The sequence below is a fragment of the Bacillus sp. NEAU-Y102 genome (assembly GCF_054788175.1).
Map to the genome: position 1 here is coordinate 346,027 of NZ_JBTWFK010000006.1, position 57,671 is coordinate 403,697.

Sequence of the window (57,671 nt, forward strand, 5' to 3'; positions counted from 1 at the left end):
TAAATAAAAAGTGCGGGTTAATTTGCGCTTGTAATGCTTTTATCTCCGCATCTTGAAGTAATTTACTTTGCAACTCAGCTTCTCCTAACTCTAACTGCGTGGAGAATATTTTTGCTAACCCTTCTGCTAATTCTTCTTCAACGCGACTTAACTGGTTAGAATTTTTGAAATACAGTTTTAATGTCCCTATCGTATTTCCATGTGAAGTTAGTGGAATAACAATAGCGGCTTGTAAGGGACAGCCTTCATGTTGGCAATTAATAACCTCACGTGATTTCGCCTTCATTATTTGCCCTGTATGTAAAACTTCTTTTGATAAACCAGTTATTAAACTATGTGAAGGAATATGGTGATCTGATGCTAATCCAACGTGCGCTAATATTTTCTCTGTATCTGTTAAAGATACCGCATCTGTTCCTGTAAAGCGGTGAATAATTTGTGCCACATGCTTACACGATTCTTCTGTTAAGCCTTGACGAAAATACGGTAACGTTTTATCAGCAATACGCAATACTTTATGAGTCTGAAGTGCTTTTGCATTCTCCTCCTGACGCAAAATAGCTTGTATCATAGAAAGTAAAATAAAACTTCCAAAACTATTTACAAGAATCATCGGTATCGCTATTGTTTTCACAACGCTAATTCCATCCTCTATAATTAATAAAATCATAAGCATTTCTAAAGATACGATAAAAACACTTAAAACTGCTGAAAACTTAGGAGTAATTGTACGGTTATATTTTTTGAAAATATATCCGATATAACCAGTTATAATCCCCGCTAAAATAGAAGAGATTGCGCAACTTAGCGCTGTCGTACCACCAAGCATATAACGATGAATACCAGCAATAAACCCTACTCCAACTCCTACGATAGGGCCACCAAGTAAGCCGCTAATACCAACACCCATAATACGCGTATTCGCAATTGTACTTGACGAAGAAACACCTTGTAACCAATTTTCATTCATAATTGTATTTCCCGCTATTTCAATCCCAGTGTAATTGCTTACAATTGTAAATACCGAAAAAATACAAATAAGCTTAAGCTTATCTACATAGCCATCCTGTTTATGAAGGAGGCGCCTGAAAGTTTTAATATGAGAGAGTAAAAATCCTAAAATAACTATAAGTCCGACTCGTTCAATCATCATGAGTACTAAATTTAGCATCTTTGATTCATTCCTTTTTATTTAGTTAGTTTTATTATGGGAAAATAATGAAGCCGACGTCAAGAAGAACGAAATGTTTTTTGAAATATTTCACACATAATAACTTCCTCTTTAATTGACAATCCAATAGAAGAGTGCTAAAAATAAAGTAATATAATACAGTCCTTTAACCCAACCCCGTGAGGTTGAGAAGGAAGTCGGAATACAATATACGTATGTTCTTTTTTGGGGATACGTATGCTTTTTTGGCCTTCTCATCATATCAGGTGAGAAGGCCTTTTGTTATTCTTCCATAGCGACTGTAGAAAATAAGGAGGAGTAATAATGAACGTCACTACTGATGTACAACAAACAACAGAGGAGAAGAAAGCGAAAAGGTATAAAACATTATTCGGTTCTGCGCTAGGATATGCAGCAGAAGGTTTAGATATGTTGCTATTATCTTTCGTACTTGTCTATATTTTAAAAGAGTTTCACTTAAGTCCTGTTGAAGGTGGAAACTTAACATTAGCTACCACAATAGGGATGTTAATTGGTTCTTATTTATTTGGATTTATTGCTGATTTATTTGGCCGTATTCGTACAATGGCCTTCACAATCTTACTGTTTTCACTAGCAACCGCACTCATTTATTTCGCAACAGACTACTGGCAATTATTAATTCTTCGCTTTTTAGTTGGAATGGGAGTTGGTGGTGAATTCGGAATCGGAATGGCCATTGTAACAGAAACATGGTCTAAAGAAATGCGCGCTAAAGCGACATCTGTTGTTGCACTTGGATGGCAATTTGGTGTACTGATTGCTTCACTCCTTCCAGCATTTATTGTCCCACACTTTGGATGGAGAGCCGTTTTCTTATTTGGATTAATTCCAGCTTTACTAGCTGTCTATGTCCGTAAAAGTTTAAGTGAACCGAAAATATGGGAGCAAAAACAACGCTACAAAAAGGAACTATTGCAAAAAGAAGCTACAGGTAAATTAACAACTACTGAAGCAGAACAACTAAAACATATAAAAAAATTCCCACTTCGAAAATTATTTGCCAATAAAAAAGTAACAATTACAACAATCGGTCTTATTATTATGTCGTTTATCCAGAACTTCGGATATTACGGCATCTTCACATGGATGCCAACTATTTTAGCAAATAAATATAACTATACATTAGCAAAAGCGAGTGGCTGGATGTTTATTTCTACCATCGGTATGCTAATTGGAATTGCAATCTTTGGTATTCTGGCTGATAAAATTGGTCGTCGTAAAACTTTTGCAATTTATTATATTGGTGGTACAGTATACTGTCTCATTTACTTCTTCTTATTCACAGATTCCACATTATTATTATGGGGAAGTGCATTGCTTGGATTCTTTGCAAATGGAATGATGGGAGGGTTTGGGGCAATTTTAGCTGAAAACTACCCTGCTGAAGCTCGCTCTACCGCAGAAAACTTTATTTTCGGTACAGGCGGCAACCTGCTTGGAGCATTGTCCTTGATTTTTATCATCTACCCAATCGGGTTAATTACAATGCTAATATGTGTACCAGAAACAAAGGGAAAAGTATTAGATTAAACGTAAAAGAGGAAGCATCTTATTTAAGATGCTTCCTCTTTTACGTTTTTATTTATTTTGATTTACTAGCCTTCTGAAATAAGAATGCAGTTTTATCTTCTTCTTTTACAATACCTTGTTTTAATGCTAATTCTCCCGCAACTTTAGGCGCTAACCATAGCATTGGGAATAATAAAATTGATACCGGAACTGCCGTCACTACGATAAACGATTGTAGCGCATTAATACTTCCTTCACCCATATATAAAAGAATTGCTGCAACTGCTCCCATAATAAGCGACCAAAATATTCGCAAACTAATTCTAGGATCTCCGTCTCCAGTCACTGCCATTGAAATGGAATACGCCATTGAATCTCCTGTTGTCACTACAAATAAAATTGTTAATAAAAGAAATGCTGGTCCAATAATATTAGAAAGTGGCAATTGCCCTGTAATTGCAATCATAGCTGCCGGCATACCAGATTCACTTAATGCGTCCGAGATAGAACCAGGATTCATTAACTCATAAAACACACCTGATCCACCTAATATAGTAAACCAAAACGTTGTAATAATAGGTGCGATAATTCCAATTGCAACGATGATTTCTCGAATCGTTCTCCCTCTTGAAATTCGACTCACTAAAATTGCCATCATTGGTCCGTATCCAATAAACCATCCCCAGAAAAAGATTGTCCAAGATCCTAACCAACTTGTATCACCACGGTATGTGCTCATCGGTATAAACTCACTTACATAAAATCCAAACGAAGAAACAAACGAATCAATAATAAATCCACCTGGCCCAAATAGTAATATGAATGCCATTAACAAAATTGCTAATCTAACATTTAAATTACTTATAATTTGAATCCCTTTATCAATACCTGTTACTGCCGATATGGTAGACACGGCCACTACACAAACAATAATTGCCAATTGAGTAGTAAACACATCAGAAATTCCAAATAATTCTTGTAACCCATAACTTGCTTGTAAACCTAAAAATCCAATGGGGCCAATTGTACCTGCAGCTACTGCAATAATTGCAGCTGCATCAATTATCGTTCCAAGCAGGCTCTTTCTTAATTTTTCCCCAAAAATAGGATATAAAAGCGTTCGAGGTTTTAGCGGCATACCTTTATGATAATGTCCATACATCATAACTACCGCACTAATTGTACCTAAAATCGTCCATGCTAAAAATCCCCAATGCATATAACTTTGTGCTAAAGCAGGCATGACTGCTTCTTTCGTTCCAGCAGATATACCATCATGTATTGGTGGCACCGTCATCAAATGGTACATTGGCTCTGCTGCTGCCCAAAAAACGCCACCTCCGGCAAGTAATGTAGACATAATAATAGCAAGCCATTTTGCCGTACTAATCTCAGGTTTTTCTAATCCCCCAAGTTTAACTCTCCCATATTTGGAGAACGCCATACACATCGCAACAATAAATGTACCTAATAATAAAACTTGCCAGAAGGCACCAAAATATTTAATTGAAAAAGCGAAACTGTTATTAATCGCACTCTCTACATAATCCTTGTTCAAAAAAACTGCAATTACAAATAATAAAAGTGAACCACCGCTAATAATAAATACAGGCCAATCAGTTTTTCGACTCTTCATCCTCATTTACATTTCCTCCTTCCTCAGCAATCTAAAAAAACAACTTTATTATGTTTTATTGTTTAAACCCAAAACAAAATAATTATATATGCATAACATTTTATCGACTTCCCACATACTTATGTTGTCCCTAAAAATATGCCAAATCCCTTATTAAAAAGAAAAAATCTCTTTCTCTTACATAAAAAAGCAAAACAAAAGACCTTATATTTCTATAAGGTCTTCGAAACAGAAATTTGATTATAACATAAGGAACTCCTTGGTTCAAAAATCCTCTTCCAAAAATAACCGAGAGTAAAGGCTTCCATTTGCTACATAACAGTAATTAAAAAAATTATATTTTGCAGAAAAAAACTGCACTAAATATTATTTATGAAAGAAATTTGGCTTCAAAATTTCATTCGGATACGGTTTGTGATAAATATGAGTGGTAGCTGGAGATAATGGTGGAATAAGCCACACCCAATTACCTGTTACAACACGACCACAAGCAGCTTCTTGCTTCTCAAATTGCTGAAATTGTTGTGCAGCAGTATGATGATCAACAATACTAACTCCTTGTTTTTTAAAAGAGTGTAGTACGGCAATATTCAACTCAATTAGCGCCTTATCCTTCCATAACGTACCGTTTCTCGATGTATCTAAATCCATCATCTCCGCAACAGCCGGAAGTAAATTATAACGATCATGATCCGCTAAGTTGCGCGCCCCGATTTCTGTTCCCATATACCATCCATTGAACGGAGCAGCTGTATAAGAAATACCGCCAATTTCTAAGCACATATCCGAGATCATTGGAACCCCATACCATTTTGCTCCAAGTGATGAAATAGGGTATTCTGGGTGTTCAATTGGCACTTCTTTTACTTCTTTCCTCGGAATTTCTTTATATGTAGGCGCCTTCCCGTTTATAGAAAACACAAGTGGCAATACATCGAAATTCGTACCTTCTCCTTGCCAGCCAAGCTCCTGACAAAAGTCCGTAAATGTAGCGGAATGAGAGTCACCGATCACTCCCATTTCTGTTTTATATCCTGCATATCGAATCAATTGGTGATTATAAATTCGTATATTATTTTCCTCACCTTGATATTGCTTAAAAATCGTAATGGTTGGTTTAACTTTCCCGTCGTTCGTTGCATATTTAATATGATGAATTAATGCATTATATACACCCTCTTCATCATTTACTTCGCGCGCATCTAATATGTGCATCTTACTCCAAAATAGTCTTCCAATACATCTATTACTGTTACGCCATGCCATTCGTGAACCATGAACAAGTTCTTCAAATGTATGCTCATATGTCCCTGTCTTCTCTACCTCAATTTGAATTTCTTTTATACGTTCTTCTATCAATTGTTCTTTATGAAGCTCTTTATAACAAATCGTAATAAAATTACTTGCTTCCTCTATTAATTGTTTCGTTTCACTCATAAACAATCTCCTTCTATTTCAACAAAACCCTGATACTTTACAGTATAAGCAAAAAGGATAGGAGTCACAAATGAAAGCGAGAGTGTTACTTTTATTGTAATATTTTTCAGAAAATTAACGAACTTACTATTGACTTCCATAGAAAATGAGTGTATTTTTGACTCAGGTAAAGTATTTTTACCTAGACCAACTTTTGAATAGAAAGGAGGGAATGTTATGTCTTCATTTCAATTGCCAAAGCTTTCATATGACTATGATGAACTAGAGCCACATATCGATAGCAATACACTTTCCATTCATCATGGAAAGCACCATGCGACATACGTAAACAATTTAAATGCTACTTTAGAAAATTATACTGAATTACATAATAAATCTTTAGAAGAATTGCTATGTAATTTAGATGCTTTACCGAAGGAAATTGTTACAGCTGTACGAAATAACGGTGGTGGTCACTATTGTCATAGTCTTTTTTGGGAAGTGATGAGCCCACGAGGTGGCGGTGAGCCTAATGGAGACGTTGCAAAAGTAATTGATTATTATTTCAATACCTTTGACAACTTAAAAGATCAACTTTCCAAAGCAGCTATTAGTCGTTTTGGAAGTGGCTATGGATGGCTTGTTCTTGACGGTGAGGAACTCTCTGTTATGAGTACACCAAATCAAGATACGCCTTTGCAAGAAGGAAAAATCCCCTTACTCGTAATTGATGTATGGGAACATGCTTATTATTTAAAGTATCAAAATCGGCGCCCCGAGTTTGTTACCAACTGGTGGCATACAGTAAACTGGGACCAAGTAAACGAGAAGTATTTACAAGCAATTCAATCGCAAAAACATTAGTCGTACGTATAAGGTAAATTTGGTAATGTAAAATCAGTATTGTCGAAATCCTCCAGAATCCCCCGGATTGCCACCGGGGGATTTATGATTACTTCATTGTATTTATATAATGTTTTAAAACATTTTTTATTTCTATTTTCAGCTCTCGGAACAAAAATCCAAATTCACGAGCCTTTCCATTATGTAACGTACAGTTAGTTACCTCATTATAAGGAGCTATATTTTCCCCAGCTTCCTGGATAAGTGCTTTTATTGCCGTCTTCTCTTCTATGAAATGAATAATTTCTTCCGTAGAAACTACCCCGTTACTACAGGCGTTAATTGGTCCTTTCACATTTTCCATTCCGCACCAAGCTAGAAACTCTCCTGCCTCTTTTTCATGTATAAATGACAAATTTCCATCTACATGATCCACAACGATAGGGTTTTGGTTCACAACACATTCAACGTAAAATTGTAACCTTTTCGTATAATCATTTTCTCCAATAACAACTGGAAAACGCACTGCAACGACTGGGAATGTTGCATATTGAAATAAAACCGCTTCGGCTAATCGCTTTCCTTCACTATAATTAAAATCATTCCTATCTCCATATGTAATTGCATATTCGTATGGATTAAAGTCCTCTTCTAACAAGCTTAATGCAGGTTCATAGACAGCCATTGAAGATGTCATAATATACTTCTTCGTTTTTCCTTTCAAAACTTCACATACCATTTTCGCTGCATTTGAACTATAGCATAAATTATCGTATACAATATCATAACTTTTTCCTTCTAGACGCTCTTCTAGTAGTTTTCCATCTTCTCTATCGACAATTATTCTTTTTACTGCGTTACCAAAAGAATCTTCAGTAACTCCCCTCGTGGCAATTGTTACATCGTGTCCAGCTTGCAAAAGGTACTCTACTAAATGTTTACCAAAAAATCTTGTTCCTCCTAGCACCAACACTTTCTTCAATTTCATCATCCCCATTTTTGCAATTTATAAAATACTACTTCTTTTATTATAAAAGGCTACTATAAAAAAAGCATGAAATCAGTTTAACGATTCCATGCTTTTATGCAGATAATATATTAACGGACTCTATATTTAAAAATACAATAACAAAAGTACAAAATAGAAATTACTGATACATAAACCCATAGTTCATATACAAATCCCTCTCCCCACACTCCCATAAAATAAAATAGTGAAGGTAAAGTCAATGTTACCCATGATTGTACGAAGGCGATTCTTCCGAGATATTGATTAATATTCTTTTTTTGTGTATTTAGCACAAAGAATAAGTACCAAAGTAATGCCCACATAAACCATGTTAACGCATTAACAACATCATGAAATTGAACAAATGAAACAACCATATAGAATAAGGCTATAATTGCTACCCAAATACAAAACCATCCTAGACCACTACTATCCATTCCCTTTATAAAAGTAACACCTACATATAAATAGGTTAATCCAAATAAGAAAGTAGCCGCATATGAATACACTGTCCAATTGCTTTGGTCAGAAATCATGATCAAATAAAACGGAATAATAATTTGTAGTGCACCCACAAATAAATTAAAAACACCCGCACTTTTCATCTCTGCTTTCCCTAATATAACAAGACTATTTAAAAATAAAGCTGCCCCTGAAAGTAATAATCCTACATAACCCATATATACTCGTGTGAAAATCTTTACCTTTCACACTTTTAACCTCCCCACACTATAAAGTGATACTTATATTATTTTTCTTCCCATTTAAAACTACATACATAATTTTTCATCTATATAAGTCAGACCTCCTACCTTAAAAAGGAGCGAACTTAAAACGCTTTCAATAATAAATAATCCTATCAAAACATGAACTAGGATTCCTTGATTATAAACGGACTCTAGCGATGATACAAGTGTTGGAATACATTTCAATAATACGCTTTCAATTTCCATAAAAAATGAATAAAATAATACATTCCTCTATCTCATTCTACTACCTTCTAGCATAAGATATTGTAAAATCCTATCATTTTAAGAAAGGTTTGATATTTATGCCTCTTCATTATCCAAATCATTCTGTTTTTCACTCTACAGGTGTATTAACAAGAGAACCTGCAACTATTTCAGCAGTCATAAACATTGTAAATTTAGATGCATATTACGCTCACTATGTAAATATAGAAGTGTGGGATTGGTCTAATTATTCTAATCCTGTAAAGTTACCTGTATTAATTGGTGAAAATGCAGAAGTAGAATTCCCATATGTTTTACAAGGCAATCATCTCGCAGTCTTTTATGCTAATTTAGATGAGACTATTGATTTGTATGAAATACGTATTTCTTATCCCGCTCACTCCAATATTATTGCAAATTGTTTCGGACGAAGTCTCCCACCATATACAAGTCAAGAGGGAAACACAGTATATCACAAACAACTTGTTCGAATTCATTAATTCCTCCTATTATGTAATAGGTGGTGGTCCGTAATACATTCTTTCTTATGAGAAAATTGTATTACGGACCTAAAACGCGATAGTAACCCTTAACAGTTTTTGATTGTTTCAAATCCTCAATTTTGTATAAGGAATAGGCTTGAATCAAAACCTTTAATTTCTTTTAATAAATTTACATATGCTCGCTGAAATTGCTCTTGTGTTGCTGGCTGATCATAAAATAAAACTTTAATCAGTTGGGGTTTTACAGGCAGTTGATCCCTCATCTATATCCTTTCCGATAATTTTCCTTATTTATAACAATACCTTTGTAGCACTTTTCAATCTTTATTCACTTACTACTAGGCTATATTAAATACACTTTCGTTCTAAGACGAGAAATAGAGCGCATACTTAATAATCAATACCTTTACTAATATTGAAAGTATCGATTCCTACACGTGTTGCCAGTCAAATATTCCTATAAAACAGGGAACGTTCTTTTCTAGGTTAGGTAATAAACTTAATAAAAAATGACCTCTTGCTTTTAAGCAAAGGTCATTTTTTTATTCATCATTAAACTTCTAAATAGCCATTTTTATTATTTGATTGCCATTTCCAAGAATCTGCACACATCTCTTCTAATCCGCGTGTTGCCTCCCAGCCTAATTCACGCTTTGCTTTCGATGCATCAGCAAAACATACTGCCACATCACCTGGGCGACGCTCTGTGATTTTATAAGGAACTTTCTTGCCCGAAACTTTTTCAAATGCTTCAACCATCTCTAGTACACTATAGCCCATGCCTGTGCCCAGGTTATAAGCATCTACTCCTGTTGTACTCATTACTTTCTCAAGCGCCTTTACGTGACCATTTGCTAAGTCCACAACATGGATGTAATCACGGACTCCTGTTCCATCTTTCGTTGGATAGTCATTTCCGAATACACTTAATTCTTTTAACTTACCTACTGCTACTTGCGTTACATATGGCATTAAGTTATTTGGGATTCCATTTGGATCTTCTCCGATACGCCCACTTTCGTGTGCACCAAATGGATTGAAATAGCGAAGTAATGCGATACCCCATTCTGCATCTGCAAATGCTACATCACGCATAATTTGCTCAATCATTAATTTCGTTTGACCATATGGATTTGTTGCACTTAATGGAAACTCCTCCGTAATCGGTGACGTTTCCGGGATACCATATACAGTTGCAGATGAACTAAAGATCATCTTCTTTACATTATGTTTCTGCATTACTTCACATAGCACTAACGTGCTTGTAATGTTGTTATGATAATATGTTAATGGAATCGCTACTGACTCCCCTACAGCTTTAAATCCTGCAAAGTGAATAACTGCTTCAATTACATTTTCTTCAAAAATTGCGTCAAGCGCTTCGCGATTTAAAACATCTTCTTTATAAAACTTAAATTGTTTTCCTGTTATTTCTTTCACTCGATTTATGGATTCTACCGAGCTATTCGAAAGATTATCCACTACTATAACTTCGTAACCGCTATTTAGTAATTCTACACATGTATGACTACCAATATATCCTGCTCCACCTGTTACAAGTATTGCCATAATTATAGTCCTCCATATTTCATTCATTATAAACTTCTCAAAGTATATCACATATTTCTTATCCTATGTTTAACATGCGAACACAGAAACTTACATTTTATCCCATAATAATTTTATAACATATACGATTCTAATCAGGTAATAAAAAAACGCCACATAATAAAAATTATGTGGCGTTTTTTTATTAAATTACGTAACAATATACACTTAGAAAATGCGCAAGACTACCTAATAATACAAAAACATGAAAAATTTCATGATGTCCCATATATTTAAACTCTAGCCATTTTGGCTTTGTGCCATAAATAAATCCACCAATTGTATAAAAAATGCCCCCAAGTACTAAGAAAACAATACCTCCTGTACTTAAATTCTCAGCTAACGGTGCAAAGAACAAAACAATTAACCAACCCATCGTAATATAAATTGCTGTCGATAACCATCTTGGACAATTAAACCAAAACATTTTAAACACAATACCACAAATCGCAGTTGCATAGACTAAACAAAATAATAGCAAACCACTTGCTGAATTTAATGTAATTAAGCAAAAGGGTGCATATGTACCTGCAATTAATATAAAAATCATAGAATGATCTAGCTTCCTAAAGAAGTAAATAACACGTTCATTGGCCACAACACTATGATACACAGCTGACGCCGCATAAAGGACCATCATTCCAATACCAAACAAAATAACAGCTGTAATTGCAGCAAATGATGGCATCTTAATAGAAACTTTCACAAGCATAGCTAATAAGGCAATAAATGATAAGATCGCTCCACCTAAGTGAGTAAATGCGTTAACTGGTTCCCTTACATAAGTATTCATAATAACACCCCTCATATAATTACATGTAGTTTTTATAACTACATGTAATTATATACACATTTCTTTTTAAGGTCAACATTTACAATTCATTTGTTTCGTAATACCATATTTAAAGATATATTAAACATTAAGTTCCACTAAGTTATAAAAGTGAGGGATTCTACGTGGAAAATATAAATGAATTACTTGAGACATTACATTTAGAAAAAAATATTAAACTTGAGGATATTCCAAATGTTGACTTATATGTAGACCAAGTTGTCCAACTATTTGAGAATACTTATGCAGATACAACGAGAACTGATGATGAAAAAGTATTAACAAAAACGATGATTAATAATTACGCAAAAGGGAAACTATTCATCCCTATCAAAAATAAAAAGTATTCAAAAGAGCATATGATTTTAATTAGCCTGATTTACCAATTAAAGGGAGCTCTCTCCATTAACGACATAAAAAGTTCATTAGAAAATATAAATGACTCCTTATTAAACGATGATTCATTTGAATTAAATGCGTTATATAAAAATTATCTTGCTCTTACTGCAAGCAATGTCGAAAACTTTAAACAAGACGTAAATAAACGTGTTACAGAAGTAAATGAGATTTCTTCCTTAGAAGGTACAAAGCTAGAAAAATTTCTACTATTAACATCCTTCGTGACTATGAGTAATATGTATAGACGTTTAGCAGAGCAACTAGTTGATGATTTGAAAAAATCATAAATAAAAAACTATCCACCTATTAAAGTGGATAGTTTTTTATTTACTTAATTGCCTCATGAACTTTTAATTGTTTCCCTTTAATCGTTGTAGTCTTCATGACTTTCAAGACAAGTGGTCCTTTTCCATTTAATATTTCAACGTAAGAAACGTTATCTTGTATCGTAATAATGCCTATATCTTCTGCTGTAACACCTTTAATTTTAGCAATTGTACCGACGAAATCTACCGCTCTAATTTTCTTTTTCTTCCCGCCATTAAAGTACAGCTTCATAATTCCTTTGTTTATGTCCGCATTTTTATCTTTCTTAATAATTGGTTTAGCATGTATCTTTTCTTCAAATGCAGCTTTCTCTTTCATAACTTCTTCTTTTGAAGGTCCAATTGCCTTTGGAATTTCAAAACCAATATAATCCTCAATCTCTTCTAAAAATCTATTTTCATATGGTGTTATAAATGTAATAGCTTTTCCACTATTTCCAGCTCGTCCCGTTCTTCCAGTACGATGTACATAGCTTTCTTTTTCAAGTGGAATATCATAATTAATAACATGTGTAATATTATCAATATCAATTCCTCTCGCAGCTACGTCTGTTGCTACTAAATAACGGAATTTTCCTTTTCTAAAATCATCCATGACTTCAAAACGATCTTCTTGTACCATACCACCATGTATTTTGTCACAAGGATAATTAGCTCGTTTTAGCTGTCTATATACATGATCTACATTTTCTTGTGTACGGCAGAAAATAATACAACTATCAGGATTCTCAATCATTGTTACATCTTTAAGTAGTGAAAACTTCTCGTCTTCTATCGCCTCAAAAAGAGTATGTTCAATTTTATCCGTTGTAATCCCAGCTGCTTTAATTTCAATATGAGTTGGTGAATTCATATATGTACGAGACAATTTTTCAACATCTTCTGGAAGTGTTGCTGAAAATAACATTGTCATTCTTTTTGTAGGTAATTCATCAATAATTGCCTCTACTTGATCGATAAAGCCCATATTTAGCATCTCATCTGCTTCATCAATAACTAAATACTTCAAACACTCTAAAGAAAGGGTACCCTTCTCAATATGATCCAATACACGACCAGGAGTCCCAACTACAATGTGTGTCTTTTGCTTTAATTCTAATTTTTGACGTGCAAATGGAGATTTCCCATAAACTGCCGCAGCCTTAATCCTTTTGAATCGACCTATATTTGTAATATCTTCTTTTACCTGCACCGCAAGCTCTCTCGTTGGTGTTAAAACTAATGCTTGTGGTTTATTCTCTTCCCACTCCACCATTTCACAAAGTGGAATACCAAATGAAGCTGTTTTTCCACTTCCAGTCTGAGACTTCACAACAAGATCCTTCTTTTGTAATGCGACCGGAATAACCTCACCTTGTACTTCTGTTGGATGATCATATCCTAACCCAGTAAGTGCCCTTACAATTTCCTTACTTAATTTATAATCAGAAAAACTTTTTTTACTCATATATTAACCTCATTTTATTATGTATTATTTTCTTTTTTATCTTTTGTATACGTTACTATTACCCTACTTATTATACTTGAAACCTTACATAAAAAGGTGGTTCATACCAGATTCCTCTTTTTATATAGAAATAAACCTTATCATTTCATATATTGTTCAACTAATTGATAACATCTTTTGCTCGTATTGTTAGCATTGACTCTTTCATGGTATCCTCCATCCCACTCCAAAAAAATAAAAAGAATACATACAACCTTATATAATTATCTCAACTTTTCAATCTTTACCATAAACGAACAATATAAATAAAAATACATTTTAAATTCGTTTTTAACGTTATTTTTCAGATGTAACATCTAGTTTTTCAAAAAATGTTAAGAAATCCTTTGACTTCTTAATAAAAATAATGTAAATTATCCTATGGACGAACATTTTTGATTAATAAAAATAAAATATTCGTATTTTAGGGGTGTAAATGATGGAAAACGTATTCGACTATGAAGATATTCAATTAATTCCTGCAAAATGTATTGTAAATAGCCGCTCTGAATGTGATACAACTGTCACTTTAGGAAAACATAAATTTAAATTACCTGTCGTGCCTGCAAATATGCAAACGATTATTGATGAAAGAATCGCAACTTATTTAGCTGAAAACAATTACTTCTATATCATGCATCGTTTCCAACCAGAGAAACGAATCTCATTCATTAGAGATATGCAATCACGTGGATTAATCGCTTCTATCAGCGTTGGTGTAAAAGAGGACGAATATGAATTCGTACAACAATTAGCTGCTGAGCAAATTACACCTGAATATATCACGATTGATATCGCACACGGTCATTCTAATGCTGTGATCAACATGATTCAACATATAAAAAAGCATTTACCAGAGAGCTTCGTTATCGCTGGAAACGTTGGAACTCCAGAAGCGGTAAGAGAATTAGAAAATGCTGGTGCTGATGCAACAAAAGTTGGTATTGGACCTGGTAAAGTTTGTATTACTAAAATTAAAACAGGCTTCGGAACTGGTGGTTGGCAGCTAGCTGCACTTCGCTGGTGTGCAAAAGCTGCAAGTAAGCCAATTATCGCTGATGGTGGTATTCGTACACACGGCGACGTAGCTAAATCTATTCGATTTGGGGCAACTATGGTCATGATCGGTTCTCTATTCGCTGGTCACGAAGAGTCTCCAGGGGAAACAATCGAAAGAGATGGCAAACTTTATAAAGAATACTTCGGTTCTGCTTCTGAATTCCAAAAGGGTGAGAAGAAAAACGTTGAAGGTAAGAAAATGTTCGTTGAGCATAAAGGTTCTTTAGAAGATACGTTAATCGAAATGGAACAAGATCTTCAATCTTCTATCTCTTACGCTGGCGGAACAAAATTAGATGCTATTCGTACTGTAGATTATGTTGTCGTGAAAAACTCGATTTTCAACGGCGATAAAGTATATTAATTCTTAAATTTAAAAAGAAGGACAAGCATAAAAGTGCTTGTCCTTCTTTTTAATATATAAAAACATAAAATATTTTTATTTTACTGAATTTTCTAGTATCATGTTTTTAAATAGTCTTAATGAGGAGGAGATAGACTTGAAAAATGTAATGGAAAATCGCCTTAATCGCGCAGAGGTGCCTGCTGAACTAACATGGGATTTATCCGATTTGTATAATTCTGATGCCGAATGGCATACCGCATTAAACGTATTAGAAAATGATATACAGAAACTTGATACATTTAAAGGACGTTTACATACCAACTCCACAACTTTATTAAATTGCCTACTTTTAGAAGAAGAGCTTTTAATGAAGTTAACAAAACTGTATTCATATGCAAATTTAAAAGAATCTACTGATCGTACAAATCCAGTTATTCAAGCGAACTCTTCCAAAATGTCTGCTTTATGGACGAAAGTACATACTGCACTATCCTTTATCCATAATGAAATTCTCTCACTTGAAGAAGGAACAATTGAAAAATATTTAACTGACGAAACAAAACTTGAACCTTTCCGTAAGTCGTTACTAGAGATACTCAAAAAAAGGCAGCACACTCTCTCTCCTGAAACAGAAGAAGCACTTGCTGCACTTGGCGAAGTTCATAGTTCTCCATACAAAATTTACGGCATGACTAAATTGGCCGATATGGATTTCACTTCTATACAAGACGAACAAGGAAACGAACTCCCTGTTTCATTCTCATTATTTGAAAGCAAATATGAATTTTCTCCAAGCACATATATACGTCGAAAAGCATATTCATCATTTGTTTCCACACTAAAACAATATAAAAATACAATTGCCACAACATATGCTACTGAAGTTAAAAAACAAGTAACACTTTCTCGTTTACGTAAATATGAATCCGTTACCCATATGCTATTAGAACCACAAAGAGTTCCACTTGAAATGTATAACAACCAACTTGATATTATTTATAAAGAATTAGCACCTCATATGCGCCGTTTTGCAGATTTAAAAAAGAAAGTATTAGGACTCGATCAAATGCTTTTCTGCGACTTACATGCACCTTTAGATCCCGAATTTAATCCAGCTATTACTTATGAAGAAGCAGGCACGCTCATTCAAGATTCTTTAAAAGTATTAGGCGATGAATATAGTTCAATAATCCAAAAAGGATTCAAAGAAAGATGGGTAGATCTTGCAGATAACGTAGGCAAATCAACCGGGGCATTTTGCTCAAGTCCATACGGCTCTCATCCCTATATTTTAATTACATGGCAAAATACGATGCGTGGATGCTTCACATTAGCACATGAATTTGGACATGCTGGTCATTTCTATTTAGCAAATAAAAACCAACGTATCATGAACGTACGCCCATCTATGTACTTTGTTGAAGCACCATCAACTATGAATGAATTACTATTAGCTCAGCATTTACTAGCGACTACTGACGATAAGAGAATGCGCAGATGGGTCATTCTACAACTACTCGGCACATATTATCACAACTTTGTTACTCATTTACTTGAGGGTGAATATCAACGTAGGGTATATGCTCTAGCAGAAGAAGGACAGGCCCTTACAGCTACAACTTTAACTGAAATTAAAACAAATGTCCTTTCGACATTCTGGGGAGATTCTGTAGAAATCGATGAAGGTGCGGGCTTAACTTGGATGCGTCAGCCTCATTATTATATGGGTCTATATTCTTACACATATTCCGCAGGCCTCACTACAGCTACTGCAATAGCTCAAATGATTAAAGAGGAAGGACAACCTGCTATTGATCGCTGGTTAGATGTGCTTCGCGCTGGTGGTACAATGAAACCACTTGAACTAATGAAACATGCCGGAGTAGATATGTCAAAATCAGATGCAATCCGTAAAGCTGTTTCTTACGTTGGTTCATTAATTGATGAATTAGAGCATTCTTATCAAGAATAAAAAATAAGCCCTCGCTTTATGAGGGCTTATTTCATATTTACTTCCCAAACCTTTTACGATATCCACATTTCCTACAAAGCTCTTCAACCGCAACTCTTTTTGAAAATCCATCGACAATGTTTGTTGCTCTTTCACCTTCTATAATGTTAGAAAATGAATCATTATTAATATTTCCAAGGTTAATAATCCCTTCACCATCTAAACAACAAGGAATAACCGTCCCATTCGCTAAAATCCCTGCCTGATTACGAAGTCCATGACAGAATCCTTTCCCATCATCCTCTTCTTCATGTAATGCTGGCCACTGGAATTCATAGTCTTGATTAATAAAGACACGTTCTGCAATTTTTATACCTTTTCCTGGTGTAAGCTTCTCTTCAATCTGATAAGATAGATCAAATTCATTTTCAATTATGGATAATAACTCTCTATTTTTCTGGATTTCAGCATTTGTTTTATTATCCTGAGTTAAATTCCATAACCTTAACGATACAATTAAATCTGATTGACTTGTCGCTTCCCTAATGAAGGAAAGTATACTCCTTACATAGCCCTCTTTATCTTGCGAACCTGGGTGTCCATCAAAACTATGCAGTGAAAAATTCATTTGTCTTAACGCGGGCTTATTTAACAGCCTATGCCTTCTCTTATTAATTAACGTTCCGTTCGTTGTAATATTAACTTTAAACCCTTTTTCATGACTTAAGTCTAATAGCTGATCTATTTTCGGATGGAGCAACGGCTCACCCTTCACGTGCAAATAAATGTAGTCTGTGTGAGGTTTAATTTGGTCTAATCTTTTAGCAAAATCCTCTACAGAAATGAATTGCTTCTGCCTTTCCGTCGGCGGACAAAAGCTACACGCAAGATTACACACACTCGTAATCTCCAAGTAAAACTTCTTAAACTTCTTCACCTTTAATTCCTCACTTCTCTAACTACTTATACTTTTTCCTCTTCATATTACAGCATATTTTTATAGAAATAGAAACATACTTATTTTAGGAAATGTACATACCATCTAATAATGTTTAAAAGACCATCGGTAATTTTTGTCCAATGGTCTTTCCCACTATTAATTATCTTTAACCTCTTTTACATACTCCCATGTTTCACCTTGATCTTTTGATTGATAAAGTATACTACTATTACCATTGTAGTCTCCATCTGCTCCTTGCCCTACTAGCATGTTAAAAACTCCATCCTTCTCATAAGGCATATTAGGAAAATCAAACGGATTTATTGCCTGTCCACTTTCTAGTTTCACTTCATAATTTGTATAGCTCAACTTTTTAAAAGTTATACCCCCATCATCTGTACGGTATAACCTCCCTTCATTTCCAGAGGGTCTGGCTGCCCTTAAAAATCCGAGCTTTTCATTAAAAAAGATGATTCCTGATGCACTACCTACCGCTTCATTGAACGGGTCTTCATTTATAACTCCCCATGTTTCCCCTCCATCAATTGTCTTGCTTAGTGAATAAAAGGTGCTCCCTAATGCTTTATCTGTGACATCTAGTTTATAACCAACTTCTTTTGAAAAGTAAAATTGCTCATTATTATTAGTTAAATTCTTCTTTTTCTTTTTAGAACTACTTTCCTTACTCCAATTTGGGTCACCTAGTAAATTATATCTAGCAGGTACTACCTCTTTCTCTTTTCCAGGGATAAATATAGATACCGTATATCCAATTATTTCGGACTTTGCTTCTTCAAGCTTCTCTAATTTCCCATCTTTATTAATATTAATAATTCCTTCTCTGTTGTAACCCCAGTTCCTTTTCCCATAATAGACCAGCCCATACTTATCTTCATTCCACTTACTTACAGTTTGTTTAACTGGAATGGCTTGAACTGTTTTAATTAAAGGTTTTACTAATTTATCTTCATTATAATCAGCGTTAACATACCCATTTAATCCTACAAAAATATCTTTTGATTTATTTTTATTATAAGATATTAAGTAGCTTTCCTCTTTTCCAGCAGCATTTTTCCCATAAAGAAAAGTATCAAATGATGTAATTGTTCCATCTGATTTAAATTCCAAAGTAAAATCATCCGACATATATAACTTCTTTGGCAAAGTATATTTCTTATTTATATCTTCAAAAATGCCCTCTACACCATACTTATATATATTATCACGCTCAAGTTTAACTGATCTTTCGTTTTTTACGCTTTCTATAAACCATGCTAGTTTACCGCCATAATTCGTTGCACTTTTATAAATTTTTATCCCATAAAAAGACGTTATAAGGATAAGTATTAGAACAGAAATGTATTTCCATCCCTTTACATTTAATAATTTGGATGATTCGCGTTCCCTATTTTTCACAATTTTAATTGTAGTAAATATAATGATAAGTATTAGAAATGCTATAGATAATAACCAAATATAAATATTATTATTCATTCTCCCATACATACATAATAAAGCTAACTCATAACAAAAAATCCAGTATACGATTATTACTAATGGATTTTTTAGTAATGATGCCAATATTTTTTTCATATCTTCCTTAAATATGTTAATCCCCCCTAAGTACATCTAATACTTCTTTTTTCCTATATTGAGTATACTTGATTTCACCAGGCACTTGCATACCCCCATATTTACTGTACATCTTCATTACATATCGGTTAAATCTAAAATAATAAAATGCGTATAAAAAAGCACTCTATCTTGTAAAGATAAGTGCTTTTTTCTTGATTATATTTTTTATTCAATATACAGCCAATAATACTTCATGTTGGTACACAAGGCATGATTAATTTCGGATCAATATTTATGATACAGTTCACCGTAACTAATCTAAATAAGTTTACTTTTTATTATCTTTATAATTGAATTTAACAAAAAAGGTAGTGCCTTCCGATCCTGTTTGAATTTCTATTTTTGCATTATGGCGGGCAGCAATGGCATAACATACACCTAACCCCAATCCAGTTCCATTATCTTTGGTCGTGTAAAATGGCGTACCCAGTTTCTCTAAGACTTCAGGCCTGATACCTTTTCCTTGATCGTGCACTGCAAGCACCACACAATTTTGACCTTCCTTGTAGGTGCTAATGGTTAGAACTTTCCCTGTATTCATCGCTTCTAAGCCATTACGATATAGATTCATTAATAATTGCCGTATCTCATTACGATTTAAAAGTAATTCCGGAATGTCATTTGTATCGACTTGAATATATTTATTTTGATTATACGTATCAATCTTTATTAAAGGGATAATATCGCGGATAATTGAATTTAAATCTAACATCTGCAAATCTAATTTCCTTGTATTACCCATTGAGAGAAATTCAGTAATAATAGAATTGGCACGGTTAAGTTCTTCAATCATTAAATGAAAGTACTTATTATGTTTCTCATAGGTATTCTCTTCTTTTAATAACTGCAAAAATCCTAGTACCGTTGTCATTGGATTTCTAATTTCATGGCTGATACCTGCTGCCATTTGCCCTATTAAATCAATGTTAGATAATCTTTTCAATTCCTGTTCATATTTCTTTTTTTCCGTTATGTTTTTAAAAATACAGCAAATACCATCATCATACGGGTATGCAATAACTTCGTGCCAATATTCATCTGCAGTAGAAAGAAATTCGAAATGAACTGTAGTTCGCTCTGACATCGCACGATGAAATTCCTTATACATAACTGTGTCGATGTCACTCGGGAAAACATCCCATATATTCTTTCCTAATACATCTTTTGCTGTTTTTCTTTGCGGAAAATATTGGTGCTTATTTACGTACGTAAATTCCCATTTATTATTTAAAGTAAAGAATCCATCCGTAATACATTCAATCACACTTGTAACTTTTTCATTAGCAGCAGCTAGCTCTCCCGTTCGCTCTTTCACTATGCTTTCTAGTTGATCCATATATAACAAATTTGAAAACGTAGGGGCTGTGGCATCAACGATAGATTTTGCTAGTTGAATTTGAGAATTATCGTAATTGTGAGCTTTTCCTTCTTTGCCAACGACGATTACCCCTAATACTTCTCCCACTGAAACCAATGGAATCATCAATAGATCCTTACTATCTATATTTTTTGTTTGAATAACCTCTTGGATCTTGGCTTCATAGCTTTTCTCTGTCCGATCCGCTTCTGTCCAATCACAGCCCTTACTTAATTTCGTTGTTTTAATCGTTGTTTTATCTAGCGGATCTAGAAGATGGGCAGTCATATTTTTACTCTCTAAAATCTGTTCTAAGTAAAAAAAGCATTTATCAAAACTCTCCTGTATCGAAGAACACATTGATAAATCACGGGTAACATTTAGTAACAGCTGCTTCTCAGCAATAAGGTTTTCCTTTTGTGTTAAATTATTTGCGTTTTGAATTGCGACCGCGGCCATATTTACATAAGCTTCAACACTTTGAATTTCTGAATCTGTTAAGTTCATCGGAATCCCATAATCAAATAAAAAAACCAGACCAAATAACTCTTGCCTAAATGAGATAGGCAGAGCTAATAAGGACTTAATTTTAAACGCATCAACTGGTCTCGGATCTGGTCGATGATCCTTTGAGGTATCAGGAATATAGATGGTTTTTTTCGTTTCAATAACTTCTTTTGCCAGTAAGTCTATTTCAGGATCAATTACCTGAGTATCGAGCGTTACGCCATTTATGGTCTCTGGTTTTCCTGCAAACCCTCTAAATGTTCCATCTTCCTGTGGTAAATAAATTCCAACAGCATCGCACCTAACAATCTCCTCTGATATCGCCATTGTCACACGCTGCAATACTTCACGTAGTTCTAATTTCGTATTTATTATTTTTGTTATATTCGCGAGCCTAGAATATCTCGTCTGATCACTTACCATTCACATAGCCTCCAGTTATAGGCATAATAAAATAAATATGATAATATCAGTGTCTTACCTTTATTTTACATAGAATATCTTACTTATGATACGGTTCCCCACGATTAATCCGAAACGCTCTATACACTTGTTCAAGCAATACTAATCGCATTAATTGGTGTGGTAATGTCATCTTTGAAAAAGAAAGTGATTCATTTGAACGCTTCATCACTTCTGAACTTAGTCCGAGTGATCCACCAATTACAAATGCGACTTTACTCTTTCCGTATGTAGCAAGGCGATCTAGACTTACCGCAAATTCTTCTGATGACTTTTGCTTTCCTTCTATAGCTAATGCAATCACATGCGTGTCATCAGAAATTTTATCCAGTATACGTATACCTTCTTTTTCCTTTACAATTAACATTTCTGCTTCACTTAAATTTTCTGGCGCCTTTTCATCGGGCAATTCAATTACTTCTACTTTTGCGTATGCTGATAATCGTTTTAAGTATTCTGCTATACCTTGTTTCAAATATTTTTCTTTTAATTTCCCAATTGAAATAATCGAGATATTCACACGTATCATCCACCTTACAAACATGTTATCCACAAAACTTATCCACATATCCACAAACACTACCCACATATTGTGTGAGAATCTGTGTTCGATACAACATATGTCGCCTCATTTTGACAAAATTCACATGTTTTTTTCTCTTTTTCTGAGTTATCCACATTGTTGATAACCGGCGCAACTTCACACTCATCCACAATAATATCTAACGCTAATTCAACATGTTCTAAACAACAAGGTAAATTCATTTTCTTCACCTCACTTTTCTACAATAGAAAACAGGAGGTAGGCCCTCCTGTTTTTAATACTTTTGAATGCCTAATTTCACTGTTGTTGTTACTCTTTTTGTACCACGATAAAACGTAAGAGTCATTTTATCATTAATTTCCTTATCATATAAGGCCGTGCGGAATCCAATAATATCGCGAATCGGTTTTCCATCTACTGCCACAATAACATCATGTTCTCTTAAACCAGCATCTGCGCCTGGCGAAGGACTTTTCACATCCAAAATACAAACCCCTTCTGTTACAGTACCTGGTAAATGTAATGTTTTTGACCAATAATAGTTTGGAATTTCATTTAATGACCTAAGTTCAATCCCAACATACGGCCTTCTTACTTTTCCATACTTCTCAAGTTCATTCATAATCGGAACAGCCCTAGTCACCGGAATAGCAAGTCCGATTCCTTCTACTTCTTTTGCAGCAATTTTCATTGAATTAATACCAATTAATTGTCCTGCTGCATTTACAAGCGCACCGCCACTATTCCCCGGATTAATCGCCGCATCCGTTTGTAACACTTCTACTTGCCAATCATAGTGTCCATCTTGATCTAAATCTACAGGGACAATACGTTCATTAGCTGAAATAATACCTTGTGTAACAGTTCCAGAGAATTGCAGTCCGAGTGGATTTCCAATCGCAATGACTGGCTCTCCTCTGCGAACAGTATTAGAATCGCCGATTTCAATTATTTTTTTCACATGCTTTGCATCTATTTCTAATACAGCTAAATCTGTGACTACATCGGTTCCTAATACTTTTCCAGGAACCTTCTTACCGTCACTTAAACTTACTTCAATACGATTCGCTCCAGCTACAACATGATTATTCGTTACAATATAAGCTTGACCATTTGTCTTTTTATAAATTACTCCTGATCCTGTACCAGCCTCTGAATCTGCCTCTGAAAAGTTATCTCGTTGAATGTTAATAACGCCCACAACAGCTTCAGATGCACGGTCAACAGCATCTACAAAGCTAATCTGTTTAATTCCTTGAGCTTCGGCCATATTACTTCCGCTTGCTTCAGCTTGCGGAAGCGTATCAGCAGAATTTGAAAATAAAGGAGCTCCAAACGCAAATAAAGAAGCTCCTACAATTGTTCCCGCTATACTAGAAAGAACTATACCTTTATGCTTCTTTTTCCCTGCACGTTTCATACGATAATTTTCTTCATCAATAAAGGACATATTTGTTCACCCATCTTCCTGAAAACAACTATATTCACCTTTATTGTTTACTAAAATGAAGAATTATACGTATTGAATTTTTGTAGGCATTTTTGGATCTGTATCGTGAATTTCAAAGGATTCACCCACTCCAAATCCTTTTTCCTCTAGTACTTGTGATACTGACATACGAGCTAGTTCTTTCATGTTATTATCTAAGCTTAAATGGGCTAAATAAATATGCTTTGTCTCATCTGTAATTACATCTGCCATTGCTAATGCAGCATCTTCATTACAAACATGCCCAACGTCGCTTAAAATACGTCGTTTAATGCTCCATGGGTAACGTCCCATACGAAGCATTTCCACATCATGATTACTTTCAAATACGAAAGCATTAGCTCCCTTAATAACGCCCTTCATACGGTCGCTTACGTATCCCGTATCTGTAATAAGTGCTAATTTCCTATTATTGTTATGGAAAGCATAAAACATCGGTTCTGCCGCATCATGAGAAACTCCAAATGATTCGACTTCAATATCACCAAATGTTTTCACATCCCCAACTGAGAAAATGAATTTTTGCTCAGTTGGGATATTTCCTATTAAATGTTCCATTGCATTCCATGTTTTCTCATTCGCATAAACGGGTAAATCATATTTACGCGCCAATACACCTAACCCTTTAATATGATCACTATGCTCATGTGTTACAAGAATACCTGATACATCATTTATATTCAGTTCTGCTTGTTTAAATAAAGCCTCTGTCGCTTTACCACTTAAACCTGCATCGACTAGTAATTTTTTTTCATCGGTTCCTACGTATAGCATATTTCCTGTACTTCCACTTGCAAGTACGCTAAAATGCAACCCCATTCTTTCTCACTCCAGTATGTTCATCAACCACTTGATTTTCCTTTTCCCCTAATTCCATAACTTGTCCTTCAATTGCATTCACAAAGAAGTCCTGTTTCTGCTCCGTTTTTAAATTCCACGTTGGAGCAAGTACTTGGTTATTAGAAGTAGATGCGGTAAGAGTGGCATAGCCAATTTGTGCTTCTTTAACATGCGTATTTCCATGAATTTTATTTTTTAAATACAAATTTTCTAAAGCTGTTTGAGCCGTAATAATTTCTTGCTCTTTCGTTTTTTCACCTTCGCCCATTTCTTTTAAATCAGTTAGCATTGTCTGCGTATATGAAACAAGTTCATTTTTTTCATTTAATTCCACAACAATCATCGCCTGATTATTATAGAAAATAGGCTTATCTTTATATTTTTGGAAGAAATAAATTTTAGAGTCTTTCACCGCTCCAAATTCATACTTTTGTCCATCCAATACATAGTTCTTCAAAAATTCATTATACTTATCTTTTGATAATGATTTCGTATTTAAAAAAGGCTCTTTTAGCTTACTTTCTATCTTGTACATATTTTGTATATGCGCCGTTTGATTTTTCAAAGACTGTATATCATCTTCTTTAAAGGCTTTATTTTCCGCTCTAATAAACGACTCTTTTTTCGGTTCCTTAGGGATATTCCCTATAGTAATTTTGTTTGCCTTTAATTCTTGATCTATCTTTGTTTCTGCAATAAGCTCCAATTGATTACTATCTTGCTTTTGAATGAATTGAAAAATGAGAAAGAGGTCCAAAACAAAAAAGGTCACAATAAATATGGTTTTAATCCGATCCCAATCCATTTAGTCCTCCCTCACTCCACTCATAGATTTTCTGTTTACCTGTTTCACCTTCAACAAGCTTTACATACCAAATTGGTTGTAGTCGAACTACTTGTCCATCTAGTGATAACTTGTATCCAATACCAATATCCTTAATTACTTGTTTCTTTATCTCTGGATTATTTTCTAGAGATGCTATTACAACATGCCCTGACGGAAGAGTAACCTTCTGTTCTATGCCTTTAGTATTTAAAGACAGCAACGGTCTTTCATATTCCATTACTTCTTCTGATCCCCATTTTTGTCTCAATTCAGCTAATCCATCTGTATTGAATACGGAATATCCATCTTCATGTAAGCGAAACACTGTCTCTCCTTTATTCATATAGTCCAAACGATATGAATCCAAACTTCCACTGTGACCACTTACGAATTCAAAGCTTTTTTGTAACAGCATTAAATTATCTATCGTTTTCTCAGTTAAGACAGAAGAGTTTTTATACTTTAGCATGTGACGATCGTCTTCAATTTCCATAGATCTAATACCATCTGTAAATGTTTCTTTCGATATCTCAGTAATTGGACTTAAATAACGAGGATCACTAAACAGAGCATTCTTAAACGTATCCACTGCTAAATTAGATGAGATATATGTTATATTGTTTAACTCTGTCGTTCCATCTGGTAAAAATAACTTTTTCATATCATTGATTTGATAATCAAAATAAGGCTTTGCTGATACTATAAATTGATTTTGGGCATTTACAATATCTTTTAAATACACGCCACTTAATTTTGCCTCATATATTTTAAAGTTATCACCATCAGAAACAAAGTTAATTTTAATTTCTTGATCCTTACTTCTAGAAGGATCAAGAAGAATACGATTAAAATGTTTAGGCTTATCTGTACCTTTCTCTTTCATGTTAAACATGGATTTAACTGCATCAAATGGGATATCGGTAGGGAAAACAAGTTCAATTTTCCCTTCACCATGCACATAGGACAGGAAATCACCCTTAGTGATTGATATCTCTCTAAACTCATGTAGTTCCCCTACTTCCAGAGGCTTATAGATTGATTCTATATCTGCCTCTCTTCTGCTCCCATAATGATTTTTATCTTTATGCACGATGATAGAAGTAGGACGGACAACATCGGCAATTTTAGTTTGATTCGTTCCTTCATTGCCCTGTACAAATTTCGCGTTTTGCATGGATGTAGAATCTGGCACATACGTCCATAGGTTAAAAGTAAGAAATAGGCTAATTACGACTAGGTTAATTAAAACTATTGTTTTAAAGTTTTCCATACTCATTCCCAATCGTCCTCTTCATCTGCTGCCATTGGTAACGTGAAATAAATAGTTGTCCCTTTTCCTTCTTCACTCTTCGCCCAAATAGAGCCACCATGTGCCTCAATCATTTCTTTTGCAATTGCTAATCCAAGTCCCGTACCACCCATTTGTCTTGAACGAGCTTTATCTACGCGATAAAAACGTTCAAAGATTTTATCAACGTTTTCTTTTGGAATACCCATTCCTTGGTCACTTACGCTAATTTCTAATAAATCACCGCGATCACGTAAGCGATATGTTACTGTTCCACCTTCTGGTGAATACTTTAATGCGTTAGAAATAATGTTATACAGCACTTGAGTAATTTTGTCAGTATCCATATCAATAAACCTAGATTTTTTAGAGAAAGATCGTTTGAAACTTACATTTTGCTCTTTAGACATTTCAAAGCGATCAATAACATTATTAAAGAAATCAGTAAAGTCGACCCATTCTTTCATTAAACGGTGCTCTGTACTATCAAGTTTAGATAGCTGTAACAACGCATTTACAAGTCTAATCATTCTTTCTGTTTCTTCTTGTGTAACCGTTAAAAATTGTGGTGCAATATTCGGATCCTGCCACGCTCCATCTGTAAGTGCCTCTAAATAACTGCGCATCGTCGTTAATGGCGTCCTTAATTCATGAGAGACATTCGCCACAAACTCACGGCGTTCCCCTTCTATACGCTCCTGCTCTGTTACATCATATAGTACAGCAATTAAGCCATTGGCCTTCCCTGTTTCTTTTTGAATAACAGAGAAACTAGCACGTAAAATATATGGTTCGTTTCTCGTACTAAAATCTAATAACACAGAATCTGGCTCTTCATATAAATGATCGAGCGTAAATTCTTCCTGTATCCCTAATACCTCTAAAACAGATTGATCGAGCGCTGTTTCACGAGAAACATTTAACATCTTTTCCGCAGGGTCATTTAGTAAAATAATATCCCCTTTTCGGTCAGTAGCAATTACTCCATCTGTCATATGTGATAAAACGGATGATAATTTACGCCTTTCACTTTCTGTAGAAGAACGAGCTTGTTGTAATTTTTTTGATAAATTATTGAAGGATAATGCCAGTTGTCCAATTTCATCATGGCTATGCACTTTTACTTTTCTCGAATAATTTCCTTTTGCCATTTCGATTGCTTGTCTCCGCATATCTGAAATTGGTCTTGTAATTGTTTGAGCCAATAAAATCCCAAGTACGGCCGTTACTAATAAGGCAATTACTGTTCCCGTAGCAAAAATTTGATTTATATCCTTCATTTGTTTATATACATCTTCCATAGATGCAACGATGTATATAACACCAAGCGCATCCTTGCCATTATCATCTAGAATCGGAGTAAGCATAACTTGAACACGATGGCCTGTACTACCATCCTTCTCAATTTTCACTTCTGGCTTTTTTTGTACTAACACTCGCTGAACAGCTATATCAGTTGATGTTCTATTCACCTTATTCTGCTTTGATTCATCTGAAATAGCCAATAACTTTCTATGCGAATCAAATACACTTACCTCTTGTATAACTTTCTTTTGATCAGAGGCAAATTTTCGAATAGAAGTTTTAATGGTTTCATCTGTTGACTCTGTTTCTGCTTTTGTATAACTTTTTTTAAACTCTTGTTTCAAGTTATATGATAATAAGTTTGTTTGCTGCGTTAAAGAATCCCTAAAACCTTGTACTAGGCTCTTCTCTAATTCCCTTACGAAATAAACCCCAATAACTTGCATCGCTATTAATATTAATAGCATATATATAAGCACAAATTTTAAATGAATAGATTGAAAAAAACCAACTTTCTTCATATACTATTCCTGCTCTGGGTCACGCAAGTAATACCCTACTCCACGTCTAGTTACAATTAAAGTAGGATGGCTTGGATTATCTTCAATTTTTTCACGCAAACGACGTACTGTTACGTCTACTGTGCGCACATCTCCAAAATAGTCATAACCCCAAACTGTTTGTAATAAATGTTCGCGTGTCATAACTTGTCCTAAATGTTTCGCTAAATAATGTAGCAACTCAAATTCACGATGTGTAAGCTCGATATTTTCCTCGCGCTTCGTTACACTATATGCATTTGGATTAATAACAATTGGTCCAATAACCATTTCTGTATTTTCTTCTTTTTCTGCAGAACCACCTTGTTGATGACGGCGTAAATTCGCCTTCACACGAGCAAGTAATTCCCTCGTACTAAATGGCTTCGTTACATAATCATCTGCCCCAAGCTCAAGCCCTAATACTTTATCAATCTCAGAGTCCTTTGCTGTAAGCATAATAATCGGCATTTCTGAACTTTTACGTATTTCACGGCAAACCTCTAATCCATCTTTACCCGGTAGCATAATATCTAATAAAACCATATCTGGTTGTTCTTCATTAGCTTTTTCAATTGCTTCATCACCATCATGCGCCATTACTATTTCAAAACCTTCTTTTTCTAGATTAAACTTCAAAATATCTGCAATCGGCTTTTCATCATCAACTACTAAAATTTTCTTTCCCATCATCGTCTATTTCCTCCTTATAAAAATATGGTCAATAATCCCTAAACATATCGATGTTTACATAGTATGTCCTATATGACCGCATCCTTTGTTTAAGTATTTTCTCCTCTATTCTCATAGACTCATGTATGATCCACTTTTACACGGCATCCTATACGATCTATAGAAAAACCTCTAGCTTCAACTGCTAGAGGCTCCTCGTTCTATTTTAAAATAACTACTCAGTTTTGTAAAATTACATAAATAAAAAGGATATTAAGTGGGCCCACTTAATATCCTGAGAGTGGCTCGGGACGGAATCGAACCGCCGACACGAGGATTTTCAGTCCTCTGCTCTACCGACTGAGCTACCGAGCCAAAACTATATATAAAACCACTAATGGTGGTATAAACAAAAGTGGCGGTCCCGACCGGGGTCGAACCGGCGATCTCCTGCGTGACAGGCAGGCATGTTAACCACTACACCACGGGACCAAAAATAAGCATAAAAAAACATGACCCGTACGGGATTCGAACCCGTGTTACCGCCGTGAAAGGGCGGTGTCTTAACCACTTGACCAACGGGCCACGAAAAATAAAATGGTGAGCCATGAAGGATTCGAACCTTCGACCCTCTGATTAAAAGTCAGATGCTCTACCAACTGAGCTAATGGCTCATACTCACCAACGTCATATTTTCGTGACGACAAGATGTATCATAACATGTATTCTGTATTCTTCGCAATACTTTTTTTCATTTTTTTATAAAAGATAAGAAAAAACTCATGCGGACATGAGTTTTTTCTAAAAATATCAATTAAGCTTCGTATACATTACGAACAATATTCGTTTGGTTACGATCTGGTCCAACTGAGAACATAGATAATTGAATTCCTGTTAACTCAGAAACACGTTCTACGTATTTTCTTGCATTTTCAGGAAGCTCGTCTAATGATTTTACACCAGTAATATCTTCTGTCCAACCTGGAAGCTCTTCATATACAGGCTCACATTTCGCTAAAATGTTTAAGTTTGCTGGAACTTCATCGATAACTTCGCCATTGTATTTGTAAGCAACACAAATTTTAAGAGTTGGAATATCTGTTAGAACGTCGATAGAATTTAATGATAGATCCGTTAAACCACTAACACGACGCGCATGTCTTACAACAACGCTATCGAACCAACCTACGCGGCGCGGACGACCAGTTGTTGTTCCGTACTCACGACCAACTTCACGAATTTGATGACCAATTTCATCATTAAGTTCAGTAGGGAATGGACCGTCACCAACACGGCTTGTATATGCTTTACATACACCTACAACGCGAGTAACTTTCGCAGGGCCAACTCCAGTTCCAACTGTTACACCACCCGCAATCGGGTTAGAAGATGTAACGAACGGGTACGTACCGTGGTCAATATCAAGCATAACACCTTGTGCACCTTCAAATAATACACGGTGATTGTTATCTAGTGCATCATTTAATACAACAGATGTGTCGCATACATATTGTGCGATTTGTTGTCCATATTCGAAGTACTCTTCAAAGATTTCCTCTACGCTGAAACCTTCTGTATCGTACATTTTTTCAAACAAACGATTTTTCTCTACTAAATTGCGCTCAAGCTTCTCTTTAAATGCTTCACGGTCTAAAAGATCAGCCATACGGATACCAATACGAGCAGCTTTATCCATATATGCAGGACCGATACCTTTTTTCGTTGTACCGATTTTGTTATCACCTTTACTAGCCTCTTCTAACTCATCTTGTTTTAAGTGATAAGGTAAAATAACGTGTGCACGGTTACTTACACGTAAATTATCAGTACTTACACCACGGTCGTGTAAGTATTTTAACTCTTCAAGTAATGCTTTCGGATCTACTACTAAGCCATTTCCGATTACACAAATTTTCTCTTTATAGAAAATACCAGATGGAATTAAGTGTAACTTATATTTAACTCCGCCGAAAACAATTGTATGTCCCGCGTTATTTCCACCTTGATATCTTGCAACTACTTCCGCATGCTCAGAAAGAAAATCAGTGATTTTACCTTTTCCTTCGTCGCCCCATTGTGTTCCTACAACTACTACTGAAGACATTATTAAAGCACCTCCGCAATTTTCAAACGATCTATTCAAACAATATAATTGTACCAAAACCGAAAAAGAAGTCAACCAAAAAGCGAACATTTTTTTATTAAAAATCATTTTCGTTCGTAAGAATTATATTTTCACCTTATGAAAGCCTTATCTTTATCCCATAAAAAAAGAAACACATCTTATTATAAGAAATGTGTTTCTTTTTTATACTGCCTTTATGCCCCATCCTCAAAGCGTCGTTCTAAATTAACGAATTTATTAAATTCTTTAACAAACGCAAGCTCTACTGAACCTACCGGACCATTACGTTGTTTTGCAATGATAATTTCAATCGTATTTTTATTTTCCGTTTCACGGTCATAGTAATCTTCACGATATAGGAAAGCTACAATATCAGCATCCTGCTCAATACTACCAGATTCACGAATATCAGACATCATCGGGCGTTTATCCTGACGAGATTCTACACCACGAGATAACTGTGATAAGGCAATAACAGGCACTTGCAATTCACGCGCAATCCCTTTTAAAGTACGAGAAATCTCAGATACCTCCTGCTGACGGTTCTCACCTGATTTCCCACTTCCTTGAATAAGCTGTAAGTAGTCAATTAAAACCATACCAAGACCTTGTTCTTGCTTTAGTCTACGACATTTCGCTCGAATCTCATTTACCTTAATTCCTGGTGTATCATCAATATATATACCGGCATTTGAAAGACTACCCATCGCCATTGTTAATTTCGCCCAATCATCAGAAGTTAATGACCCGGTACGAAGTCTTTGCGCATCGATATTTCCTTCTGCACAAAGCATACGCATAACAAGCTGATCGGAGCCCATCTCCAAACTAAAAATCGCTACATTTTCATCCGTTTTCGTCGCTACGTTTTGTGCGATATTTAATGAAAATGCAGTTTTCCCTACTGACGGACGTGCTGCTACGATGATTAAATCATTTCGCTGGAAACCTGCCGTCATCTTATCTAATTCAGTAAATCCAGTTGGTATCCCAGTAACTTCACCTTTTTGATTATGCAAAAGTTCAATTTTATCATAAGCATCTACAAGAACATCTTTAATATTTTGAAATGCTTTTGCATTCGTTTGATGGGATACTTCTAATATTTTTTTCTCGGCCTCATTTAAAAGGCCGTCTACGTCATCTTCTCTCTCGTATCCATCCGACACAATATGAGTCGCTGTTCGAATTAAACGACGTAAAAGTGCCTTTTCAGCGATGATACGTGCATAATATTCAACGTTAGCAGCTGTTGGAACAACTTCTGCTAACTCTGCTAGATAAGACACTCCACCAACTTCTTCTAGTAATCCTTGATCAGCCATCGCTGATGTCATTATTACTAAATCGATCGGTTCTCCTTTGTCAGATAACCCAAGCATTACCTCAAAAATCTTTTGATGTTTCGTTCGATAGAATGAGTCAGGTACCAATAACTCTGATGCTGATGTTAACGCATCTTGATCAATTAATATGGCCCCTAAAACCGCCTGCTCGGCTTCTATATTATGCGGAGGGGTACGATCAGCAAGTACATCACTCATACGCAATCCTCCTTGCTTAATTTATTTTTATTGTTCACTAACATGAACTTTTACTGTCGCTGTTACTTGCGGATGCAATTTCACTGTTACATTTGTGTAGCCTAATGCACGGATTGCATCATCCATTTCAAATTTACGTTTATCAAGTTTAATTTTATGTGATTTTTGCATCGCATCTACGATTTGTTTGCTCGTAATAGAACCGAATAAACGGCCACCTTCTCCAGATTTCGCTTTTACTTCTACAGTTAATTTCTCTAATGTTTCTTTCAACTCTTTTGCATTCTCAACTTCTGCTGCTGCATCTTTTTCTTCTTTACGCTTTTGAGCTTCTAAAGTTTTCATACTGCTATTTGTTGCTTCAGCAGCCAATCCCTGTTTTAGTAAGAAGTTATTTGCATAGCCATCTGGTACGTTTTTTACTTCTCCTTTTTTACCTTTACCTTTTACGTCTTTTAGAAAAATTACTTTCATGATTGTGTGCCTCCCTGTAAATAGTCATCAATAACAAATCGAAGCTTCTCCTCGGCTTCATCTACTGTAACATTTTTCATTTGTGTGGCTGCATTCGTCAAATGCCCGCCACCACCTAAGTTTTCCATAATTAGCTGCACATTCACTTCACCTAAAGACCTGCTGCTAATTCCAATGAGATTCTCGCCACGTTTCGCAACAACAAATGATGCAATAATTCCTGTCATTGTTAATAACGTGTCAGCTGATTGCGCAATAAGCACTTGATCGTAGTAATCATCACTATCAACTTTAGCAATCGCAATTCCATTTTTATAAATGTACGCATTTTTTATAGCTTTTGCAACCCGTAAATACTGATCCATATCTTCCTTTAAAAGTTCTTGTACAAGTACAGTATCTGCACCATGTGAGCGTAAATAGGAAGCAGCATCAAACGTACGAGCCCCCGTCCGGAATGTGAAACTTTTCGTGTCGACAATAATCCCCGCTAACAATGCCGTTGCTTCTAACATTGTCATCTTTAAATTTTTCGGTTGATACTCAAGCAATTCTGTAACCAGTTCTGCCGTTGAAGAAGCATATGGTTCCATATAAACTAGCAATGGATCTTCAATAAAATCTTCTCCACGGCGATGATGATCGATAACTACTACATTTTCAATTTTATGTAACAATTTTTGTTCCATCACCATAGAAGGTTTATGTGTATCAACAACAACAAGTAATGACTCATCATTCGCAAATTCCATCGCTTGCTCTGGAGTAATAAAGTGAGACCATAATTCCTCATTTTGTTTCACTTTGTCCATCAAGCGTTTAATTCCCTTATCAGAATCATTTTCATCTAATACAATATATCCTTTACGCTCGTTTAATTGAGCCACTTTTAAAATACCAATCGCAGCACCAATTGCGTCCATATCAGGAGCCCTATGCCCCATGATAATGACATTACTACTTTCTAATACTAAATCCTTTAACGCATGCGAAATGACCCTAGCACGTACACGGGTACGCTTTTCAACCGGATTTGTCTTGCCTCCATAGAACTTAACTTTACCTGTCGCTTGTTTAATAGCTACTTGATCTCCCCCGCGTCCAAGCGCAAGGTCTAAACCAGATTGAGCCATTGCCCCAAGCTCTGACAAAGGTAAATCACCTGATCCGACACCTACACTTAGTGTAAGTGGTATATTCCTTTTAGATGTTTCTTCACGCACCTGATCTAAAATACTAAATTTCCCTTTCTCCATTTGCGTCAGAATACTTTCATTTAGCACAACAAAGAATCTTTCTGAAGATGCACGTTTTAAATACGCACCATACTTAAGTGCCCATTCATTTAGTCGCGATGTCACAAGACTTGTTATATTCGTACGTAATTGATCATCTAATCCTTGTGTAACTTCATCATAATTATCCAAATAAATTACAGCTAAAACAGTACGTTGATCCTCATACATCTTTTCGATTTCTGTTTGTTCCGTTACATCAAAGAAATAAATTAACTTTTCTTCTTTCCTTACAAAAACGCGAAACTTTCGATTATTTAAAGAGACTATATCATCAGAAGTTTCTCCTTTAATGAAAAGAAGTAATGTTTCTGATACATCGTAAAGGTGCCATCCAGCTAATGCATGCTGTCCCAGACATGAAGATAAATAAGGATTTGCCCAATCAATCCCATAATCCTTATTGTATAACAAAATACCAATCGGCATTTGGTTAAATGCTTCATTACTTACTTTCTTTACTCTTGTAATCATATCTGTAGTATGCTTTTCGAAATTCCTTTGAAAATTAAGTTCAAATCGTATAACGATAAAAAATACGATACAAAAAATGACAAAAGCAGCTATTCCCATAATTAAATGAAAATAACAGAGAATTGAAATGAGCACAAACACAAAAAATGCCAATACATAAACAGGATATAAAAACCACTGTTTCTTATCAAATTCAGGCATGTATACAACTCCTATAAAGTAAAACTAACTCACCTTCCAGTTAGTTAAACAGATTAAAATAGTATAAGGAATATTGTTTTATCCCCCTATTTTAGAACGCAATGAAATCCCTAAGTCAATTATACCTAAGATTGTCACAAGACGAAACAGCATCGGAATAAACATGCATGCAATAAAACTAATAATAGGAATCCCTTTAGTAAAACCTTTTCTATACGCTAAAAAGGCGATAAATGTCAGACCTTGCAGTACAAGCAATAGTGTAAATATGACATTTAGGTTAGAAAATACCATATGTAAATATGATGTTGGTTCTACTTTTATAAAAGTTGCTAACAAAATAAATATAACGTAATACCAAACAATACTCTTTGGTAATTGTATATCTTTAAATTTAGGCCAAGGTATAATGTCATGTTTTAACTTTTTCAAAACACTACCTGATATTATCACTGTAATCCAAGAAAAACATACTGAAACTAGAACAAGTATACTTGGAAATAACGATTGTAATATATCATTCATTTGTGTAAGTAACTCTTTTTGTTCCTTACTAATCGGCATACCTGTAGCACTTACTATCTTTTCACTTTGCACCATACTTTCACTAAACATACTTTGCATTTGCTTCATTATATCTATGTTGAAAAACTTTATACTCGCAACATAAATAAGTACAAAACCAATTAAGTATGCAAGCGTCCCCGCTATTAAGATTTCTACTGACTTTTTTCTTGTTTTATACATATATCCTAAAACAATCCCTATCAATCCAAACATAATTGTCTTCACTAAATTCATGGGTTGACTCACAATAATAGTAACAAAAAGTGATGCTACAAAAATCATGAGCACATTAGATAGTTTATGTCTTATCGTTAATAGTATAAATGGTAACGGCAACGCAAAAGTTACAACAGTACCCAAAATCGGAACATACATAGATATAAGCAATAAAATTGCATATATAGCTAATAACGCTGCACCTTCTGTAATAAACTTTGTTTGTTTCACATTTTAACCTCTCTTTCAAAAAAGAAAAGCATAGCAAAATGCACAGTAGAGTCGGACTCTACTGTGCATTTCATACGCTATTATTCACCAACATATGGTAAAAGTGCCATTTGACGAGCACGTTTAATTGCAACTGTAAGTTTGCGTTGGTATTTTGCGCTTGTCCCTGTTACACGACGAGGTAAAATTTTACCACGCTCAGAAACGAAACGTTTTAATAAATCAACATCTTTATAGTCAATGCGAGTGATGCCGTTAGCTGTGAAGAAACACACCTTACGACGTTTCGCACGTCCACCTTTGCGTCCTGCCATGTCTATTTCCCTCCATTCTTTGTTAAAACTAACAAATTTACTGTATTAGAACGGTAAATCGTCGTCGGAAATGTCGATCGGTTGACCTACATTTGAAAATGGATCGTCATTCTTCGTAAATCCAGAGTTCCCTTGATTACCTTGGTTACCTGAATTACTAGATTGACCAAATGGGTTAGAGCTTTGGTTACCGAAACCAGCTCCTGATGGTTGCTGATTGAATGAACCACGTTGCTCCCCACCGCCATTACGCGGCTCTAAAAATTGTACGCTTTCCGCAAGAACTTCTGTTACATACACACGTTTACCGTCTTGTCCATCGTAATTACGAGTTTGAAGACGTCCATCTACGCCTGCTAAGCTTCCTTTTTTCAAATAATTTGCTACGTTTTCTGCTTGTTTACGCCATATTACACAATTAATAAAGTCAGCTTCACGCTCACCTTGTTGATTCGCAAATGCGCGATTCACAGCTAACGTAAAAGTAGCTACTGCAACACCATTGGGCGTGTAACGTAAGTCAGGGTCCTTAGTTAAACGACCAACGAGGATAACACGATTCATCAATCGAACCACTCTCCCTTATATATCAATTATTTTTCTTCTTCTTTAACAACGATATGACGAAGGATATCTTCGTTGATCTTAGCTAAACGGTCGAATTCGTTAATCGCTTCTGCGTTAGAGTTCACGTTTAAGATCATGTAGAAACCTTCACGTAAGTCGTTGATTTCGTAAGCTAAACGACGCTTACCCCACTCTTTCGTGTTAATGATTTCTGCACCATTGTTTGTTAAAACACCTGCAAAACGTTCAACTAAAGCTTTTTGAGCTTCTTCTTCAACGCCAGGACGAATGATGTACATAATTTCGTACTTTCTCATTACACTTTCACCTCCTTTTGGTCTAAACGGCCCATAATGGGCAAGGAGCAATTAATTTATAGTAATTACTCACGAGTTTAGATTATATCATAGTAAGTTATATGAATCAACTCACCAATACATAAAAAACTTGGCAAACATATAATATATTTGCCAAGCTCATATCTTTATTTTTCCTAGGAAATATTAAATTAAACGTTAAAACGGAAGTGCATAACATCTCCATCTTTTACGATATACTCTTTTCCTTCTAAACGTACTTTTCCAGCTTCTTTTGCAGCTGTCATAGAACCGTTTGTCATTAAGTCATCGTAAGAAACTGTTTCTGCACGAATAAATCCACGCTCAAAGTCTGTATGAATAACACCAGCACATTGTGGTGCCTTCATACCTTGTTTAAATGTCCAAGCACGTACTTCTTGAACGCCAGCTGTAAAGTAAGTAGCAAGTCCTAATAGGTCATATGCTGCACGAATTAATTGATCTAAACCAGACTCTTCAATACCTAGTTCTTCAAGGAATACTTTTTTCTCTTCCTCGTCTAATTCAGCGATTTCTGATTCGATTTTTGCACATACAACGATTACTTGAGAATTTTCATTTTCTGCAAATTCTTTTACCATTTGTACGTATTTATTTTCCGATGGATCGATAATATCGTCTTCACTTACGTTCGCTACGTATAACATTTCTTTTGTTGTAAGTAAATGAAGGCCTTTAACAATCTTCATCTGCTCTTCTGTAAATTCAACAGTACGAGCCGGTTTCCCCTCTTCAAAAGCCTCTTTTAAACGAACTAAAATTTCATGCTCATATACAGCTTCTTTATCTTTTTGTCTTGCTAATTTCGCAACACGCTCGATACGCTTATCAACAGACTCTAAGTCCGCTAAAATTAGCTCTAAGTTGATTGTTTCGATATCATCAATTGGATCTACTTTCCCTGAAACGTGCGTAATATTTTCGTCTTCAAAACAACGAACAACTTGGCAAATTGCATCTACTTGACGAATGTGAGATAAGAATTTATTTCCTAAACCTTCACCTTTACTAGCACCTTTTACGATACCTGCAATATCAGTAAACTCAAATACAGTCGGAACAGTCTTTTTCGGTTCTACTAATTCCGTTAATTTATTTAAACGCTCATCTGGTACTTCTACAATCCCTACGTTTGGATCAATTGTACAGAATGGATAGTTCGCAGATTCTGCTCCTGCTTGTGTAATTGCATTAAATAAAGTGGACTTCCCTACGTTAGGTAATCCAACAATCCCAGCCGTTAATCCCATATTTTTCACTCCTATGTCTCAATCTTTCATCATTATAGATAGTAACGAAAAAAATGACAAGTTTCCGCCAAACGAAAAAAAGTAACAGTTACCTACTGTAACTGTTACTCTCTCTCTATTCTTCGTGCTTCACAAGTATTTTTTTCACCTTACGATCAAACTCTCTTCGAGTAATCATTACTGAATGGTCACATCCCTCGCACTTAATGCGGATATCCATTCCCATACGAATAATTTTCCAACGATTCTCGCCACATGGATGTGCTTTCTTCATTTCCACAACATCGTACAAGTTATATTCCTTTTGCTCCACTCTTCAAACTCCTCCTCTCCATACTAAATTGCTTTTCCACTAACCAATTCTTCACGATTATATAAAACCATACGTGGATATGGAATTTCAATTCCATGTAAATCAAGACGATTTTTAATCTCTTTACGAAGTGCCCTTGCAATAACTGCATGTTGCATCGGCTCTACTTCAGCAATAACGCGTAATATAACTTCTGATGCAGCTAACGTTTGCACACCTAATAATTGAGGTGTTGTTACCATTTTTTCGTACTTTGAAGGTAACTCTACTAATAAATCTTCAATAACCTGCTCTGCTTTCGCAATATCAGCCTCATATGAAATAGATACATCAACAAATGCTACACTATTACTAACTGAGTAGTTAGTAACTTGAATAATACTTCCGTTTGGTAAAGTATGAATTTCACCTGTCCAACTCTTTACTTTCGTTGTACGAAGTCCAATTTCTAAAACGACTCCTTCAAATTGACCGATTTTAACATAATCGCCAACTGAAAACTGATCTTCTAGCAAAATAAATAAACCTGTAATAACGTCCTTCACTAAACTTTGAGCACCAAATCCGACTGCTAAACCAATTACCCCGGCACCCGCTAATAAACCTGATGCATTAATATCAAACACACCTAAAATCGCAATCAGCATAATAAACATAACAACGTACGCTACAATATTTTCAAGTAATTTCGCTACTGTAACTGTACGACGTTCTGAAATTTGAATTGGAGAACGACTCCCCATACGAAACGCATTTCGTACAACCGCTCTTGCAATTCGCACAACAACTGCACCGATTATTAAAATAATACATATTTTTAATGTCGCAACTCCAATATGAGCCCAACGATCAGCATCTAATAAATACTGTTTCGTAGAATTAAACCACTTCGTTAATAAATCCATGTACCTCTACCTCTCTAGCTAAAATTTCTTTTTAGTTATCCTTATTATTGTATCAGAAGTCCTCTAATTGCTGAAAAAATTTTATGATTTTAATCCTATTTTACCCCCGCCATTCAGGTATAAAATGGAACGAATATATATATACTAGTACTATTATTTCCGTTTTCATTCACATTTTGCAAAAATTACGCACTTATAGATTTCCATTTTTCTCACCATATAACATATATTGAAAATTTATTAAAAGGATGGGTGCTTCATGAATATTGGAAGTTTTCGCTTACCATTTTTTGAGAAAGAAACTCAAAACGTTATGCACCAGGATCTAGAAGCCTCTGAGATAATCAGTAATTTCTTACTTACCCACATTCCTATTAAAACTAATATACCACTCATTCTCGTTTGTATCGGAACAGATCGTTCTACAGGTGACGCACTCGGCCCGTTAGTTGGTACAAAACTTGAACAAATAGACATCAAAAACCTCCAAGTATTCGGTACACTAGATGAGCCAGTACATGCGCTAAATTTAGAAGAAAAAATTCAAAATATACAGAAAGAATATCCTGCTGCATTTATAATTGCTGTTGATGCATGTTTAGGAAAGTCTCAAAATATCGGGTCAATCACTACTGGAAAGGGCCCTAGTAAGCCTGGAGCTGCTATGAATAAGAAATTACCTGCAGTTGGTGATCTGCATATACACGGTATCGTCAATCTAAATGGGTTTATGGAGTTTTTCGTTCTTCAAAATACAAGATTAAGTTTAGTTATGAAAATGGCCGATGTAATCGCACAAAGTATAAAAGAGACGGATCAAAAATTATCCGCACTAAAAAAAGCAAACCATCTATAAATAATAAGATGGTTTGCTCTTTATTTTTTTTGTGATAATAGTTCTAAAATACGATTCAAATCTTCTTTATTAAAAAATTCAATTTCGATTTTACCTTTTTCTTTTTTCGTCTCTTTAATTTTCACATCTGTGCCAAACTTTTCTCTTAAGAACGTTTCACGTTCTACGAAAAATATATTTCGCTCTTTTTTCACTTTTTTTGTTTCACGTGAAACGTGTTGATTAATCTCTTGGACGATTTTCTCTAATTGACGAACATTTAATCCTTCTTTTTCAATGCGTTTCAATAAGGACTTCAATTGTTCTTCATCTTTTATCGTAAGTAAAGTTCTCCCATGAGCCATTGAAAGTTGACCATTTGCAATCATATCTTGGACGAACGAAGGGAGGCTTAATAACCGAGTATAATTTGCAATGTAAGGTCTGCTTTTGCCAAGACGTTTCGCTAATTGTTCTTGCGTTACATTTAGCTCATTCATTAACATCTGGTATGCCATTGCCTCTTCCATAGGATTTAAATCTTCTCGTTGTAAGTTTTCTAACAAAGCAAATTCCATCATTTGCTGTTCAGTTAATTGTCTTACAACCGCAGGTACCTTTTCTAAACCAGCCTCTTTTGCAGCACGAAATCGTCTTTCACCTGCAACGATTTCATATCCTTTAATACTCTTCCTAGCAATTAATGGTTGTAGAATACCGTGTTCCTTAATCGAAATTGCTAATTCCTGAATAGCCTCTTTATTAAAGTGTTTACGCGGTTGATATGGATTTGGCCTTAATTCAGTTACAAGAATCTCCTGAATTGTTTCCTCTTCTTTCACATCTAAATCAGGAAAAAACACATTAATTCCTCTTCCTAATCCCTTAGCCACCTGCAATCACTTCCTCTGCTAAATCTATATATACTTCTGCTCCTCTTGATTTAGCGTCATACTGCATAATAGGTTTCCCATGACTTGGAGCCTCACTCAAGCGTACATTACGCGGAATAATCGAGCGATATACTTTATCCCTAAAATACTTTTTCACTTCATCTATAACTTGGATCCCTAAATTTGTACGGGCATCCAACATCGTTAACAATACACCTTGAATTGCTAAATTTTTATTTAAATGTTTTTGTACAAGTCGAACTGTATTTAATAGCTGACTTAACCCTTCTAGTGCGTAATATTCACACTGTACAGGAATAATAACAGAATCTGCTGCTGTTAATGCATTAATTGTTAATAACCCTAAAGATGGGGGACAGTCGATAATAATATAATCATATTCATCACGAACTGGCTGTAATGCTCTTTGTAAACGTACTTCCCGGGAAATAGTCGGTACCAATTCAATTTCAGCACCAGCCAATTGAATTGTAGCGGGTAGAACATCTAAGTTTTCCGTTGCGGTTTTCTGTATAACCCCTTGAACATCTGCATCTTCCACAAGAACGTTGTAAATACATTGATCTAATTCAGATTTTTCAATTCCCACACCAGTCGTTGCATTTCCTTGAGCATCAATATCTACAAGAAGGACTTTTTTACCTACTTGCGCCAATCCAGCCCCTAAATTAACAGATGTTGTGGTTTTTCCAACACCGCCTTTTTGATTAGCAATAGCAATGATTTTTCCCATGATGTCACCTACTTTCAACCTTTCTATCTTATTCTAATAACAATTACGTTTATTGTAACATGAAATAAAACTTTTTCTTTTACGTCCTTTATTAAACTTCAAAATTTATTTCTAAACTCCTTCTTCATTTAACAAGAAAATATAGTAAAAGAGACCTCTCCAATAGGATAAGGTCTCTAACACGTCGTTATTATTTTTTCTTTGGAATTTTAATTGTAATTTGATAGTACTCATCAAATTCTTCTTCCTCAGAATTAACATTCAAACCACTTTCAGTAACCATTTGTAAAGATTGTCTAATTGTATTCATAGCAATCCTCGTATCTCGACTTACTGCTTTTTGCTTTGCCTTACGCTTCGGTTTTGCTTCCTCTAGTAACTTCGCAATTCGTTCTTCTGTTTGCTTTACATTCAGTTGTTTCTCCACAATTTCCTGTAAAACCTTCAGTTGTAATTCCTCATTTTTTAAAGGAATGAGAGCGCGGGCGTGACGTTCTGTAATGCTTTTTTCTAATAATGCACTTTTTATTTCTTCAGGCAACTTTAACAATCGCAACTTATTTGCGATTGTAGATTGTCCTTTTCCAAGTCGTTGTGCCAATGCTTCTTGTGTTAAATTATGTAACTCAATCAGCTTTTGATATGCCACAGCTTCCTCGATTGCCGTTAGTTCCTCACGTTGCAAGTTTTCAATTAAAGCTACAGAAGCTGTCTCTGTATCATTTAAGTTCTTTATAATTGCAGGAACCTTTTCCCAACCTAACTTTGTTGCCGCACGAAAGCGTCTTTCTCCAGCGATAATCTCGTACTTATCATCCTCATATTGCCTTACAACAATCGGTTGAATAAGTCCATGTGTACGAATCGTTAATGCTAGCTCATCAATACGTGCATCATCAAAAACTGTTCTTGGTTGATAACGGTTAGGGGTAATATTTACTATCGGAATTTCTTGTATTTCTTCATATACCTTTTTATCTATTTCTTCATGGCTTTCGTCTTGTAATTCGAATTCGCTCTCTTTATCTCCAAAGCCAAATAAACGAGAAAACGTATTTTTCATACATATTCCACCACCTTTTAGGCCTATTGACTATTCTCCATAAAATGTTTCCTATGAAACATTTACGTTTTCATTTATATAATTTAATCTTACGTCTAATAAGATTTATTTTTCAATAGGTAATTTATTGGGCGTTCCCGGTTTGCGTGGATATTTCTTTGGTGTCTTGCGCTTTTTCTCGATTAATAAAATATTACGTTCACTCTCTTCAAACGGTAATTGGAACGTAGACATCTCTTTTAACTCTCCGCCTAGCACCTCTAAAGCATACTTACCATTTTCGATTTCTTCATTTGCTGCTGCACCTTTCATTGCAATGAATGTTCCTCCAACTTTTACAAGTGGTAAACATAGCTCACTTAATACAGAAAGACGTGCAACTGCACGTGCCATTACAATATCGTATGATTCACGTACACCTTCTTTTTTCCCAAATGTTTCAGCACGATCATGACAAAATGCAACATCACTTAATTCTAACTTTTGTGCTAAGTGATTTAAGAAATTAATACGTTTTTGCAATGAATCTACAATTGTTACTTTTAAGTGCGGGAAACAGATTTTTAAAGGAATACTTGGGAATCCAGCCCCTGCACCAACATCACAAATTGAGAACGGTTTTGAAAAATCATAATAAAAAGCAGCTGTAATAGAATCAAAAAAGTGTTTTAAGTATACTTCTTCTTTTTCTGTAATAGCCGTTAAGTTCATTTTCTCATTCCACTCTACTAATGTTTCAAAGTAGATTTTGAACTGCTCTAACTGTCTAGAAGAGAGGGTGATCCCCTTCTCTTCTAGCATAGATTGAAATTGTTCTATGTTCATCTAGCAATATCTCCTTACTATTTATTGGTTCGATACGCGCGCAATTTTTCCTTGTTCTATATAAACAAGTAAAATGGAAATATCCGCTGGATTTACGCCAGAAATACGTGAAGCCTGCCCCATTGAAAGTGGACGAACATCTTTCAATTTCTGTCTAGCTTCTGAGGCAAGGCTAGAAATCGCATCATAATCAATATCTACAGGTATTTTTTTACTCTCCATTTTCTTCATACGCTCTACTTGCTGTAAAGATTTTTCAATGTATCCTTCGTACTTAATCTGAATTTCAACTTGTTCTGTAACTTCATCACTTAATTCTACTTCACTTGGTACTAAAAGATGAATATGCTCATATGTCATCTCTGGACGACGTAATAAGTCACTTGCACGTATTCCATCTTTCAATTCACTTCCGCCAATATTGCGAATTAATTCTTGAACCTCAGGACGTGGTTTAATAATAATGCTGCTTAAACGTTCCTTTTCCTGTTCAATTTGTAGTTTTTTATTTGTAAATCGCTCATAGCGCTCTTCTTTAATTAATCCAATTTCACGACCAACTTCAGTTAAACGAAGATCAGCATTATCATGGCGTAATAATAGACGGTATTCTGCACGAGATGTTAATAAACGATATGGTTCATTTGTACCTTTCGTAACAAGATCATCAATTAAGACACCAATATAAGCATCCTCACGACCTAAAACAACTTCTTTTTTACCTAAAGAACGGCATGCTGCATTAATCCCAGCCATAAGCCCTTGTCCTGCCGCCTCTTCGTAACCAGAAGTTCCATTAATTTGTCCTGCTGTATATAAATTTTTAATCTTTTTCGTTTCAAGTGTTGGCCATAGTTGTGTTGGCACAATTGCATCATATTCAATTGCATAACCTGTGCGCATCATTTCAACATTTTCTAGGCCTGGAATTGTTCTAAGCATGTCACGTTGTACATCTTCTGGTAGGCTTGTGGATAAACCTTGCACATATACTTCTTGTGTATTACGCCCTTCTGGCTCTAAGAAAATTTGATGACGTGGTTTATCATTAAATCTTACTACTTTGTCTTCAATAGAAGGACAGTATCTAGGGCCTGTTCCTTTAATCATACCAGAATACATAGCTGAACGATGTAAATTTTCATCTATTAAACGGTGTGTTTCTGTACTTGTATATGTCAACCAACATGGAATTTGATCCATAATAAATTTCGTTGTTTCAAAAGAGAACGAACGTGGCTTATCATCACCTGGTTGAATTTCTGTTTTACTGTAGTCAATTGTATTACTGTTTACACGCGGAGGTGTCCCTGTTTTAAATCTAACAAGATCAAACCCAAGTTCCTCTAAATGCTCAGATAATGTAATAGACGGTTGCTGATTATTTGGACCGCTTGAATATTTTAAGTCGCCCATGATAATCTCGCCACGTAAAAATGTTCCAGTCGTAATTACAACGGTTTTTGCTGTATATTCTGCACCAGCTTGTGTAACTACCCCTTTACACATACCATCTTCAACGATTAAACGCTCTACCATTCCTTGGAATAACGTTAAGTTTGGTGTTTCTTCAATTGTTTTCTTCAATTCATGTTGGTAAGAGAATTTATCAGCTTGCGCTCGAAGTGCACGTACAGCTGGCCCCTTACCTGTATTTAGCATACGCATTTGAATATGAGTTTTATCAATATTACGTCCCATTTCTCCGCCTAATGCATCAATTTCACGAACAACAATCCCTTTTGCTGGTCCACCAACAGAAGGGTTACATGGCATGAAAGCTACCATATCTAAGTTAATTGTTAACATTAATGTTTTTGAGCCCATTCGTGCTGCCGCAAGACCAGCTTCACATCCTGCATGACCTGCACCGATTACTATGACATCGTATGAACCGGCATTGTATCCCATTGTTTATTCCTCCTAATAATCTCTATCTTTCTAAAACATCACTATATTATTTTCCTAAACAAAATTGAGAGAACAACTGGTCAATTAGGCTTTCATGGACTGTGTCACCAGTAATTTCACCAAGTATTTCCCACGTTCTTGTTAAATCAATTTGCACCATATCAATTGGTACACCATTTTCTATTGCCTCAATTGCATCACCGATTGTTTGTCCCGCTTGTGTTAATAATCCAATATGTCTCGCATTAGAAACATATGTCATATCTGCAGAATCGATTGTTCCTTCAAAGAATAAATCAGCTATTGCCTTTTCGAGTTCATCTATTCCTTGTTCCTCAATTAAGGATGTTGTAATAACACGATTTCCCGCAGCTAACTCTGTAACACGTTCCATATCAATCGCTTGCGGTAAATCAGTCTTATTCACAATAACAATAAAGTCTTTTCCTTGTACCGCATGGAATAGATCTTCATCCTCATTTGTTAAAGCCTCGCTATAGTTGACAACAACTAATACTAAATCTGCTTGGCTCATCATTTCTTTTGATCGCTCCACACCAATTCGTTCAACAACATCTTCTGTCTCACGAATACCGGCTGTATCTATAAGTTTAAGAGGTACACCACGCACATTAACGTACTCTTCAATAACATCACGAGTTGTTCCTGCAATATCAGTTACAATTGCTTTTTTCTCCTGAACAAGACTATTTAATAACGATGATTTCCCAACATTAGGTCTACCGATAATTGCTGTAGCAATACCTTCACGTAAAATTTTCCCTTGTTTTGATGTTTCTAATATTTTTTCGATTTCCGAACGAACATGCGTCGCTTTCTCAATTAAAATATTATGTGTCATCTCTTCTACATCATCGTATTCTGGATAATCTATATTTACCTCAACATGAGCTAATGTTTCTAATATTTCTTGACGTAGGCGACCAATTAATTTAGATAATCGCCCTTCCATTTGATTAATTGCTACATTCATCGCACGATCTGTTTTTGCTCGAATCAAATCCATAACAGCTTCTGCTTGTGATAAATCGATACGTCCATTTAAAAAAGCACGTTTTGTAAATTCGCCCGGTTCTGCCAATCGTACTCCTTGCGCTAGAATAAGTTGCAATACTTTATTTACTGAAACAAGTCCGCCATGACAGTTAATTTCCACTATATTTTCACGTGTAAAAGTCCTTGGTGCGCGCATAATAGACACCATAACTTCTTCAATAACTTGATTTGTATCTAAATCAACGATATGACCATAATGAATAGTGTGAGAAGGAACCTCTGTTAAATCCTTCCCTTTAAAAATACGGTCAACTTTCTCAACCGCATCATCCCCACTTACTCGAACAATGGCAATTGCACCCTCTCCAAGCGCTGTGGAAATCGCAGCAATTGTATCAAATTCCATGTCCTTTCACCTCACTTGCTTATTTATCTCTATTTCAACATGATTATTTCTTTCACTAAATTATTAGGATACCATAACGAACCTATCTACAAAAGAAGAATAACTCATTTTATTATATCCCCATGTAAAAAACACTAAACTTATTCACAGTGGATAAGTTTAGTGTTTTTTAGTTATCCACATCTATTTTTCGCTCAAAAAAACCGGCACTCATTTGAGCAACCGGTCATTTAGGAGATATTACAACATGCCGATGTGGTTCATTTCCTTCAGAAGTTGTTTTGATACCTTGATGATTTGATAATGCCTGATGAATAATTTTTCGTTCAAAAGATGGCATCGGTTCTAAAATAACTCTTTTTTTCGTATTAGATACTTGTTTCGCTAATCGATAAGAAAGTGATTCTAGCGTACTTTTTCTTTTACTACGATAATTTTCAGCATCTAGTGTAATACCTATATACTGCTTCGTGTTACGATTCGCAACAAGTTTTGTTAAATACTGTAAAGAGTTTAGTGTATTACCTCTTTTTCCAATTAAAACTCCTACATCATCACCAGAAATTGTAAATTCGATCTCGCGTCCTTTTACAACTTTACTAATTTCAACTTCCACACCCATATTGTGAATAACATTTCTTAAATATTCTTCACATTCCTGAATTGGATCTTTCTTCAATACAACTTCTACTACTGCAGGACGATTCCCAAATAAACCTAAGAATCCTCTTTTACCCTCATCGACAATATTTATATCTACTCGATCTTTTGATGTATTTAATTGCCTTAAAGCATCCTCTACTGCCAGCTCGACTGTTTGTCCTTTAGCAGTAATTATACTCACTTGCTTGAGCCTCCAGCTTTGCTAGCCTTAATCTCTGGCCCTTTGATAAAGTACATTTGAGCAATACCAAAGATATTACCAACAACCCAGTAAAGTGATAATGCAGCTGGGAAGTTAATTGCAAAGATTAAAATCATAATCGGCATAAGCCAAAGCATCATTGCCATTTGCGGATTTTGACCAGCTGTTCCTGCCATTGCAAGCTTTTGCTGAATAAATGTCGTAATTGCTGCAACAACCGGTAAGATATAGAACGGATCTGCCTGTCCTAAATCAAACCATAAAAATGTATGTTCACTAATTGCTGTTGTTCTCATAATCGCATGATAAAACGCGAATAAAATAGGCATCTGAACAAATATCGGTAAACATCCTGCCAATGGATTTACACCATTCTTTTGATATAACTGCATCATTTCTTGTTGTAGTTTTTGCTGTGTTGCTTGATCTTTAGAACTATATTTCTCTTTTAACTTCACCATTTCTGGTTGTAACGCTTGCATTGCTTTTGTACTCTTTGTTTGTTTAATCATTAATGGTAATAATGCAAAACGAATGATAAGAGTTGTAATAACAATTGCTAAACCGTAATTACTGTTAAATAAGTCGGCAAAATACGTGATTAACTGAGAAAGCGGATATACGAAATATTCATTCCAAATCCCAGTGCTTTTCGATGTAATCGGCTGACCCGTTTCACTACAACCGGTGGCAATCGCCATTAATGCAACGACCATGGCTAGTAAACCTAATTTCTTTTTCAAAGCCTACTCCTCCTTGTATCGGTATGTATATAGTGTAATTCATTTCCTTACGCTACTTTTTTATTCTTTTCATACCAGAGCGTTTAAAGACATGAATTAAGCTTTTCTTTACTTCTTCATATGTCATCTCTGCACAAGGCTTCCTTGCTATTATAACAAAATCTTTTCCAGAATCTATCTCATCTTTTAACTCTGTAATAGCTTGACGGACCATGCGCTTAATTCGATTACGAACTACTGCATTTCCTATTTTCTTGCTAACAGAAAGGCCGATGCGAAAGTTTGGCTGTTCTTCTTTATCTAATTGGTATACAACAAACTGACGATTCGCATTTGATTTTCCTTTTTGAAAAACCGCCTGGAATTCATCATTCTTCTTTATACGATGTTTTTTCTTCATATCAATTGACACTCCTGTATTTCATCAGCGGAAATTCACTATTATTAGAAAAAAAGACCACTGAACGATCAGTGGTCTACGCAGATAATACTTTTCTTCCTTTACGACGACGAGCTGCTAGCACTTTACGTCCGTTCGCTGTGCTCATACGGCTGCGGAAACCATGTACTTTGCTGCGCTTACGTTTATTTGGTTGGTAAGTTCTTTTCATTATATGACACCTCCCTGAGGAATATCTGTTAAAGACAGTCCTATAAATTATAGTTAATCAACTAGGAAAATGTCAATGGTTCTAGAAATTTTCATCAAATATTCATTTTGAACCTATTCACATACTTTTTCACAGCATCTATATTTCCTTGTGGATAAATGTTTTTTCACGTTTTTTATATCCACAAACTTTTTTCCCACTTTTACACAGTATATCGTGTTGTGGACAAGTTTATTCCACAAGGTATTGATTTTGTGGATAACTTTCTTAAATTCATTGCTATAGCCACTTTTTTTTGATATTATAGTTGTGTTTTCACTTTGAATAAGTTTTCCACATCTTTATCTTATCCACAATTTGTGTATAACATGTGGACAGTTTTAATCACATGTGGGTAAACAGTTGTCCACATTTGGTTTTTTTGTCGAAAACCCTATCTCATATACAAACGACGTTTTTAGTTTTTAAAATACGTTTCGTATAAATATACATTTTATATTTATTAGGTTGTACATTTGTTGCGCAGCCTTATTCTTTTACCATCTTAGTAAAGGAGGGACACCTTTGGAAAATATCTCTGATTTATGGAATAGTGCCTTAAAAGAATTAGAAAAAAAGGTAAGCAAGCCTAGTTATGAGACATGGTTAAAATCAACAACGGCTCATAACTTGAAGAAAGACGTATTAACGATTACAGCTCCAAATGAATTTGCTCGTGACTGGCTAGAATCTCATTACTCAGAACTAATTTCAGAAACACTATACGATTTAACAGGGGCAAAATTAGCAATTCGCTTTATTATTCCCCAAAGTCAAGCGGAAGAGGACATTGATCTTCCTCCAGTTAAGCGGAATCCAGCACAAGATGATTCAGCTCATTTACCACAGAGCATGTTAAATCCAAAATATACATTTGATACATTTGTTATCGGCTCTGGTAACCGTTTTGCCCATGCAGCTTCATTAGCTGTAGCCGAGGCGCCAGCTAAAGCGTATAATCCACTCTTTATTTACGGGGGAGTTGGGCTTGGAAAGACGCATTTAATGCACGCGATTGGCCATTATGTAATTGAACATAATCCAAATGCAAAAGTTGTATATTTATCATCAGAAAAATTCACGAATGAATTTATTAACTCTATTCGTGATAATAAAGCTGTTGATTTTCGTAATAAATATCGCAATGTAGATGTTTTATTGATAGATGATATTCAATTTCTTGCTGGAAAAGAACAAACTCAAGAAGAGTTTTTCCATACATTTAATGCATTACACGAAGAAAGTAAACAAATTGTAATTTCTAGTGATCGACCACCAAAAGAAATTCCAACTTTAGAAGATCGTCTTCGTTCTCGCTTTGAATGGGGACTTATTACAGATATTACGCCGCCAGATTTAGAGACACGAATTGCAATTTTACGCAAAAAAGCAAAAGCTGAAGGGCTTGATATACCAAATGAAGTTATGCTTTATATCGCAAATCAAATTGATTCAAATATTCGCGAATTAGAAGGTGCACTTATCCGAGTTGTAGCTTATTCATCTTTAATTAATAAAGATATTAATGCTGATTTAGCAGCTGAAGCACTTAAAGATATTATTCCAAATTCTAAGCCGAAAATTATCTCTATTTATGATATTCAAAAAGCTGTCGGAGACGTTTATCAAGTAAAATTAGAAGATTTTAAAGCGAAAAAACGTACAAAATCAGTTGCGTTTCCTCGCCAAATTGCAATGTATTTATCACGCGAACTTACGGATTCCTCTTTACCAAAAATAGGTGAAGAATTTGGTGGACGTGATCATACAACAGTTATCCATGCCCATGAAAAAATTTCTAAACTACTAAAAACCGATACGCAATTACAAAAGCAAGTTGAAGAAATTAATGGTATTTTAAAGTAGTAGCTGAATAGTGTGAATAACTTACCTTGTTTTACGCACAGTCTATCCACATGTAGATAGACTGTTTTTACATCCTTCAAAGGGGTTATCCACATATCCACAAGCCCTATTACTATTACTACTATTTTTTATCTTTATTAATTAAATAAAATCTTATACTTACCGGAGGTTTTTCTTTATGCATTTTACAATACAAAAAGACTATCTTGTAAGAGGTGTACAAGATGTAATGAAGGCAGTTTCTTCTCGTACAACAATCCCCATCCTTACGGGAATTAAAGTTGTAGCTACTGAAGAAGGGGTTACATTAACAGGAAGCGATGCTGATATTTCTATTGAATCGTTTATTCCAGTCGAAGAAGATGGAAAAGAAATCGTAGAAATAGCTCAATCAGGAAGCATTGTTTTACAAGCAAAATATTTTAGTGAGATTGTAAAAAAACTACCTAAGGATACTGTCGAAATTTCTGTGGAAAATCATTTTATGACAAAAATAAAATCTGGAAAATCAGAGTTTAACTTAAATGGTTTAGATTCTGCAGAATATCCGTTATTACCACAGATTGAAGAACATCATGTATTTAAGATACCAACAGATTTACTTAAACATATGATCAGACAAACTGTATTTGCAGTTTCTACTTCTGAAACAAGACCAATCTTGACAGGTGTAAACTGGAAGGTATATAACAGCGAGTTAACTTGTATTGCAACAGATAGTCATAGACTGGCACTTCGAAAAGCGAAAATCGAAGGACATAATATTGCAGATGAATTTCAAGCTAATGTTGTTATTCCAGGTAAGAGCTTAAACGAATTAAGTAAAATTCTGGATGAGTCTGAAGAGATGGTAGATATTGTAATAACTGAGTATCAAGTATTATTCCGTACAAAGCATTTATTATTCTTCTCAAGATTGTTAGAAGGAAATTATCCAGATACGACACGTTTAATTCCAGCAGAGAGTAAAACGGATATTTTTGTAAATACAAAAGAATTCCTACAAGCAATTGATCGTGCTTCACTATTAGCGAGAGATGGCCGCAATAACGTTGTCAAATTATCAACTTTAGAGCAAGAAATGCTAGAGATTTCCTCGAATTCACCAGAAATTGGAAAAGTTGTCGAAGAAGTACAATGTGAAAAAGTAGATGGAGAAGAGTTAAAAATATCTTTTAGTGCAAAATATATGATGGATGCATTGAAAGCTCTAGATAGTACAGAGATTAAAGTTAGCTTTACTGGGGCGATGAGACCGTTCTTAATTCGTACAGTAAATGATGATTCAATTATTCAATTAATTTTACCGGTTCGTACTTACTAGGTAAGGAATAAGGGTTGCTAGTTTAAAGATGCTAGTGGCCCTTATTTGATTTTTGGGTATTACTTTCCTAATGTTAGTTTATTTAGTACAATGAAAGAATGAACACTTTCAGAAAGTGAGCGATTTTATGAAACATATTAAAATTTCAACAGAGTATATTACACTAGGACAATTTTTAAAGTTAGCTGATGTAATTGATACAGGTGGCGCTGTAAAATGGTTTTTACAAGAATATGAAGTGTACGTGAACAACGAACTTGAAAATAGAAGAGGTCGCAAACTATATGCGAATGATGTTATTGAAATTCCAGGAAGCGGAACTTTCCAAGTTCAGGCATAAAGGGGGAGCCCTTTGTTTATTTCAGAAATACAATTAAAAAACTATCGCAATTATGAAAAATTAGAGCTTTCCTTTGAAGATAAGGTAAATGTAATTATCGGCGAAAATGCACAAGGGAAAACAAACTTGATGGAAGCTATTTATGTTTTAGCGATGGCGAAATCTCATAGAACCTCTAATGATCGCGAACTTATCCGCTGGGATGAAGAGTTTGGTCAAATAAAAGGGAAATTACAAAAAAGAAACAGTTCTTTGTCTTTGGAATTAAATATTTCGAAAAAAGGTAAAAAGGCAAAATTAAATCAACTTGAACAACAAAAGTTAAGTCAATATATTGGCGTGATGAACGTTGTCATGTTTGCCCCAGAAGATTTAAATCTTGTAAAAGGAAGCCCTCAAGTAAGAAGACGCTTTTTAGATATGGAATTAGGACAAATAGCTCCTATATATTTGTATGAATTAAGTCAATATCAAAAGGTGCTCACGCAACGAAATCACTTGTTGAAAAAAATGCAAGGGAATAGTAAGAATGAGGAAACGATGTTGGATGTATTTACACTTCAACTAATTGAGCATGGTGCGAAAATACTGCAAAAACGTTTTGAATTTTTGCATTTGCTACAGGAATGGGCAGCTCCAATTCATCGCGGTATAAGCCGTGGATTAGAAGAGTTAGAAATTGTCTATAAACCAAGTGTAGATGTATCAGAATCAATGGATTTGTCGAAAATAAAAGAAGTATACTATGAAAGTTTTCAATCTGTGAAACAACGTGAAATTTTCCGTGGTACGACTTTAATTGGTCCTCATCGTGATGATTTACAATTCTTCGTTAATAGTAAAAATGTTCAAGTCTTTGGTTCGCAAGGGCAACAACGAACGACCGCACTATCCCTAAAATTAGCTGAAATTGAATTAATTTATTCAGAGGTTAAAGAATATCCAATCCTTTTGCTGGATGATGTTTTATCAGAATTAGACGATTATCGTCAATCACATCTGTTAAATACAATTCAAGGAAAGGTGCAAACATTTGTTACAACGACGAGTGTCGACGGAATTGAACACGAAACATTAAAAGATGCGAAAACAATTCATGTAACGAACGGCACGGTAGATTGTGAAATAGATAGGGCATAAACCCCTGTTTAAATGGAAAAGTAGGTGATCTTTGTGTCAATGGAACAAAAACAAATGCAAGAAAATGCATATGATGAAAGTCAGATACAGGTACTTGAAGGACTAGAGGCAGTTCGGAAACGTCCGGGTATGTATATTGGATCTACGAGTGGAAAGGGACTTCACCACCTTGTATGGGAGATTGTCGATAATAGTATCGATGAAGCGTTAGCAGGATATTGTGATGAAATTAACGTTAGTATCGAAGAAGATAATAGTATTCTTGTAACGGATAATGGACGTGGTATTCCAGTTGGTATACAAGAAAAAATGGGACGTCCTGCAGTAGAGGTTATTATGACTGTCCTCCACGCTGGTGGTAAATTTGGCGGTGGCGGTTACAAAGTTTCTGGTGGTTTGCACGGTGTTGGTGCATCTGTTGTAAATGCCTTATCAACAGAATTAGAAGTATTTGTACATCGTGATGGTAAAATCCATTACCAAAAATACGAAAGAGGTATTCCGGTTGCAGATTTAAAAGTCATCGGTGATACAGATAAGACTGGAACAATAACTCGCTTTAAACCGGATCCAGAAATTTTTAAAGAGACGACAGAATATGAATTCGATACGCTAGCGACTCGTATGCGTGAGTTGGCGTTTTTAAATCGTAATATTAAATTAACAATTGAAGATAAACGTGAACATAAGCAAAAGAAAGAGTTCCACTATGAAGGTGGAATTAAATCATATGTTGAACATTTAAATCGTTCAAAACAACCAATTCATGAAGAGCCTGTATATGTAGAAGGTTCAAAAGGTGGTATTCAAGTTGAAGTTGCGCTTCAATATAACGAAGGATATACAAATCATATTTACTCATTTACAAATAATATTCATACGTATGAAGGTGGTACACATGAGGTAGGATTTAAAACTGCCTTAACACGTGTGATTAACGATTATGGTCGTAAAAATAACATTTTAAAAGATGCGGATAGTAATTTGACTGGTGAAGATGTTCGTGAAGGTTTAACAGCAATTGTGTCAATTAAACATCCAAATCCACAATTTGAAGGGCAAACGAAGACGAAACTTGGAAATAGTGAAGCGAGGACGATTACGGAGTCAGTATTCTCTGAGGCTTTTGAAAAATTCTTACTGGAAAATCCCAATGTTGCACGTAAGATTGTAGATAAAGGAACGATGGCAGCACGTGCGCGTGTAGCAGCTAAAAAAGCTCGTGAGCTAACTCGCCGAAAGAGTGCTTTAGAAGTTTCAAGTTTACCAGGGAAATTGGCAGATTGTTCTTCTAAAGATCCAGCAATTAGTGAAATTTATATCGTAGAGGGTGACTCTGCGGGTGGATCTGCAAAACAAGGACGCGATCGTCATTTTCAAGCAATTTTACCGCTGAAGGGTAAAATTATTAATGTTGAAAAGGCACGCTTAGATAAGATTTTATCAAATGATGAAGTTCGTACAATTATTACGGCGATTGGTACAAATATTGGTGGGGACTTCGATATCGAAAAAGCACGCTATCATAAAGTTATTATTATGACCGATGCCGATGTTGATGGTGCGCATATTCGTACCCTATTATTAACGTTCTTCTATCGTTATATGCGTCAAATAATTGAGTGTGGATATATATATATCGCACAGCCACCGTTGTTTAAGGTGCAACAAGGTAAAAAAATTCAATATGCTTATAATGATAAAGAACTTGAAAAAATATTAGCTGAGTTACCAGCCCAGCCGAAACCAGGAATTCAACGTTATAAAGGTCTTGGAGAGATGAATCCAACTCAGCTATGGGAGACGACAATGGATCCAGAAGTACGTTCGTTACTTCAAGTTTCTCTTCAAGATGCAATAGAAGCAGATGAAACATTTGAAATTTTAATGGGTGATAAAGTGGAACCACGTCGTAACTTTATCCAAGAGAATGCAAAATACGTGAAAAACCTTGATATTTAAATGAGTAATGACAGGAATCTAAGTATTCCTGTCTTCTACATATAAATCAATGTATGTATAACGGAAACGTAAGAGGAGGTGCTCGTTGATGTCAGACAATCAACAACAAGCACGAATTCGAGAAATTAATATTAGTCATGAAATGCGTACCTCATTTTTAGATTACGCAATGAGTGTTATCGTATCTCGTGCATTACCAGATGTTCGTGATGGATTAAAACCTGTGCATCGTAGGGTTTTATATGCGATGAATGATTTAGGAATTACAGCTGATAAAGCGTATAAGAAATCAGCACGTATTGTCGGTGAAGTAATCGGGAAGTATCACCCTCATGGTGATTCAGCCGTTTATGAAACAATGGTACGTATGGCGCAAGATTTCAGTCAACGTTATATGCTTGTAGATGGGCATGGTAACTTCGGTTCTGTAGATGGAGATTCAGCAGCGGCAATGCGTTATACAGAGGCAAGAATGTCTAAGATTTCTATGGAATTAATACGTGATATTTCAAAAAATACAATTGATTATCAAGATAACTACGATGGTTCGGAAAGAGAGCCGATTGTATTACCAGCGCGTTTTCCTAATTTATTAGTAAACGGTACGACAGGTATTGCAGTTGGTATGGCAACAAATATTCCGCCGCATCAACTTGGCGAAGTAATTGATGGTGTGTTGGCATTAAGTCATAACCCGGATATTACTATAGCGGAGTTAATGGAATATATTCCTGGACCAGACTTCCCGA

The 57,671-nt window shown here is 35.2% G+C and carries 53 protein-coding genes and 4 tRNA genes (2 of these 57 only partly in view); 13 read left to right on the forward strand and 44 right to left on the reverse strand.

Going from position 1 to position 57,671, the window contains the following annotated elements:
• Positions 1-1,171, reverse strand: partial view of a two-component system sensor histidine kinase LytS gene (lytS, locus tag ACYFX0_RS17770; RefSeq protein WP_000933588.1) — the 5' portion only. Its footprint begins 599 nt before the window's first position; the window shows 1,171 of its 1,770 coding nt (coding positions 1-1,171); the start codon lies at positions 1,169-1,171; the stop codon falls past the left edge of the window.
• 324 nt (positions 1,172-1,495) lie between these two features.
• On the opposite strand from lytS, the gene ACYFX0_RS17775 reads away from it, so the two are divergent.
• Positions 1,496-2,743, forward strand: a complete 1,248-nt coding sequence (locus ACYFX0_RS17775) for an MFS transporter (protein ID WP_106081714.1) — start codon at positions 1,496-1,498, stop codon at positions 2,741-2,743.
• Between the two features lie 52 nt (positions 2,744-2,795).
• Here the strand turns inward: ACYFX0_RS17775 and ACYFX0_RS17780 are convergent, their stop codons facing one another.
• Together ACYFX0_RS17780 and ACYFX0_RS17785 are read right to left on the reverse strand one after the other, a co-directional pair.
• Positions 2,796-4,364, reverse strand: a complete 1,569-nt coding sequence (locus ACYFX0_RS17780; RefSeq protein WP_001242450.1) for a BCCT family transporter — start codon at positions 4,362-4,364, stop codon at positions 2,796-2,798.
• Positions 4,365-4,724: 360 nt separating this feature from the next.
• Complete coding sequence (locus ACYFX0_RS17785) at positions 4,725-5,795, reverse strand: nitric oxide synthase oxygenase (protein WP_000005086.1); 1,071 nt, start codon at positions 5,793-5,795, stop codon at positions 4,725-4,727.
• 216 nt (positions 5,796-6,011) lie between these two features.
• Between ACYFX0_RS17785 and sodA the strand changes: the two genes are divergently transcribed.
• Positions 6,012-6,638, forward strand: a complete 627-nt coding sequence (gene sodA, locus ACYFX0_RS17790) for a superoxide dismutase [Mn] (protein WP_000094037.1) — start codon at positions 6,012-6,014, stop codon at positions 6,636-6,638.
• 88 nt (positions 6,639-6,726) lie between these two features.
• On the opposite strand, the gene ACYFX0_RS17795 is transcribed toward sodA, so the two are convergent.
• Positions 6,727-7,614 (reverse strand): NAD-dependent epimerase/dehydratase family protein, encoded by an 888-nt coding sequence (locus ACYFX0_RS17795; RefSeq protein WP_042596800.1) that lies wholly within the window; start codon positions 7,612-7,614, stop codon positions 6,727-6,729.
• Between the two features lie 101 nt (positions 7,615-7,715).
• Positions 7,716-8,306 (reverse strand): AmiS/UreI family transporter, encoded by a 591-nt coding sequence (locus ACYFX0_RS17800; RefSeq protein WP_000542567.1) that lies wholly within the window; start codon positions 8,304-8,306, stop codon positions 7,716-7,718.
• A gap of 371 nt (positions 8,307-8,677) precedes the next feature.
• Between ACYFX0_RS17800 and ACYFX0_RS17805 the strand changes: the two genes are divergently transcribed.
• A complete protein-coding gene (locus ACYFX0_RS17805) occupies positions 8,678-9,079 on the forward strand; it encodes a hypothetical protein (protein WP_001128270.1) in 402 nt (133 codons plus the stop codon).
• A 555-nt stretch (positions 9,080-9,634) separates the two neighbouring features.
• On the opposite strand, the gene galE is transcribed toward ACYFX0_RS17805, so the two are convergent.
• A complete protein-coding gene (gene galE / locus ACYFX0_RS17810; protein ID WP_000996551.1) occupies positions 9,635-10,651 on the reverse strand; it encodes a UDP-glucose 4-epimerase GalE in 1,017 nt (338 codons plus the stop codon).
• A gap of 184 nt (positions 10,652-10,835) precedes the next feature.
• Entirely contained in the window at positions 10,836-11,483 is a 648-nt protein-coding gene (gene trhA, locus ACYFX0_RS17815; RefSeq protein WP_001099726.1) for a PAQR family membrane homeostasis protein TrhA, read from the reverse strand.
• Positions 11,484-11,647: 164 nt separating this feature from the next.
• Between trhA and ACYFX0_RS17820 the strand changes: the two genes are divergently transcribed.
• A complete protein-coding gene (locus ACYFX0_RS17820) occupies positions 11,648-12,208 on the forward strand; it encodes a DUF1836 domain-containing protein (protein WP_106081715.1) in 561 nt (186 codons plus the stop codon).
• A gap of 40 nt (positions 12,209-12,248) precedes the next feature.
• Here the strand turns inward: ACYFX0_RS17820 and ACYFX0_RS17825 are convergent, their stop codons facing one another.
• Complete coding sequence (locus ACYFX0_RS17825; RefSeq protein WP_000039346.1) at positions 12,249-13,694, reverse strand: DEAD/DEAH box helicase; 1,446 nt, start codon at positions 13,692-13,694, stop codon at positions 12,249-12,251.
• A gap of 478 nt (positions 13,695-14,172) precedes the next feature.
• Here ACYFX0_RS17825 and guaC point away from each other — a divergent pair, with 478 nt between their 5' ends.
• Positions 14,173-15,156: a GMP reductase gene (gene guaC, locus ACYFX0_RS17830; protein WP_000432438.1), complete on the forward strand. Its 984-nt coding sequence runs from the start codon at positions 14,173-14,175 to the stop codon at positions 15,154-15,156.
• A gap of 136 nt (positions 15,157-15,292) precedes the next feature.
• A complete protein-coding gene (pepF, locus tag ACYFX0_RS17835) occupies positions 15,293-17,110 on the forward strand; it encodes an oligoendopeptidase F (protein ID WP_106081716.1) in 1,818 nt (605 codons plus the stop codon).
• A 37-nt stretch (positions 17,111-17,147) separates the two neighbouring features.
• Here the strand turns inward: pepF and ACYFX0_RS17840 are convergent, their stop codons facing one another.
• The 26 genes from ACYFX0_RS17840 to ACYFX0_RS17965 all read right to left on the reverse strand — a co-directional run bounded on the left by ACYFX0_RS17840 (position 17,148) and on the right by ACYFX0_RS17965 (position 40,328).
• Positions 17,148-18,026 carry a radical SAM/SPASM domain-containing protein gene (locus tag ACYFX0_RS17840; protein WP_000713633.1) on the reverse strand — a complete coding sequence of 293 codons (879 nt, stop codon included), beginning with the start codon at positions 18,024-18,026 and terminating at the stop codon, positions 17,148-17,150.
• Between the two features lie 159 nt (positions 18,027-18,185).
• Positions 18,186-19,658: a WD40/YVTN/BNR-like repeat-containing protein gene (locus tag ACYFX0_RS17845; RefSeq protein ID WP_000280571.1), complete on the reverse strand. Its 1,473-nt coding sequence runs from the start codon at positions 19,656-19,658 to the stop codon at positions 18,186-18,188.
• Between the two features lie 274 nt (positions 19,659-19,932).
• A complete protein-coding gene (locus ACYFX0_RS17850; RefSeq protein WP_335441634.1) occupies positions 19,933-21,951 on the reverse strand; it encodes a GAF domain-containing sensor histidine kinase in 2,019 nt (672 codons plus the stop codon).
• A gap of 79 nt (positions 21,952-22,030) precedes the next feature.
• Positions 22,031-22,510: a 23S rRNA (pseudouridine(1915)-N(3))-methyltransferase RlmH gene (gene rlmH / locus ACYFX0_RS17855; RefSeq protein ID WP_001027003.1), complete on the reverse strand. Its 480-nt coding sequence runs from the start codon at positions 22,508-22,510 to the stop codon at positions 22,031-22,033.
• Positions 22,511-22,569: 59 nt separating this feature from the next.
• The gene (locus ACYFX0_RS17860) at positions 22,570-22,755 is read right to left on the reverse strand and encodes a CxxH/CxxC protein (RefSeq protein WP_001052827.1); all 186 of its coding nucleotides are present in this window, start codon (positions 22,753-22,755) and stop codon (positions 22,570-22,572) included.
• Between the two features lie 53 nt (positions 22,756-22,808).
• Positions 22,809-23,984, reverse strand: a complete 1,176-nt coding sequence (locus ACYFX0_RS17865; RefSeq protein ID WP_000008032.1) for a S1C family serine protease — start codon at positions 23,982-23,984, stop codon at positions 22,809-22,811.
• Between the two features lie 63 nt (positions 23,985-24,047).
• A complete protein-coding gene (locus ACYFX0_RS17870) occupies positions 24,048-24,842 on the reverse strand; it encodes an MBL fold metallo-hydrolase (protein WP_000522837.1) in 795 nt (264 codons plus the stop codon).
• Complete coding sequence (locus tag ACYFX0_RS17875; RefSeq protein WP_000383719.1) at positions 24,826-25,668, reverse strand: two-component system regulatory protein YycI; 843 nt, start codon at positions 25,666-25,668, stop codon at positions 24,826-24,828. The genes ACYFX0_RS17870 and ACYFX0_RS17875 overlap by 17 nt, the downstream gene beginning before the upstream one ends.
• The gene (locus ACYFX0_RS17880) at positions 25,649-26,965 is read right to left on the reverse strand and encodes a YycH family regulatory protein (RefSeq protein ID WP_000061567.1); all 1,317 of its coding nucleotides are present in this window, start codon (positions 26,963-26,965) and stop codon (positions 25,649-25,651) included. The genes ACYFX0_RS17875 and ACYFX0_RS17880 overlap by 20 nt, the downstream gene beginning before the upstream one ends.
• Positions 26,962-28,803, reverse strand: coding sequence for a cell wall metabolism sensor histidine kinase WalK (gene walK, locus ACYFX0_RS17885; protein ID WP_000755366.1), 1,842 nt, complete (start codon positions 28,801-28,803; stop codon positions 26,962-26,964). Before walK ends, ACYFX0_RS17880 begins: the two co-directional genes overlap by 4 nt.
• Before the next feature lie 3 nt (positions 28,804-28,806).
• Entirely contained in the window at positions 28,807-29,514 is a 708-nt protein-coding gene (gene walR, locus ACYFX0_RS17890) for a cell wall metabolism DNA-binding response regulator WalR (protein ID WP_000971869.1), read from the reverse strand.
• Positions 29,515-29,795: 281 nt separating this feature from the next.
• A tRNA-Phe gene (locus tag ACYFX0_RS17895) sits at positions 29,796-29,868 on the reverse strand.
• Between the two features lie 41 nt (positions 29,869-29,909).
• Positions 29,910-29,985 (reverse strand) — tRNA-Asp (locus ACYFX0_RS17900).
• Between the two features lie 21 nt (positions 29,986-30,006).
• Positions 30,007-30,078, reverse strand: a tRNA-Glu gene (locus tag ACYFX0_RS17905).
• Between the two features lie 13 nt (positions 30,079-30,091).
• Positions 30,092-30,167 (reverse strand) — tRNA-Lys (locus ACYFX0_RS17910).
• Positions 30,168-30,307: 140 nt separating this feature from the next.
• Positions 30,308-31,597 carry an adenylosuccinate synthase gene (locus ACYFX0_RS17915; RefSeq protein ID WP_000100230.1) on the reverse strand — a complete coding sequence of 430 codons (1,290 nt, stop codon included), beginning with the start codon at positions 31,595-31,597 and terminating at the stop codon, positions 30,308-30,310.
• A gap of 215 nt (positions 31,598-31,812) precedes the next feature.
• Positions 31,813-33,162 (reverse strand): replicative DNA helicase, encoded by a 1,350-nt coding sequence (gene dnaB / locus ACYFX0_RS17920; RefSeq protein WP_001286147.1) that lies wholly within the window; start codon positions 33,160-33,162, stop codon positions 31,813-31,815.
• A gap of 27 nt (positions 33,163-33,189) precedes the next feature.
• Positions 33,190-33,636, reverse strand: a complete 447-nt coding sequence (rplI, locus tag ACYFX0_RS17925) for a 50S ribosomal protein L9 (protein ID WP_000864237.1) — start codon at positions 33,634-33,636, stop codon at positions 33,190-33,192.
• Positions 33,633-35,606 carry a DHH family phosphoesterase gene (locus ACYFX0_RS17930; protein ID WP_001113785.1) on the reverse strand — a complete coding sequence of 658 codons (1,974 nt, stop codon included), beginning with the start codon at positions 35,604-35,606 and terminating at the stop codon, positions 33,633-33,635. The genes rplI and ACYFX0_RS17930 overlap by 4 nt, the downstream gene beginning before the upstream one ends.
• 78 nt (positions 35,607-35,684) lie before the next feature.
• The gene (locus tag ACYFX0_RS17935; protein ID WP_460271090.1) at positions 35,685-36,620 is read right to left on the reverse strand and encodes a YybS family protein; all 936 of its coding nucleotides are present in this window, start codon (positions 36,618-36,620) and stop codon (positions 35,685-35,687) included.
• 80 nt (positions 36,621-36,700) lie between these two features.
• Positions 36,701-36,934, reverse strand: a complete 234-nt coding sequence (rpsR, locus tag ACYFX0_RS17940; RefSeq protein WP_000918873.1) for a 30S ribosomal protein S18 — start codon at positions 36,932-36,934, stop codon at positions 36,701-36,703.
• A 45-nt stretch (positions 36,935-36,979) separates the two neighbouring features.
• Positions 36,980-37,501, reverse strand: a complete 522-nt coding sequence (gene ssb, locus ACYFX0_RS17945) for a single-stranded DNA-binding protein (RefSeq protein WP_000981963.1) — start codon at positions 37,499-37,501, stop codon at positions 36,980-36,982.
• Positions 37,502-37,527: 26 nt separating this feature from the next.
• The gene (gene rpsF, locus ACYFX0_RS17950; protein WP_001233781.1) at positions 37,528-37,818 is read right to left on the reverse strand and encodes a 30S ribosomal protein S6; all 291 of its coding nucleotides are present in this window, start codon (positions 37,816-37,818) and stop codon (positions 37,528-37,530) included.
• Positions 37,819-38,009: 191 nt separating this feature from the next.
• Positions 38,010-39,110, reverse strand: a complete 1,101-nt coding sequence (ychF, locus tag ACYFX0_RS17955; RefSeq protein WP_000524658.1) for a redox-regulated ATPase YchF — start codon at positions 39,108-39,110, stop codon at positions 38,010-38,012.
• A 115-nt stretch (positions 39,111-39,225) separates the two neighbouring features.
• On the reverse strand, positions 39,226-39,423 hold the full coding sequence (locus ACYFX0_RS17960) for a DUF951 domain-containing protein (protein WP_000435486.1): 198 nt from the start codon (positions 39,421-39,423) through the stop codon (positions 39,226-39,228).
• 23 nt (positions 39,424-39,446) lie between these two features.
• Positions 39,447-40,328, reverse strand: a complete 882-nt coding sequence (locus ACYFX0_RS17965) for a mechanosensitive ion channel family protein (protein WP_000365111.1) — start codon at positions 40,326-40,328, stop codon at positions 39,447-39,449.
• Between the two features lie 259 nt (positions 40,329-40,587).
• Between ACYFX0_RS17965 and yyaC the strand changes: the two genes are divergently transcribed.
• The gene (yyaC, locus tag ACYFX0_RS17970) at positions 40,588-41,184 is read left to right on the forward strand and encodes a spore protease YyaC (RefSeq protein WP_001020711.1); all 597 of its coding nucleotides are present in this window, start codon (positions 40,588-40,590) and stop codon (positions 41,182-41,184) included.
• Positions 41,185-41,204: 20 nt separating this feature from the next.
• On the opposite strand, the gene spo0J is transcribed toward yyaC, so the two are convergent.
• The 10 genes from spo0J to rpmH all read right to left on the reverse strand — a co-directional run bounded on the left by spo0J (position 41,205) and on the right by rpmH (position 50,251).
• Positions 41,205-42,056 (reverse strand): stage 0 sporulation protein Spo0J, encoded by an 852-nt coding sequence (spo0J, locus tag ACYFX0_RS17975; protein ID WP_001051833.1) that lies wholly within the window; start codon positions 42,054-42,056, stop codon positions 41,205-41,207.
• Entirely contained in the window at positions 42,049-42,810 is a 762-nt protein-coding gene (gene soj / locus ACYFX0_RS17980) for a sporulation initiation inhibitor protein Soj (protein ID WP_000516114.1), read from the reverse strand. Before soj ends, spo0J begins: the two co-directional genes overlap by 8 nt.
• A 190-nt stretch (positions 42,811-43,000) precedes the next feature.
• Positions 43,001-43,873: a nucleoid occlusion protein gene (noc, locus tag ACYFX0_RS17985; RefSeq protein ID WP_000799016.1), complete on the reverse strand. Its 873-nt coding sequence runs from the start codon at positions 43,871-43,873 to the stop codon at positions 43,001-43,003.
• A 105-nt stretch (positions 43,874-43,978) separates the two neighbouring features.
• Complete coding sequence (gene rsmG, locus ACYFX0_RS17990; protein WP_001019628.1) at positions 43,979-44,698, reverse strand: 16S rRNA (guanine(527)-N(7))-methyltransferase RsmG; 720 nt, start codon at positions 44,696-44,698, stop codon at positions 43,979-43,981.
• Between the two features lie 21 nt (positions 44,699-44,719).
• The gene (mnmG, locus tag ACYFX0_RS17995; RefSeq protein WP_000541045.1) at positions 44,720-46,609 is read right to left on the reverse strand and encodes a tRNA uridine-5-carboxymethylaminomethyl(34) synthesis enzyme MnmG; all 1,890 of its coding nucleotides are present in this window, start codon (positions 46,607-46,609) and stop codon (positions 44,720-44,722) included.
• Between the two features lie 46 nt (positions 46,610-46,655).
• Positions 46,656-48,032, reverse strand: coding sequence for a tRNA uridine-5-carboxymethylaminomethyl(34) synthesis GTPase MnmE (gene mnmE, locus ACYFX0_RS18000; RefSeq protein ID WP_000393760.1), 1,377 nt, complete (start codon positions 48,030-48,032; stop codon positions 46,656-46,658).
• A gap of 226 nt (positions 48,033-48,258) precedes the next feature.
• Complete coding sequence (gene jag, locus ACYFX0_RS18005) at positions 48,259-48,876, reverse strand: RNA-binding cell elongation regulator Jag/EloR (RefSeq protein WP_000022797.1); 618 nt, start codon at positions 48,874-48,876, stop codon at positions 48,259-48,261.
• A complete protein-coding gene (gene spoIIIJ / locus ACYFX0_RS18010; protein WP_000727741.1) occupies positions 48,873-49,640 on the reverse strand; it encodes a YidC family membrane integrase SpoIIIJ in 768 nt (255 codons plus the stop codon). The genes jag and spoIIIJ overlap by 4 nt, the downstream gene beginning before the upstream one ends.
• Before the next feature lie 52 nt (positions 49,641-49,692).
• Positions 49,693-50,040 (reverse strand): ribonuclease P protein component, encoded by a 348-nt coding sequence (gene rnpA / locus ACYFX0_RS18015; protein WP_000726621.1) that lies wholly within the window; start codon positions 50,038-50,040, stop codon positions 49,693-49,695.
• Between the two features lie 76 nt (positions 50,041-50,116).
• Positions 50,117-50,251, reverse strand: coding sequence for a 50S ribosomal protein L34 (gene rpmH / locus ACYFX0_RS18020; protein ID WP_000831901.1), 135 nt, complete (start codon positions 50,249-50,251; stop codon positions 50,117-50,119).
• 564 nt (positions 50,252-50,815) lie between these two features.
• On the opposite strand from rpmH, the gene dnaA reads away from it, so the two are divergent.
• The 6 genes from dnaA to gyrA form a co-directional block, all read left to right on the forward strand.
• Positions 50,816-52,156 (forward strand): chromosomal replication initiator protein DnaA, encoded by a 1,341-nt coding sequence (dnaA, locus tag ACYFX0_RS18025; protein WP_000428018.1) that lies wholly within the window; start codon positions 50,816-50,818, stop codon positions 52,154-52,156.
• 178 nt (positions 52,157-52,334) lie between these two features.
• A complete protein-coding gene (gene dnaN / locus ACYFX0_RS18030) occupies positions 52,335-53,480 on the forward strand; it encodes a DNA polymerase III subunit beta (protein WP_106081718.1) in 1,146 nt (381 codons plus the stop codon).
• A 127-nt stretch (positions 53,481-53,607) separates the two neighbouring features.
• Positions 53,608-53,820, forward strand: coding sequence for a S4 domain-containing protein YaaA (gene yaaA, locus ACYFX0_RS18035; RefSeq protein ID WP_000680510.1), 213 nt, complete (start codon positions 53,608-53,610; stop codon positions 53,818-53,820).
• Between the two features lie 12 nt (positions 53,821-53,832).
• On the forward strand, positions 53,833-54,960 hold the full coding sequence (gene recF, locus ACYFX0_RS18040) for a DNA replication/repair protein RecF (RefSeq protein WP_000470754.1): 1,128 nt from the start codon (positions 53,833-53,835) through the stop codon (positions 54,958-54,960).
• Positions 54,961-54,999: 39 nt separating this feature from the next.
• Complete coding sequence (gene gyrB / locus ACYFX0_RS18045; RefSeq protein WP_106081719.1) at positions 55,000-56,922, forward strand: DNA topoisomerase (ATP-hydrolyzing) subunit B; 1,923 nt, start codon at positions 55,000-55,002, stop codon at positions 56,920-56,922.
• Between the two features lie 88 nt (positions 56,923-57,010).
• Positions 57,011-57,671, forward strand: the 5' end (the start) of a protein-coding gene (gyrA, locus tag ACYFX0_RS18050) for a DNA gyrase subunit A (RefSeq protein ID WP_106081720.1). Its footprint extends 1,811 nt past the window's final position; only the first 661 of its 2,472 coding nucleotides appear in the window; its start codon is at positions 57,011-57,013; the stop codon falls past the right edge of the window.

Coding starts and splice junctions, on each gene's coding strand:
- ACYFX0_RS17775 (WP_106081714.1), top strand. CDS start 1,496: ATGAACGTCACTACTGATGTACAACAAACAACAGAGGAGAAGAAAGCG.
- ACYFX0_RS17780 (WP_001242450.1), bottom strand. CDS start 4,364: ATGAGGATGAAGAGTCGAAAAACTGATTGGCCTGTATTTATTATTAGC.
- ACYFX0_RS17785 (WP_000005086.1), bottom strand. CDS start 5,795: ATGAGTGAAACGAAACAATTAATAGAGGAAGCAAGTAATTTTATTACG.
- sodA (WP_000094037.1), top strand. CDS start 6,012: ATGTCTTCATTTCAATTGCCAAAGCTTTCATATGACTATGATGAACTA.
- ACYFX0_RS17795 (WP_042596800.1), bottom strand. CDS start 7,614: ATGGGGATGATGAAATTGAAGAAAGTGTTGGTGCTAGGAGGAACAAGA.
- ACYFX0_RS17800 (WP_000542567.1), bottom strand. CDS start 8,306: ATGGGTTATGTAGGATTATTACTTTCAGGGGCAGCTTTATTTTTAAAT.
- ACYFX0_RS17805 (WP_001128270.1), top strand. CDS start 8,678: ATGCCTCTTCATTATCCAAATCATTCTGTTTTTCACTCTACAGGTGTA.
- galE (WP_000996551.1), bottom strand. CDS start 10,651: ATGGCAATACTTGTAACAGGTGGAGCAGGATATATTGGTAGTCATACA.
- trhA (WP_001099726.1), bottom strand. CDS start 11,483: ATGAATACTTATGTAAGGGAACCAGTTAACGCATTTACTCACTTAGGT.
- ACYFX0_RS17825 (WP_000039346.1), bottom strand. CDS start 13,694: ATGAGTAAAAAAAGTTTTTCTGATTATAAATTAAGTAAGGAAATTGTA.
- guaC (WP_000432438.1), top strand. CDS start 14,173: ATGGAAAACGTATTCGACTATGAAGATATTCAATTAATTCCTGCAAAA.
- ACYFX0_RS17845 (WP_000280571.1), bottom strand. CDS start 19,658: ATGTACTTAGGGGGGATTAACATATTTAAGGAAGATATGAAAAAAATA.
- ACYFX0_RS17850 (WP_335441634.1), bottom strand. CDS start 21,951: ATGGTAAGTGATCAGACGAGATATTCTAGGCTCGCGAATATAACAAAA.
- ACYFX0_RS17860 (WP_001052827.1), bottom strand. CDS start 22,755: ATGAATTTACCTTGTTGTTTAGAACATGTTGAATTAGCGTTAGATATT.
- ACYFX0_RS17865 (WP_000008032.1), bottom strand. CDS start 23,984: ATGTCCTTTATTGATGAAGAAAATTATCGTATGAAACGTGCAGGGAAA.
- ACYFX0_RS17870 (WP_000522837.1), bottom strand. CDS start 24,842: ATGGGGTTGCATTTTAGCGTACTTGCAAGTGGAAGTACAGGAAATATG.
- ACYFX0_RS17875 (WP_000383719.1), bottom strand. CDS start 25,668: ATGGATTGGGATCGGATTAAAACCATATTTATTGTGACCTTTTTTGTT.
- ACYFX0_RS17880 (WP_000061567.1), bottom strand. CDS start 26,965: ATGAGTATGGAAAACTTTAAAACAATAGTTTTAATTAACCTAGTCGTA.
- walK (WP_000755366.1), bottom strand. CDS start 28,803: ATGAAGAAAGTTGGTTTTTTTCAATCTATTCATTTAAAATTTGTGCTT.
- walR (WP_000971869.1), bottom strand. CDS start 29,514: ATGATGGGAAAGAAAATTTTAGTAGTTGATGATGAAAAGCCGATTGCA.
- ACYFX0_RS17915 (WP_000100230.1), bottom strand. CDS start 31,597: ATGTCTTCAGTAGTAGTTGTAGGAACACAATGGGGCGACGAAGGAAAA.
- dnaB (WP_001286147.1), bottom strand. CDS start 33,162: ATGAGTGATGTACTTGCTGATCGTACCCCTCCGCATAATATAGAAGCC.
- rplI (WP_000864237.1), bottom strand. CDS start 33,636: ATGAAAGTAATTTTTCTAAAAGACGTAAAAGGTAAAGGTAAAAAAGGA.
- ACYFX0_RS17930 (WP_001113785.1), bottom strand. CDS start 35,606: ATGCCTGAATTTGATAAGAAACAGTGGTTTTTATATCCTGTTTATGTA.
- rpsR (WP_000918873.1), bottom strand. CDS start 36,934: ATGGCAGGACGCAAAGGTGGACGTGCGAAACGTCGTAAGGTGTGTTTC.
- rpsF (WP_001233781.1), bottom strand. CDS start 37,818: ATGAGAAAGTACGAAATTATGTACATCATTCGTCCTGGCGTTGAAGAA.
- ychF (WP_000524658.1), bottom strand. CDS start 39,110: ATGGGATTAACGGCTGGGATTGTTGGATTACCTAACGTAGGGAAGTCC.
- ACYFX0_RS17965 (WP_000365111.1), bottom strand. CDS start 40,328: ATGGATTTATTAACGAAGTGGTTTAATTCTACGAAACAGTATTTATTA.
- yyaC (WP_001020711.1), top strand. CDS start 40,588: ATGAATATTGGAAGTTTTCGCTTACCATTTTTTGAGAAAGAAACTCAA.
- soj (WP_000516114.1), bottom strand. CDS start 42,810: ATGGGAAAAATCATTGCTATTGCTAATCAAAAAGGCGGTGTTGGAAAA.
- noc (WP_000799016.1), bottom strand. CDS start 43,873: ATGAAAAATACGTTTTCTCGTTTATTTGGCTTTGGAGATAAAGAGAGC.
- rsmG (WP_001019628.1), bottom strand. CDS start 44,698: ATGAACATAGAACAATTTCAATCTATGCTAGAAGAGAAGGGGATCACC.
- mnmG (WP_000541045.1), bottom strand. CDS start 46,609: ATGGGATACAATGCCGGTTCATACGATGTCATAGTAATCGGTGCAGGT.
- mnmE (WP_000393760.1), bottom strand. CDS start 48,032: ATGGAATTTGATACAATTGCTGCGATTTCCACAGCGCTTGGAGAGGGT.
- rnpA (WP_000726621.1), bottom strand. CDS start 50,040: ATGAAGAAAAAACATCGTATAAAGAAGAATGATGAATTCCAGGCGGTT.
- rpmH (WP_000831901.1), bottom strand. CDS start 50,251: ATGAAAAGAACTTACCAACCAAATAAACGTAAGCGCAGCAAAGTACAT.
- dnaN (WP_106081718.1), top strand. CDS start 52,335: ATGCATTTTACAATACAAAAAGACTATCTTGTAAGAGGTGTACAAGAT.
- yaaA (WP_000680510.1), top strand. CDS start 53,608: ATGAAACATATTAAAATTTCAACAGAGTATATTACACTAGGACAATTT.
- gyrB (WP_106081719.1), top strand. CDS start 55,000: ATGGAACAAAAACAAATGCAAGAAAATGCATATGATGAAAGTCAGATA.